The 57,671-nt window shown below is 62.2% G+C and carries 45 protein-coding genes (1 of these 45 running past the window's edge); 25 read left to right on the forward strand and 20 right to left on the reverse strand.

Features of this window, described 5'->3' with window-relative positions:
- Nucleotides 1-216 precede the first annotated feature (216 nt).
- The 4 genes from EGK63_RS14175 to aguB all read left to right on the forward strand — a co-directional run bounded on the left by EGK63_RS14175 (nt 217) and on the right by aguB (nt 7,011).
- Nucleotides 217-1,479, forward strand: a complete 1,263-nt coding sequence (locus tag EGK63_RS14175) for a capsular biosynthesis protein (RefSeq protein ID WP_125902025.1) — start codon at nt 217-219, stop codon at nt 1,477-1,479.
- A gap of 136 nt (nt 1,480-1,615) precedes the next feature.
- On the forward strand, nt 1,616-4,927 hold the full coding sequence (locus EGK63_RS14180; RefSeq protein ID WP_125902026.1) for a TonB-dependent receptor: 3,312 nt from the start codon (nt 1,616-1,618) through the stop codon (nt 4,925-4,927).
- 216 nt (nt 4,928-5,143) lie between these two features.
- Complete coding sequence (locus EGK63_RS14185; RefSeq protein ID WP_125902027.1) at nt 5,144-6,145, forward strand: agmatine deiminase family protein; 1,002 nt, start codon at nt 5,144-5,146, stop codon at nt 6,143-6,145.
- A complete protein-coding gene (aguB, locus tag EGK63_RS14190; protein WP_125902028.1) occupies nt 6,145-7,011 on the forward strand; it encodes an N-carbamoylputrescine amidase in 867 nt (288 codons plus the stop codon). The genes EGK63_RS14185 and aguB overlap by 1 nt, the downstream gene beginning before the upstream one ends.
- A gap of 86 nt (nt 7,012-7,097) precedes the next feature.
- On the opposite strand, the gene EGK63_RS14195 is transcribed toward aguB, so the two are convergent.
- The 7 genes from EGK63_RS14195 to EGK63_RS14225 form a co-directional block, all read right to left on the reverse strand.
- The gene (locus tag EGK63_RS14195; protein WP_243637701.1) at nt 7,098-10,046 is read right to left on the reverse strand and encodes a TonB-dependent receptor domain-containing protein; all 2,949 of its coding nucleotides are present in this window, start codon (nt 10,044-10,046) and stop codon (nt 7,098-7,100) included.
- Between the two features lie 213 nt (nt 10,047-10,259).
- A complete protein-coding gene (locus tag EGK63_RS14200; protein WP_125902029.1) occupies nt 10,260-11,225 on the reverse strand; it encodes a right-handed parallel beta-helix repeat-containing protein in 966 nt (321 codons plus the stop codon).
- A complete protein-coding gene (locus EGK63_RS14205) occupies nt 11,225-12,055 on the reverse strand; it encodes a PA-phosphatase (RefSeq protein ID WP_125902030.1) in 831 nt (276 codons plus the stop codon). Before EGK63_RS14205 ends, EGK63_RS14200 begins: the two co-directional genes overlap by 1 nt.
- Nucleotides 12,055-12,543 carry a hypothetical protein gene (locus EGK63_RS14210; protein WP_243637702.1) on the reverse strand — a complete coding sequence of 163 codons (489 nt, stop codon included), beginning with the start codon at nt 12,541-12,543 and terminating at the stop codon, nt 12,055-12,057. The genes EGK63_RS14205 and EGK63_RS14210 overlap by 1 nt, the downstream gene beginning before the upstream one ends.
- Nucleotides 12,544-12,626: 83 nt before the next feature.
- Complete coding sequence (locus EGK63_RS14215; protein ID WP_125902032.1) at nt 12,627-12,947, reverse strand: ribonuclease; 321 nt, start codon at nt 12,945-12,947, stop codon at nt 12,627-12,629.
- 148 nt (nt 12,948-13,095) lie between these two features.
- Complete coding sequence (locus EGK63_RS14220) at nt 13,096-14,148, reverse strand: deoxyhypusine synthase (RefSeq protein WP_125902033.1); 1,053 nt, start codon at nt 14,146-14,148, stop codon at nt 13,096-13,098.
- A 126-nt stretch (nt 14,149-14,274) separates the two neighbouring features.
- Entirely contained in the window at nt 14,275-15,537 is a 1,263-nt protein-coding gene (locus EGK63_RS14225) for a type III PLP-dependent enzyme (protein WP_125902034.1), read from the reverse strand.
- Between the two features lie 273 nt (nt 15,538-15,810).
- On the opposite strand from EGK63_RS14225, the gene phnC reads away from it, so the two are divergent.
- The 4 genes from phnC to EGK63_RS14245 all read left to right on the forward strand — a co-directional run bounded on the left by phnC (nt 15,811) and on the right by EGK63_RS14245 (nt 19,594).
- The gene (gene phnC / locus EGK63_RS14230; protein WP_125902035.1) at nt 15,811-16,605 is read left to right on the forward strand and encodes a phosphonate ABC transporter ATP-binding protein; all 795 of its coding nucleotides are present in this window, start codon (nt 15,811-15,813) and stop codon (nt 16,603-16,605) included.
- Complete coding sequence (gene phnD, locus EGK63_RS14235; protein ID WP_125902036.1) at nt 16,602-17,609, forward strand: phosphate/phosphite/phosphonate ABC transporter substrate-binding protein; 1,008 nt, start codon at nt 16,602-16,604, stop codon at nt 17,607-17,609. The genes phnC and phnD overlap by 4 nt, the downstream gene beginning before the upstream one ends.
- 65 nt (nt 17,610-17,674) lie before the next feature.
- Nucleotides 17,675-18,418: a phosphonate ABC transporter, permease protein PhnE gene (gene phnE / locus EGK63_RS14240; protein WP_125902070.1), complete on the forward strand. Its 744-nt coding sequence runs from the start codon at nt 17,675-17,677 to the stop codon at nt 18,416-18,418.
- A gap of 105 nt (nt 18,419-18,523) precedes the next feature.
- Nucleotides 18,524-19,594: a substrate-binding domain-containing protein gene (locus tag EGK63_RS14245; RefSeq protein WP_125902037.1), complete on the forward strand. Its 1,071-nt coding sequence runs from the start codon at nt 18,524-18,526 to the stop codon at nt 19,592-19,594.
- A gap of 579 nt (nt 19,595-20,173) precedes the next feature.
- Here EGK63_RS14245 and EGK63_RS14250 read toward each other — a convergent pair.
- Nucleotides 20,174-21,004 (reverse strand): phytanoyl-CoA dioxygenase family protein, encoded by an 831-nt coding sequence (locus EGK63_RS14250; RefSeq protein WP_125902038.1) that lies wholly within the window; start codon nt 21,002-21,004, stop codon nt 20,174-20,176.
- 129 nt (nt 21,005-21,133) lie between these two features.
- Here EGK63_RS14250 and EGK63_RS14255 point away from each other — a divergent pair, with 129 nt between their 5' ends.
- Entirely contained in the window at nt 21,134-23,578 is a 2,445-nt protein-coding gene (locus EGK63_RS14255; protein WP_125902039.1) for a glycosyltransferase, read from the forward strand.
- Nucleotide 23,579: 1 nt separating this feature from the next.
- Here the strand turns inward: EGK63_RS14255 and EGK63_RS14260 are convergent, their stop codons facing one another.
- Nucleotides 23,580-24,662 carry a glycosyltransferase family 1 protein gene (locus tag EGK63_RS14260; RefSeq protein ID WP_125902040.1) on the reverse strand — a complete coding sequence of 361 codons (1,083 nt, stop codon included), beginning with the start codon at nt 24,660-24,662 and terminating at the stop codon, nt 23,580-23,582.
- 259 nt (nt 24,663-24,921) lie between these two features.
- Here EGK63_RS14260 and putA point away from each other — a divergent pair, with 259 nt between their 5' ends.
- From putA to EGK63_RS17015, 13 genes are all read left to right on the forward strand, one after another.
- On the forward strand, nt 24,922-28,032 hold the full coding sequence (gene putA / locus EGK63_RS14265) for a bifunctional proline dehydrogenase/L-glutamate gamma-semialdehyde dehydrogenase PutA (protein WP_243637703.1): 3,111 nt from the start codon (nt 24,922-24,924) through the stop codon (nt 28,030-28,032).
- A 143-nt stretch (nt 28,033-28,175) separates the two neighbouring features.
- Nucleotides 28,176-28,967: an ABC transporter permease gene (locus EGK63_RS14270; protein ID WP_207896394.1), complete on the forward strand. Its 792-nt coding sequence runs from the start codon at nt 28,176-28,178 to the stop codon at nt 28,965-28,967.
- Nucleotides 28,968-29,003: 36 nt separating this feature from the next.
- Nucleotides 29,004-30,161 carry a chain-length determining protein gene (locus EGK63_RS14275; protein ID WP_125902042.1) on the forward strand — a complete coding sequence of 386 codons (1,158 nt, stop codon included), beginning with the start codon at nt 29,004-29,006 and terminating at the stop codon, nt 30,159-30,161.
- A 50-nt stretch (nt 30,162-30,211) separates the two neighbouring features.
- Nucleotides 30,212-30,838 (forward strand): ABC transporter ATP-binding protein, encoded by a 627-nt coding sequence (locus EGK63_RS14280; protein ID WP_125902043.1) that lies wholly within the window; start codon nt 30,212-30,214, stop codon nt 30,836-30,838.
- Nucleotides 30,839-30,862: 24 nt separating this feature from the next.
- Entirely contained in the window at nt 30,863-31,756 is an 894-nt protein-coding gene (locus tag EGK63_RS14285) for a hypothetical protein (protein ID WP_125902044.1), read from the forward strand.
- Nucleotides 31,757-31,898: 142 nt separating this feature from the next.
- On the forward strand, nt 31,899-32,525 hold the full coding sequence (locus tag EGK63_RS14290; protein ID WP_125902045.1) for an SIS domain-containing protein: 627 nt from the start codon (nt 31,899-31,901) through the stop codon (nt 32,523-32,525).
- 228 nt (nt 32,526-32,753) lie between these two features.
- Complete coding sequence (locus tag EGK63_RS14295; RefSeq protein ID WP_125902046.1) at nt 32,754-33,314, forward strand: hypothetical protein; 561 nt, start codon at nt 32,754-32,756, stop codon at nt 33,312-33,314.
- Nucleotides 33,311-35,689, forward strand: coding sequence for a glycosyltransferase (locus EGK63_RS14300; RefSeq protein WP_125902047.1), 2,379 nt, complete (start codon nt 33,311-33,313; stop codon nt 35,687-35,689). The genes EGK63_RS14295 and EGK63_RS14300 overlap by 4 nt, the downstream gene beginning before the upstream one ends.
- Nucleotides 35,690-35,754: 65 nt before the next feature.
- On the forward strand, nt 35,755-37,719 hold the full coding sequence (locus tag EGK63_RS14305) for a glycosyltransferase (protein ID WP_125902048.1): 1,965 nt from the start codon (nt 35,755-35,757) through the stop codon (nt 37,717-37,719).
- 5 nt (nt 37,720-37,724) lie between these two features.
- Complete coding sequence (locus EGK63_RS14310) at nt 37,725-38,693, forward strand: NAD-dependent epimerase/dehydratase family protein (RefSeq protein WP_125902049.1); 969 nt, start codon at nt 37,725-37,727, stop codon at nt 38,691-38,693.
- Nucleotides 38,693-40,312, forward strand: coding sequence for an HAD-IIIA family hydrolase (locus EGK63_RS14315; RefSeq protein WP_125902050.1), 1,620 nt, complete (start codon nt 38,693-38,695; stop codon nt 40,310-40,312). The genes EGK63_RS14310 and EGK63_RS14315 overlap by 1 nt, the downstream gene beginning before the upstream one ends.
- Before the next feature lie 23 nt (nt 40,313-40,335).
- The gene (locus tag EGK63_RS14320; RefSeq protein WP_207896396.1) at nt 40,336-41,292 is read left to right on the forward strand and encodes a hypothetical protein; all 957 of its coding nucleotides are present in this window, start codon (nt 40,336-40,338) and stop codon (nt 41,290-41,292) included.
- A 97-nt stretch (nt 41,293-41,389) separates the two neighbouring features.
- Nucleotides 41,390-42,121, forward strand: a complete 732-nt coding sequence (locus tag EGK63_RS17015; RefSeq protein WP_125902052.1) for a class I SAM-dependent methyltransferase — start codon at nt 41,390-41,392, stop codon at nt 42,119-42,121.
- A 36-nt stretch (nt 42,122-42,157) separates the two neighbouring features.
- On the opposite strand, the gene rfbA is transcribed toward EGK63_RS17015, so the two are convergent.
- The 4 genes from rfbA to rfbC are packed head-to-tail and all read right to left on the reverse strand — an operon-like array spanning nt 42,158 to nt 45,588.
- On the reverse strand, nt 42,158-43,048 hold the full coding sequence (gene rfbA / locus EGK63_RS14330; protein WP_125902053.1) for a glucose-1-phosphate thymidylyltransferase RfbA: 891 nt from the start codon (nt 43,046-43,048) through the stop codon (nt 42,158-42,160).
- Nucleotides 43,045-43,947, reverse strand: a complete 903-nt coding sequence (rfbD, locus tag EGK63_RS14335) for a dTDP-4-dehydrorhamnose reductase (protein ID WP_125902054.1) — start codon at nt 43,945-43,947, stop codon at nt 43,045-43,047. The genes rfbA and rfbD overlap by 4 nt, the downstream gene beginning before the upstream one ends.
- On the reverse strand, nt 43,940-44,998 hold the full coding sequence (gene rfbB, locus EGK63_RS14340; RefSeq protein WP_125902055.1) for a dTDP-glucose 4,6-dehydratase: 1,059 nt from the start codon (nt 44,996-44,998) through the stop codon (nt 43,940-43,942). Before rfbB ends, rfbD begins: the two co-directional genes overlap by 8 nt.
- Before the next feature lie 14 nt (nt 44,999-45,012).
- Complete coding sequence (gene rfbC, locus EGK63_RS14345; RefSeq protein ID WP_125902056.1) at nt 45,013-45,588, reverse strand: dTDP-4-dehydrorhamnose 3,5-epimerase; 576 nt, start codon at nt 45,586-45,588, stop codon at nt 45,013-45,015.
- Nucleotides 45,589-45,656: 68 nt separating this feature from the next.
- Here rfbC and EGK63_RS14350 point away from each other — a divergent pair, with 68 nt between their 5' ends.
- Nucleotides 45,657-47,582: a tetratricopeptide repeat protein gene (locus EGK63_RS14350; protein ID WP_125902057.1), complete on the forward strand. Its 1,926-nt coding sequence runs from the start codon at nt 45,657-45,659 to the stop codon at nt 47,580-47,582.
- On the opposite strand, the gene EGK63_RS14355 is transcribed toward EGK63_RS14350, so the two are convergent.
- The 3 genes from EGK63_RS14355 to EGK63_RS14365 are packed head-to-tail and all read right to left on the reverse strand — an operon-like array spanning nt 47,579 to nt 51,575.
- Nucleotides 47,579-48,895 carry a glycosyltransferase family 1 protein gene (locus EGK63_RS14355; RefSeq protein ID WP_125902058.1) on the reverse strand — a complete coding sequence of 439 codons (1,317 nt, stop codon included), beginning with the start codon at nt 48,893-48,895 and terminating at the stop codon, nt 47,579-47,581. The genes EGK63_RS14350 and EGK63_RS14355 overlap by 4 nt on opposite strands.
- Nucleotides 48,896-48,948: 53 nt before the next feature.
- Nucleotides 48,949-49,872 (reverse strand): hydroxymethylglutaryl-CoA lyase, encoded by a 924-nt coding sequence (locus EGK63_RS14360; protein WP_125902059.1) that lies wholly within the window; start codon nt 49,870-49,872, stop codon nt 48,949-48,951.
- Nucleotides 49,869-51,575, reverse strand: coding sequence for a glycosyltransferase family 39 protein (locus tag EGK63_RS14365; protein WP_125902060.1), 1,707 nt, complete (start codon nt 51,573-51,575; stop codon nt 49,869-49,871). Before EGK63_RS14365 ends, EGK63_RS14360 begins: the two co-directional genes overlap by 4 nt.
- A gap of 104 nt (nt 51,576-51,679) precedes the next feature.
- On the opposite strand from EGK63_RS14365, the gene EGK63_RS14370 reads away from it, so the two are divergent.
- Nucleotides 51,680-52,417: a glycosyltransferase family 2 protein gene (locus tag EGK63_RS14370; protein WP_125902061.1), complete on the forward strand. Its 738-nt coding sequence runs from the start codon at nt 51,680-51,682 to the stop codon at nt 52,415-52,417.
- Between the two features lie 179 nt (nt 52,418-52,596).
- On the opposite strand, the gene EGK63_RS14375 is transcribed toward EGK63_RS14370, so the two are convergent.
- From EGK63_RS14375 to EGK63_RS14385, 3 genes are all read right to left on the reverse strand, one after another.
- Entirely contained in the window at nt 52,597-52,962 is a 366-nt protein-coding gene (locus EGK63_RS14375) for a hypothetical protein (protein ID WP_125902062.1), read from the reverse strand.
- Between the two features lie 7 nt (nt 52,963-52,969).
- Entirely contained in the window at nt 52,970-53,551 is a 582-nt protein-coding gene (phaR, locus tag EGK63_RS14380; RefSeq protein WP_125902072.1) for a polyhydroxyalkanoate synthesis repressor PhaR, read from the reverse strand.
- Nucleotides 53,552-53,672: 121 nt separating this feature from the next.
- Nucleotides 53,673-54,368, reverse strand: coding sequence for a hemolysin III family protein (locus EGK63_RS14385; RefSeq protein WP_200168554.1), 696 nt, complete (start codon nt 54,366-54,368; stop codon nt 53,673-53,675).
- 165 nt (nt 54,369-54,533) lie between these two features.
- Between EGK63_RS14385 and EGK63_RS14390 the strand changes: the two genes are divergently transcribed.
- On the forward strand, nt 54,534-55,709 hold the full coding sequence (locus EGK63_RS14390; RefSeq protein WP_125902063.1) for an acetyl-CoA C-acetyltransferase: 1,176 nt from the start codon (nt 54,534-54,536) through the stop codon (nt 55,707-55,709).
- A 128-nt stretch (nt 55,710-55,837) separates the two neighbouring features.
- On the opposite strand, the gene EGK63_RS14395 is transcribed toward EGK63_RS14390, so the two are convergent.
- A protein-coding gene (locus EGK63_RS14395) for a S8 family peptidase (protein ID WP_125902064.1) crosses the window boundary here: on the reverse strand, nt 55,838-57,671 show its 3' portion. The gene runs 236 nt beyond the window's last position; only the last 1,834 of its 2,070 coding nucleotides appear in the window; its start codon lies beyond the right edge, outside the window — the gene reads right to left on this strand; it ends in the stop codon at nt 55,838-55,840.

A 57,671-nucleotide genomic window follows, 5' to 3' on the forward strand; every position in this document is an offset into this window, starting at 1 on the left:
AACCGCCGCGCCACCGTCGACATCAACTTCTAAGGCTCAACGGGGCTGGTTCATTCCAGCCCCCGCGACCTGAGAAGTACTGGTCAAACCTTCCGCCGAGCTCAGTTTCCTGGGTTCGGCGGTTGTGTTTGACAACTGAGCGTGCAGTGCTTTTTCTATTGGTGAAACTGAGGTTGAGCCTCTAAGAGAGCTTGCCTTTCAGAAAGATATCAGCGTTTGCTCGCGCCCTTTGATCCAGATTTCCCGGTCTCAGATGTCGGTGTCGTCAGCTTGACGGGGCGCCGCTTCCTGATTGTGTCTGCCCCGTTCGGCCCCTTCGGGCGTCGATTGGCGGGCGCGATCGAGGCGCGGGGCGGCGAGGTTCGGCGTATGCTGTTCAACGCAGGCGACGTCGCGGACTGGCGGCGAGCGGGCGGCGTCGCCTATCGTGAATCAGCCGACTCGTGGGCAGTTCATGTCACGCGGCTGGCTGCAGAGTTCACGGACATCCTCGTTTTCGGCGAAGGCGGTCCCTACAACCAAGGGGTGCTGAGTCAGGCGCAACATTTGCCCGCGCGCGTCTGGGTTCTTGAAAACGGCTACTTCCGACCGGACTGGATCACGCTGGAAAGAAACGGGGTCAACGGCTCAAGCGGCCTGCCGCGCTCCGCTGCAGGCTATCCGCCTCCCCCCCCCGAAATCCCTGTGTCGCATCCGGTTGGCAAGATCTTGCCGCACCATGTCATCAACATCAGCCGCTATCACGCGGTTCAGCCGTTTGGGCGGCTGTCGTTTCCTCGTCATCGGCATCACTATACGGTCTCGCCGTTGCAGCAGTGCCTCGGCCATGTCCGTCGCTATCTGAGCTTGACCTTCAGTTTGTCCGGCGACCGGGCGGCGGAGCGTCTGAGCCTCAAGGGCTCCTTCTTCATTGCGTGTCTTCAGCGCGACGGCGACGCCCAGTTGCTGCGTTATTCCGATATTCACGACAACCTGTCCTTCCTTGATCGGGTGATGGATAGTTTCGCTCGGTCAGCGCCCTCTGAAGCGCGCTTGCTGGTCAAGAACCACCCTCTGGACGCCGGCGTCATCAATCTGAACCGTGCGACAGGCGAACTTGCCGCCAAATACGGTTTGTCGGGGCGCGTTGACTTCATTGACGGCGGCAATCTGGCGCAACTGTGCCGGGCGTCGAAGGGCATGGTCGTCAACAACTCGAGCGCCGCTCTGTCGGCGTTGGGTTTCGGCACGCCGGTCAAGGTGCTGGGCCAGGCCTTCTTTGACTTCGAGGGGCTGACGGACCAGAAGAGTCTGGACGCCTTCTGGGGAGCTCCTGAGCCGGCGGATCGCGCCTTGTTTGCGGCGTTCCGCGCCTATGTGATCGGGCGGACCCAGATCAATGGCAATTATCACGAGCCGCGCGCGCTAGGCGCGACCGCTGAACGTGTGGCTGACGCCTTGGGGCGACGCCTGAATGACGACGTTCGGGGTGTGGCGTAACGGCCACCCCTGAGGGCTGTCACGTTTCTGTCATCTAAGTGTCGCCCTGACGTATGATGACGGGCCTAAAGCCGCCCCATCAATGACCAGATGCGCCGATCGCTGTTCCGGCTGGCGCTGCAAGGGGATCGCACACATGTTCAACCGCAACCTCGCCTACGGGGTTTCCGCAGCGGCCATCCTGCTGGCCACGTCCAGCGCCGCCTTGGCTCAAGAAACGACCGGCGGCATTCGCGGCGTGATCACGGATGCGTCGGGCGCGCCGATGGCGAACGCCACGGTCGTCGTCACCCACGTCCCCTCGGGCACCAGCACCACCACGGTGACGGGCGCTGACGGCGGCTATACGGCGCGCAACCTGCGCGTCGGCGGCCCCTATGTCGTCACGGCGCTGACGGCGCAGGGCGAAGTCTCGGGGCAGGTTCCCTCGGTCAGCATCGGTTCGCCGACGGCTCTGAATCTGACGGCGACGGTTTCGGCTTCGGACGGCGCGACCTCGGTCGCCGACGTGGTCGTGCGCGGCGTTCGCGGCGGCGGCCTGATCACCGGTCCGCGCACCCGTATCGGCGCCGAGGAGCTCGAAACCCTTCCGACGATCAGCCGTGACATCAAGGACTTCGTCCGCACCTCGCCGTTCGCGTCGATCGACCCGACCAACGGCGACGCGCTGATCCTGGGCGGGCAGAACAACCGCACCAACGCCTTCCTGGTCGACGGCATCCGTCAGGGCGACGACTTCGGTCTGTCTAGCAACGGCTATCCGACCGTGAACTCGCCGATCTCGATCTCGGTCCTGGAAGCGGTTCAGGTCGACGTCGCCCCCTATGACGTCCAGTACGGCGCCTTCCAGGGCGGTGTGGTGAACTCGGTCACCAAGTCGGGCGGCAACGAGTTCCACGGTGAAGCCTTCTACGAGATCACCAACCAGGATCTGCAGGGCGACAGCTTCTCGTATGAAGACATGTCGTCGGGCGAGACGATCAATCGTTCGGTCACCGGCGAGTTCGAAGAGAAGACCTGGGGCGCGACCCTGTCAGGTCCGATCATCAAGGATCGCCTGTTCTTCCTGCTGAACTACGAGAAGTTCGAAGCGACCGAGCCGGTGCTTTCGGGTCCGACGGGGTCCGGCGCCACCAACGAAGTGCCGGGCATTACGCAAGCCGACGTCGATTCCGTCCGTAACGCCGTGAAGTCGGTTTATGGCTACGATCCGCTGGACTGGTCGACGAGCGACCTGACCACCTTCGACGAAAAGTACTTCGCCAAGCTGGACTGGAACATCAACGACCGTCACCGCGCGGTTGCGTCCTATCAGCAGACCCAAGGTTCGCGTCTGAGCCTGAACGGCACCTCGACCAGCAACACCACGCCGAGCGTCGGCCTGCTGTCGCAAGGGTATGATTTCCAGAGCAACATCACGGCCTACAAGGCTCAGCTGTTCTCGGACTGGACTGACAACTTCTCCACCGAGCTGTCGTTCTCGCGCAAGGAAACCGAGAACATCACCAGCAACCTGGGCGGTTCGGACTTCGCGGCCTTCCGCGTTTACCTGGACCCGGTGGGCGCCACGCAGCGCCGCTCGGTGGTGCTCGGGCCGGAGCGTTCGCGTCACGCCAACTCGCTGACGAACGATCTGAACCAGTACCGCTTCGTCGCCAAGTATCAGAACGCGGGTCACCGCCTGACGGCGGGTTACGAGCGTGAAGATCTCGAAATCTACAACGTCTTCGTGCAGGCCGCGAACGGCGAGTATGAGTTCGCTTCGCTGGCCGATCTGCAGAACCGTCGCGCGTCCTACATCAACTACCAGAACGCCGGGAGCAACAATAAGGTCGATGGCGGCGCGAGCTTCAGCTATACGACCAACACCCTGTTCGCTCAGGACGAATGGGATGTGAACGATCGCCTGACGCTGCGCGCCGGCCTGCGCTTCGACTGGTACGAGATGTCGGACGAGCCGCTGTACAACAAGGCGTTCGAGGACAAGTACGGCTTCTCGAACACTCACAATCTGGACGGCATCAGCCTGCTGCAGCCGCGCTTCGGCTTCAACTACCGCGTTGACGACACCTTCAACGTTTACGGCGGTTTCGGCCTGTTCTCGGGCGGTTCGCCGAACGTCTGGGTTTCGAACAACTTCTCGAACCCCGGCAACCTGATCGGCCAGTTCCAGTGCCGCGCCAACGGCTACACCAGCCAGAACGTCAACACCGGCGTTCCGGTCTGCTCGACCGCGCAACTGGCGGCGCTGACCAACGTCGATGGTTTGAACCCGAACCAAGTGGCCAAGGACGCCGTGACCGAGAGCGCCAAGCTGGGCACGGGCGCGATCAACGTGATCGACCCGACCTTCCAGGCGCCTTCGATCTGGAAGACGTCGCTGGGCCTGACCAAGGACTTCGACCTCAACCGTTGGAGCATGGGCGACGGCTGGGCGGTTCGCGCCGAGTATGTGCACTCGGAAGTCGAAAACGCCATCGGCTGGGTCGACCTGAACATGGCCAAGCGCCAGAACGGCGTCGCGCCGGATGGTCGTCCGACCTATTCGGGCCCGAACGGCAGCCAGGTCGTTCTGATGCTGACCAACTTCAAGGGCGGCAAGACGGATCAGTTCACCGTCGGCGTGAACAAGGCCTGGTACGAAGGCTGGGCCGAAGGCCTGGGCTTCGACCTGTCCTACACCTACGTCGATGCGACCGAAGTCCACCCGGGCACCTCGTCGGTGGCCGCGTCGAACTTCGGCCAGGTTGCGGTCTTTGACCCGAACAGCCCGGGCGTGGCGACCTCGAACTATGAGATCAAGCACTCGACCAAGCTGAACCTGAGCTATAGCCGCAAGTTCTTCGGCGACTATCGCACCAGCTTCAACCTGTTCGGCGAGCGCCGCTCGGGTCTGCCTTTCAGCCACACCTTCAACAGCACCAACCTGGTGGGCGAGGCCAACGAGTACGGCCGCCGCAACCGCCAACTGCTGTATGTGCCGGCTGTGGACTCGAACGGCCTGGTCACCGCGACCAGCGATCCGATCGCGACCTTCGCGAACAACTTCGACTTCGCGGGCTTCAATGAGTACCTGCAGCGTTCGGGTCTGATCAAATACGCCGGTCAGATCACGCCGCGGAACGGCTTCAAGTCGCCGGACGTGACTCGCTTCGATCTGCGCATCTCGCAAGAGCTGCCGGCCTTCTTCCCGGGCGGCGCCAAGCTGGAAGGCTATGTCGATATCGAGAACATCGGCAACCTGCTCAACGACGAGTGGGGCGTGGTGCAGCAAGTGGGCTTCCCCTACTTCTCGCGCGCGGTCACGGCGCGTAACTGCCAGATCTCGAGCTGTGTCGCTGGGGCGGGCAACTTCTACCAGTACGACAGCTTCCGTGACTGGACGGCCACCAACTACAACAACCAGTCGGTGTGGCAGGTGAAGTTCGGCGTTCGCTACAAGTTCTAAGCGAACGATAGTGTGAGACGGGAAGGGCGGTCCGGCGACGGGCCGCCCTTTCTCTTTCTGAGGCGGCCCTGACGCGCGGCCGCGCTGCTTGAGGGCGTTGGCGGCTCCAACGGGCGAACGCGCCGTCGCCATTGAACCCGGAGCCGTCAGGGCCTATCTCGCCCCCTTCGTGCTTCATCCCTCTTATGTGGACGTTTTCGCCCCATGACTTCGCCCATGACCCTGCCTGTTCCTGCTGAATGGACGCCGCATCGTGCGATGTGGGTCGGCTGGCCCAGCCATGCCGATCTGTGGGAGGACAACCTCGAACCGGCGCAGGCCGAGGTCGAGGCCCTGGTGCGCGCCCTGGTCGGGCCGGGGCGCGAGCAGGTCAAGCTGATGGTCGGCAATGACGAGGCCCTGGCCGACGCGCAGGCGCGCTTCGCCGATGTGGCGGGGGTGACGGTCGTGGCCGGTCGCTTCGGCGACATCTGGCTGCGCGACACCGGGCCGATCTTCGGCCCCGGCTCGGCCTCGGCTCAGGCCTTTGTCTTCAACGGCTGGGGCGGCAAGTACGACCTGCCGCACGACGACGAGGTCGCCGACCAGATCGGCGAACAGACGGGCGTCGCCCTGACCCGTCACGCCTTCATCCTGGAAGGCGGCGCCGTTGATCATGACGGCGAGGGCACGGTGCTGACCACGCGCCAGTGCGTGCTGAACCGCAACCGCAACACCGGCTGGACAGCGGAAACGGCCGAGGCCGCCTTCGCTGAGGCCCTGGGCGCCAAGAAGGTGTTGTGGCTGGGCGACGGCCTGCTGAACGACCACACCGACGGCCATGTCGACAATCTGGCCCGCTTCGTCGCGCCGGGCGTGGCGGCCTGCCCGATCGGCTTCGGCCCCAAGGATCCCAACGCCGAGGTTTATGACGAGACGGCTTTGGCCCTGGCCTCCATGACCGACGCCGTCGGCCGTCCGATCAAGGTGCTGCGCATCCCGTCGCCCGGCCTGATCCTGGATGAGGACGAGCGTCCCGTCCCGGCCAGCCACATGAACTTCCTGATCGCGGACGGCGCCGTCGTCGTGCCGACCTACGGAAACGACATGGCCGCGCGCCTGGCCTGCGAGGCCCTGGCGACCGTCTTCACCGATCGCGAGATCATCCCCCTGCCGTCGACCGCCATCCTGTCGGGCGGCGGCTCGTTCCACTGCATCAGCCAGCAGGAGCCCGCCTAATGGCCCGTGAGATCACCGTCGCCGCCATTCAGACCTCGTACGGCGAGGACATGCAGGCGAACATCGACAAGACCATCGGCTTCATCCGCGAAGCCGCGGCCAAGGGCGCCCAGGTCATTCTGGCGCCGGAGCTGTTCCAGGGGCCGTATTTCTGCGTCTCGCAGGAAGAGAAGTGGTTCGGCGCCGCCTATCCGTGGCGCGAGCATCCGGCCGTGACCCAGCTTCAGCCGGTGGCCAGGGAACTGGGCGTCGTCCTGCCCGTCTCCATCTTCGAGCGCGAGGGGCCGCATTATTTCAACAGCCTGGTGATGATCGACGCCGACGGCGAACTGATGGGCGTCTATCGCAAGAGCCACATCCCCGACGGCCCCGGCTATCAGGAGAAGTACTACTTCCGTCCCGGCGACACCGGCTTCAAGGTCTGGGACACGCGCTTCGGCCGCATCGGCGTCGGCATCTGCTGGGACCAGTGGTACCCCGAAACGGCGCGGGCGATGATGCTGCAGGGCGCCGAGGTGCTGCTGTACCCGACGGCCATCGGCACGGAGCCGCATGACGACACCCTGGACACCGCCGCCCCGTGGCGGCGCGCCATGCAGGGCCATGCCGTATCGAACGTCGTGCCGGTCGTCGGCGCCAACCGCATCGGCCATGAGCAGGTGACGGCGGCGGGCCAGACCTTCTACGGCCACTCCTTCATCGCCGACCATCGCGGCGACCTGGTCGAGAGCCTGGATCGGGAGGAGGGCGTGCTGGTCCACGCCTTCGACCTGGACTTCCTGGATCGGCACCGCGCGGCCTGGGGCTTCTTCCGCGATCGCCGTACAGATCTCTACGGCGCCCTGGCGGCAGGCCGCCCGGCCTGATCCGGCTTCTAGAAGCCGGCTTATCTACAAAAAAGAGGCGGAAGACCGGGGTCTTCCGCCTCTCTCATTTTACGCGTTGAACGCTATCAGAACCTCAGCGTGGCGCCGAAGGTGAAGTAGCGGCCGATTGCGTCGTAGGTCTGCGGGAAGGTGTTCCCGTTGTTCGCCGACGTGGTGCCGATCTGCGAGCCGACGATCGGCGGCGCCTTGTCGAACAGGTTGTTGATCGTCGCCGTCAGACGCACCGTCTGGGTGATGTCCCAGCGGCCGCTCAGGTCGAAGTAGTCGTAGCTGTCGATCTGGGCGTAGTCCGGGAACCACTTGGTGCTGCTCGGCTCGACTTCGACGCCGGACAGGTGACGCCAGCTCAGCGAGGCCGAGTAGTCGCCCAGCGTCCAGGTCGCGCGGCTGTTCCAGCGTTGCTTGACCTTGGGCTCGCCGCACGAGACCGAGTAGTAGTCGACGCAGTCACGCAGCACGGAGACCGGGGTGGCCTGGGTTTCGTGCTTGGTGAGGATGCTGCCGTTGACGCTCAGGTCGAGGCGGCCGATGTCGCCCCAGCCGAAGTCGGCCAGTTCGACGCGGTAGTTGGCCGCGATGTCGAAGCCCGAGACGCGCTCGTTGCCGGCGTTGGTCGTCGGACGGATGACGCCCTTGGCGTCGACGCCGTTCAGCGAGCCGTTGGCGGCGCTGCGCTGGATGGCCGCACAGCTCTCGTTGAACGCCAGAGTCGGGTTCAGAGCCTTGTCGTAGCAGCCGTTCATGACATCAGCCAGGCTGGGGCTGTTGATCGTCTTGTCGATCTTGATGTCATAGTAGTCGAGGCTCAGGCGCAGGCTCGGCACGAAGGCCGGTTGCCAGACGGCGCCGATGGTCCAGGTGTCAGCCTCTTCCGGACCCAGGTTCGGGTTGCCGCCGGTCTGCTGGTTGACCTGGCCCGAATTGGGCTTGGCCACGTAGCCGATCGCGCCTTCCGGCACGCCGGTCAGACGGCACAGGTTGCTGAGCGTGCCGGCGGTGTTGGCGTCGGCGCTGTTGATCAGGTCCAACTGGCACGGATCGATCGCCATGTTGCCCAGGCCGGTGACCTGCGGGTTGAACAGCTCGCCGATGTTCGGAGCGCGGGTGGCGCGCTGATACATGGCGCGGATGCGGACGTCCTCGATGGGCGACCAGTCGCCGCCGAACTTGTAGCTGCCGTAGTTGGTCTTCGAACCGCCGGCCTTGAACTCGGTCTGGCGGTAGCCGGCTTCCAGGTTCAGGCTGTGGATGAACGGCATGTTCTCGATCAGCGGCACCGCCAGTTCGGCGAAGGCTTCACGCAGTTCGAACTGGCCGTTGCGATCCGGAACCGGCGCGCCGGTGCCCAGGATTTCGCCGTTGGCTTGCGAGGCCGCATCGCCGCGGGTCTCGGCGCTGGACCGGCGCCATTCCGCGCCGAAGGCGACGGCGATCTGGCGATCGCTCCAGGGGCTGCTGAACTGTTCAGGCAGGATGCCCGAGATCGAGCCCGAGGCCACGTCCTGCTTGATCGTGGTTTTGCTCATCGACGACAGGTTGATGTAGTCGATCATTTCCTGGGTGATCGTGCCTTCAGGACCGAAGACGTTGATCGGCACGCAGCCCGCGACCGGGGTCGAGGAACCGGGAACCAGGCATTCGGTCGCCGAGACGGTGTTCAGGGCGTTGCGCAGCTTGGACAGCGAGCCCCAGTTGCGGCGCGTCAGCAACTGCTCGGTTTCACCGTGCGAGATGTAGGCGTCGTAGTTCCAGTCGGCGTTGATGTCGCCGCGAACGCCGGCCAGCAGCTGAACCGTCTTGTTCTCGATGTCGACCGGACGGGTGCCCATTTCGGTGAAGCGGCGGTTGATGGTCAGGTCCATCATGGTGTCGCCGGCCGCGCCGGAGACGCATTTGGCCGGGTCGATCAACAGGGCGCCGCAGAACTGCTGGCGCATGGCGTCCGGGATGAACGGGTTGCCGATCGGCACCTTGTAGGTGTTGCCGAAGGTACCGCTCGAAGCGTTGTCCAGCGAGACGTCGCTTTGGACGTAGGTCAGGTGGCTGTAGACTTCGGCGGCCGAGTTGATCTTGAAGCTGCCCAGACCGTTGATCTGGTAGCGGCTCAGCGGCGTCTGGTACAGGTTGTACGGATTGTAGTTGTAGCCGGCCGAGTTGTAGTTCGGGTGGTCCGATCCGATCAGGGCCCCCGTGGTGGGGTCCAGTTCAGCGCCCGACGGCAGGGCGACGCCGCCCTTGACGGGGGTCAGGTCGAAACGACCGGGGACCGAGGTGCCCGAACCCAGCGGCTTGCCAGAGGTCGAAGACAGCGCGACCTCGCCCCAGGGACGACGCACCTGATACAGCGGGTCGGTCTTGGTGTAGCCGAAGCTGACGACAGCGTTGCCGCGGTCTTCGGCGAAGTTGCCGCCGATGGTGACGTCGAACTTGCGACGAACGGCGTCGTCCTCGCCCGAGAAGCCGTAGGAGGAGTTGACCTCAACGCCTTCGAAATTGTTCTTCAGGATGAAGTTGACCACGCCTGCGACGGCGTCGGCGCCGTACACGGCGGAGGCGCCGCCGGTGACGGTGTCGACGCGCTCGACCAGGGCCAGCGGGATGGTGTTGGTGTCGACCACGCCTTCCAGGTTGAACGGCACCACGCGGCGGCCGTTGATCAGGACCAGGGTGCGATTGGTCCCCAGGCCGCGCAGGTTGATGGTCGCGCCGCCGCCAGAGCCGTTGTTGGTGGCCGAACCGACGGCCGGCACGGCGGCCGGCAGATCCTTGACCAGTTCTTCAACCGCGACGGGCTGCGACATGGCGATGGATTCGGAGCTCAGCGACGTGATGGGGCTGGACGCCTCATAGCCCGGTTGGCGGATGCGCGAGCCGGTGACGACGATGGCGCTGACTTCGGAAACTTCTTCTTCGGCCGTTTGGGCGAATGCCGGCGTGGCGGCCATGAAGCTGAGGGCGGCGCCCCCGATGATGGTCGAAGCGAGCAAGGACTCGCGCACAATTCTCTTTCTCAAAAGAGACCCTCTCCTGGACAAAACAAGTCGTCGTTCGCCTCCTTACGACGGGGCTGAACGGACGGCTCGTGGCACTGCAGATCCCTGTGGTCTGCATGGCGACCTTACGGCGAGGCTTGCCTCAAGCAAGTCAGAATTGCGTCAATAATAGCACATGATGGGAAAAATAACCCATTTTTGAAGTATATTCGGAAAAATCAGCAATAATTACGCTCATTTTCTGAAATTTTGACTAACAATGTTATTGGACGCGCCGTCATGATCATCGATGCTGCTGCCCCAGGGGTAGCCGCGGTCGGCGCTGCAGTAGGAACGGCGTCCCTGACGCGCATTCTCGACCACCAGGCGCGGCCGCAGGCGCCCGGCGTCGCTGAAAACGTTGTCGGTGATGGTGTTGTAGGAGGGAGTTTGATGACGAATGACGCCGCGTTCGCCGCAGTTGCGATAAAGCAAGACGCCTGGACGCCCGCCCAGCTCGAAGCGGTTGCCGACGATGCGGTTGCGGGCAGAACCGTCGACGGCGATCTTCTCGCGCGGCGTCTCGGTGCGGATCAGATTGTGCTCGATCAGATTGTCCGCACTTTCGGCGTCCAGATAGATCGCGGTCGAGACGCTGCGGCCGTCCAAGGTCGAGCGGACCAGGCTCAGGCGGGTGACGCCGGGGCCAACGTACAGCGGAATGGTTCCGGATGCGCGGATCGTCACCCGCTCCAGCATCACATGGCTGGGGGCTGCGGCCTGCAGGCGCGCCGTGTGCTCGGGCGTGCGGGACGAAGCGCGCAGATCATCATAGCTTCCGTCGCCGCCCATGCCCCAGATTCGAACGGCTCCGTGAATCAGACAGTTCCTGATGCGGATGTCGGTCGGGCGGCTCCATGTGTCCGCATCGATGCGGCGCGACCAGACGGCCAGGGTCGGGGCGGAGGCCGCAACCGTGACGCCCGCCTGTCCCACGCTTCCTCCGGCGCAGTCCAGGCCGGCGCCGGACGCCTCGGCGCCGATGATACGGACAGGGCGGGTGATCGTCTGATTCGGCGTCAGTACGGCGCGGCAGGTCAGAATGTAAGGCGCGTCGGCTTCGCCCGTCAGCGCGGCGATTTCCGACGGGGTGCAGGGCCTTGCGCCAGGCAGAGACCAGGCTTCGACGGCGCCCAGCAGCAGGGCCGCGAGAACCGTCATCAGGGCAGGGGCGTCGCCAGCGCCCGGGTTTCGGCGAGGCAGCCGGGGTTGCGCGCGCCAGTCGCCTGAACGGCGGCCAACTCGGCGCGGGCGGCGATCAGATCCGCCTGGAAGGCCGGCTGGGCGACTGCGGCCCGGAACACCGCGCGACCCAGGGCGTCGCCGGCGGCCACGTCGCGCGGATAGTGCATTCCGCAGACCAGGCGGCTTCGGCCCAACTCGTCGCTCATGCGGCGGGCGGCTTCGGCATGGGGGGGATCTATGGCGGCGAAGGCTTCGCCATAGACGGCGCCGACGGTCGAACTGCCCGAGGGATAGGAGGGGCTGCGACGCCCCGCCTCGGTCAGGCGCTGGCAGGCGTTTCGCTGAAGGTCGTCGCCGACCGGGCGGGGGCGATGAGCGCGCGCCTTGACGCGCTCGGCGGCGCTGTCCGCGTCATGGAACAGCCGCTGCATCAGCCGGGTCAGTTGCGGAACGGCGGCGGGGTCCAGACGGGCGTTCAGGGCGCAGTCGAAATGCTGAAGCGCTAGCGGCGGCCGCAACTCGGCGTGGGCCGTGGCCAGCAGCCAGCGGTCGGTGTCTTCCAGGGCGGCGAAGCGGGCCGAGCGCGCCTTGTCGTCCTGATCCTCGGCGGAACCGGGCGCTGGCGGCGGCGGAACCGCGTCCGCCAGGCGGACCAGCGTGGCCTCGTCCAGATAGCCGGCCAGATCGGCGGGGCGGGCGGCTTCGGGGCGGAGCGCGGCGGGCGTCCCCGCGCAGGCGGCCAGCAGGGCCGCCGAGGCCAGGGCTGGGGCGGCCGCCGACCCGAACCGCGGCGACTTCGCCCGCATCAGGCGCCGGCGCTCCAGGACAGTTGCACCGAGGTCAGTCCGTCTTCGCCAGGGGCGGCCACGACCTGCAGGCTGGCGCCGTGGTCGCGAGCGGCGGCTCCATAGGCGCGGGCCTCGCCCTGGTTCATGGCCATGATGGAGGCTAGGCCCGCCTGCTCTGCGCGTTGACGATAGAAGGCCACGACGGAGTCGGGTGTAGCGTCGGTGTTGAAGGTGATCAGGCCGCCGGGCCCGTTGGGACCGCTGGCGGCGACGGGCGCGCCGTCGGCCTGGGCGCCTGGATATAGGGCGGCGAACGTCGGAGCGCCTGCTATGACTTCGGCCGGGACAGCGTCGGCGACAGGGGCGTTGTAGGGCCGGGGCGCGCTTGCGACGGCTTCCGGGGTCTCGACCTTTTCGGTCGTCGCGGCCAGCGCTTCATCCTGGGGAGCGGCCGGGCCGTCGCACGCCGACAGGCCCATGCTGAACGCCAGGACTCCGATCGCCACGCAACGCTTCATTCCGACTACATCCTTAATGCCGCCACTTGAAATCACACCGTGGCCTATCCATGCGGCGGCAGCAAGGCGGTTCAACCGGTCGGGGCGTCGACGTCGTCGCCGGGCTGGCCGGTCGACTTGCGGGCCTGCTCCGGTCCGCCGGCCGGGCGTGAGGCGGCGTCGCGCGCCGCGATTCCCTCTCGCGCGAGAGCCTCGTTGATGACGTCCTGGTCCGGATCAATGTCCGAGCCGGAGGCGGACCCGCCGCGCAGCGATCCGGCGCGCGTGTCCGAACCCGAATCCGTACCTTCCAGCGCCTTGTTCAGGGCGTCCCGAGTATGGCCCAGGTCCGACTTCTCGCCCATGGCGGCGGCTTCGCGGCTTTCCTCGTTTTCGGTCTTCGGGTCGGTCATGACGCTCTCCCTTGGCTTGAGAAGGACAAGCGGCCGGGAACGGTCGGGGTTCCGTCGGGCGGGATTCAGGCCGGCGTTCATCCATGAAAAAGGGTCGGAAGCATGCGCTTCCGACCCTTTCTGCAGTTCCGGTCGAAACGGGGCTGTCTTACTTGCCGAACAGCTTGTTCCAGCGGCGCGGCTGGCGCTTCTTCCAGGCGCCGCGGTGATAGGCGTCCGAACCGATCAGCGGCACGACGGTCGTGGCTTCGGCGAAGACCATCTGTTCGTAGGTGGTCTGGACCTTGCCCCACGAGGCGGCTTCCTGCAGCGTCGAGGACGAGCAGGCGCCGTCGCGCACGTCGGCGACCGTGATCTGGACCGCATACTTGTGCATGTCGGCCTCGACGCCGAGAATCTCGGCGCAGACGACGGTGTCCTGGGCGAAGTTCTTCGGCACGCCGCCACCGACCATGAACAGGCCCGTGACGCCCGCCGCGATCTTGATGTCGGTCAGTTCGCGGAAGTCGGCGATCGCGTCCAGCATCATGTAGGGCTTGCCCTCGGCCATGCGCTCCTTCTGGTGCTTGACCAAGCCGAAACCGGCCGAGGAGTCGACGAAGGCCGGGCAGAAGATCGGCGCGCCTTCTTCATAGGCGGTTTGGATCAGCGAGCCGGGCTTCTTGGCGTTGCCTTCCGACAGCCACTTGCCCATCTCCCAGATGAACTCGCGCGAGGAATAGCCGCGCGGCTCCAGGCGGCTGGCGATCTCATAGATGGCGTGGTCGCAGGCCTGCAGCTCTTCTTCGTCGATGTAGGTGTCGTAGATGCGGTCGATGTAGTGCGAGCGCAGGATGTTGTCGTCCACCTGACCGGCGGCTTGATAGTGCTTGAAGCCCAGGGCTTCGAAGAAGTCCATGTCGACGATGGAGGCGCCGGTGGCGACCACGGCGTCGACCATGCCGAACTTCACCATGTCGCGGTAGACGTCCATGCAGCCGCCGGCCGAGGTCGAACCGGCCAGGATCAGCCACGGCGAGCAGGCCTGGTCTTCCAGGGCCATGTTGAAGATGTCGGCCGCGCGGGCGGTGTCGCGCGAGGAGAACGACATCTTGCGCATGGAATCGATGATCGGGCGCGCGTCGAAGCTGGTGATGTCGATGTGCTCGACGGTCGTGGCCAGGAGCTCCGCCTTGGCGTTGGAACGAACCGGTGCGTTCATCTCTCGGGTTTCCCTTTGGTTTGAGCGCCCGTCGTCAATAAGGAACAGCGGCCCGGACGGAGCGACGGGCCGCTGCTTGTACCAAAGCCTTGAGACATTTTTCAGTTCAAGGCGTGATGCGATGGATCAGCGCTTGCGCTTGCGCTGGCCCGCCTTGCCCTTGGGACGCGACAGGCGGACGACCTTGCGGGCGTTCTCCTCGGCCGTGGTGCGCACGGTCGGGATGGAGCGCGGCGCCAGGCCGTACATCGAGCCCATGGGGGCGTCCTCGACGGCGGCGATCTCGTGTTCGCCATAGCCGTTGAAGCCGGTCGACATGGCGACGCCGTAGGCGCCCATCATGCCGATCTCGATGAAGTCGCCTTCCTGGACATCGGCCGGCAGCCAGAACGGGCCCGGCATGTGGTCGATGCTGTCGCAGGTCGGACCATAGAAGCGATAGGGCTTCAACTCCGACGACGACTCTCCGTCCCGGACCAGCTTGGTCGGGAAGGGCCAGCGCGAGTGGGTGGCGTCGAACAGAGAGCCGTACGACCCGTCGTTCAGATAAAGGGCGTCGCCCTTGCGCAGGTCCACGCGGCACAGTACCGACGAGGCCTCGGCCACCAGCGCCCGGCCGGGCTCGCACCATAGCTCGGTCGTTTCCGACACCGGCATCTCGTTGAAGCCGCGATGGATGGCGTCGGCGTATTCGCTCAGGTCCGGCGGGACCATGCCCGGATAGACCGAAGGGAAGCCGCCGCCGACATCGACGATGTCGACGAAGACGCCCGCCTTCTTGATGGCGCGGCCGACCTGAGTCATCGCCGCCTCATAGGCCGAGGGGCGCATGCACTGCGAACCGACGTGGAAGCTGACGCCCATCTGACCGTCCTTGACCGCGTGGCGCGTGGCCTGCAGCAGGGCGGGGGCCTGGTCCGGCGAGACGCCGAACTTGCCCGACAGGGAATAGGCGGCGCCGTCCGCCGACACGCCCATGCGGACGATCAGGTTCAGGTCGTCGGCGTTGTCGGTAACGTCGAGGATCTTCTGCAGTTCGTCATGGCTGTCGAGCACGAAGGTGCGCACGCCGTGGTCGGCGTAGGCGGTCTTGATCGCGCCGCGGCTCTTGACCGGGTGCATGAAGGCCAGACGCGCGTTCGGGCTGACCGATCGAACCAGTTCGATCTCGGCCAGGGAGGCGACGTCGAAGGCGTTGACGCCGTTCTCGACCAGAACCTCGATGATCCAGCGCGAAGGGTTCGCCTTCACGGCATAGAAGACGTCGGCTTTTAGATTATCCTGGAACCACTGCGCCGCTACGGCAACGGAGCGGGGACGCACGAGTGCGACCGGACGCTCCGGGGACCGCTGACGGACCAGGTCCAGGGGAAGCTGGTACGTGTGCAATTCACGTAACCCCCTGATGATTGTTAACCCAGACCCGGCGTTAGCGGCGCAAGTAGGACCTACGGGGTCCGCCGGAACGCGCGATATGGGGGCATTGGACTGTCATGTAAAGTGGAAATTTCATGGCGGGGTTGCATGGCCTGCGCGCCGCAGCGCTTCGAGGAATCGGCGCCGCACTGGACGAAATCGACGCAGACATGCCATTAAGACTTGCCCTTGCGCCCGTCTCGCGTCATGCGGCGCCCCCTTTGTCGCAACCTCATCCATGGGTTCATGAGTTCTTCAACAGCCGCCGTCGCGTCCGTTCGCGACGTCTCGAAGACCTACGGGGCCAGAAAGGCGCTCGACGGCGTGTCCGTCGAGGTCGGCGCCGGTGAAATGGTCGCCCTGATCGGTCCATCCGGTTCGGGCAAGTCCACCCTGCTGCGTTCGATCACGGGTCTGCACCCCATCGATCCCGGCGGGACCATCACGGTCTTCGGCGAGGTCGTTCAGCAGAACGGCCGCGTCACAGGCGCCGTGCGCCGCGCGCGCAGCCGCCTGGGCATGATCTTCCAGCAGTTCAACCTGGTGGGACGGCTGAGCCTCTTCTCCAACGTCATGCTGGGCGCGCTTGGCCGTCTGCCGTCGTGGCGCGGCCTGTTCGGCGTCTGGCCGGGCGCGGACAAGGACAGGGCCATGGCGGCCCTTCACCGCGTCGGCGTGTCCGACTACGCCGCCCAGCGCGCCAACACCCTGTCGGGCGGTCAGCAGCAGCGCGGCGCCATCGCCCGCGCCATCGTCCAGGGCGCCCAGGCCATCCTGGCCGACGAGCCCGTCGCCTCGCTCGACCCCGTGTCAGCCCGCAAGGTCATGGAGCTTCTGGTCGAGCTGAACCAGCGCGACGGCATGGGCGTCATCGTCACCCTGCACCAGGTGGACTACGCCATCCGCTACTGCGACCGCGTCGTCGCCCTGCAGAAGGGCAAGGTCGTCTATGACGGTCCGTCCACGGGCCTGGACACGCAGCGCCTGATCGAAATCTACGGTCCCGAGTACGAGGACGCGTTCTGGGAAGCCAAGGCATGACCCGCATCGCCATCAATCGCCGCCTGCTGGGCGCCGCCGCCATCGCCGCCATGACCCTGGGCCTCGCCGCCTGCGGCAAGGGCGAAGAGGCCAAGTCGGGCGCCGCGCCCGGCGAAATCACCTTCTCCATCCTGTCGGCGGAAGGCCAGGCCTCGGCCGGCCCGCTGTGGCAGCCGCTGCTGGACGACATGTCCAAGGCGATCGGCGTGCCGGTGAAGCCCTACTTCGGCTCGAACTACACCGTCCTGGTCGAGGCCATGCGCGGCAACCACACCCAGGTCGGCTGGTTCTCGGCCAAGCCTGAGGTCGAGGCCATCGACCGCGCCAACGCCGAGGTCATCGCCCGCACCGTCAACCGTGAAGGGCTGGACTCCTATCAGTCGACCCTGATCGTCAAGAAGGGCTCGGGCATCACGCTGGACAAGGTGCTGGCCTGCGGCAAGCAGTACAATTTCGGCATCGGCGACGCCCAGTCGACCTCGGGCACGCTGGCGCCCATGACCTTCCTGTTCAACGCGCGCGGCGTCGTGCCGTCGCAGTGCTTCAAGACCGTGCGCTCGGCCAACCACCAGGCCAACGCCTTCGGCGTGGCCACCGGCGTGATCGACGTGGCGACCTCCAACAGCGTCAACCTGGTCTTCATGCGCCGCGAGAACGCCCAACTGGCCGATCAGATCGAGGAGATCTGGACCTCGCCGCCGGTGCCCGAGAGCGGCATCGTGGTGCGTGAGGATCTGGACCCGGCCCTGAAGGAAAAAATCCGCGGCTTCTTCCTGACCTACGGCCAGGGCGAAGGCCCCGAGGCCGAGCGCCAGCGCAAGGTGCTGGCGGGCCTGGAGTATTCGCGTTTCGCCCCGGCCGATGATTCCTACCTCAACCCGATCCGCGAGATGATCGCCGACCAGAAGCGCAGCGAAGCCGAGGCCAAGGGCGACAAGGCCGGCGTCGCCGCCGCCGAAGCCGAGCTTCAGCGCCTGCGCAGCCTGCGTGAGGTCCAACCTTGACCGCAGCTCCGCTTCCGACGTCGCCGGTTCCGGCCGCGCCGCAAAAGTCCACCGTCTCCTGGGCGATGGACGTCCTGGTCTGGGGCGGCGTGATCGCCGTCCTGCTGTACAGTGTCGACGCCGTCGACCTGGGCAACATCTCGCGCCTGTTCTCGGGCAACGACAGCATGAAGCTGTTCGTCCACGACCTGCTGCGTCCGGACTTCTCCGACTGGAGGATATTCGTCGCCAAGATGTGGGAGACGGTCCAGATCGCCCTGTGGGGCACCTTCCTGGCCGTGCTGTTCGGCATTCCGCTGGGTCTGGCCGCCGCTCGCAACATGGCGCCCGCCTGGGTCGTGACGCCGGTGCGTTGGCTGATGAACCTGCTGCGCTCGGTGCCGGATCTGGTGATCGGCTTGCTGTTCGTCACCGCCGTGGGCCTGGGTCCGCTGGCCGGCGTCCTGGCCATCACCCTGAACACGGCCGGCGTTCTGGCCAAGCTGTTCTCCGAAGCGGTCGAGTCGATCGACAAGGGTCCGGTCGAGGGCGTGCGCGCCACCGGCGCGTCCAAGCTGCACGAGATCGTCTGGGGCGTGATTCCCCAGGTGGCCCCGCTGTGGACCTCCTTCGCCCTCTATCGTTTCGAATCGAACAGCCGCTCGGCCACCGTGCTGGGCCTGATCGGGGCGGGCGGCATCGGCCAGGTGCTGTTCGACAGCATGAACGCCTTCAACTTCAAGGCCGTGTCCGCCATCGTCATCATCGTGGTCATCGCCGTGACCCTGATCGACACCCTGTCCCAGGTCATGCGCAAGCGCCTGCTCTGACGACGTATCCGGCAGGTTTGCCCTGACTGTCACAAAGGTCTGGCCGGACCGTCACAAACTCCTGCTTATAAGCGTCGCACACTGACGACTGGAGAAGGTCCGGCCATGATCCGTACACTGAAGTTCACGGCCTGCGCGGCCGCCGTCCTGGCCCTGGCGGCCTGCGGCAACAACGAGGGCGGCGCCCCCGGTTCGCAGAAGGCCCGCACGGGCATCTGGGCCGCCGGCTCCTCGACCGTCTTCCCCTTCGCCACCCGCGTGGCCGAGACCTTCGCCCGCAACGGCGGCGGTTCGGCGCCCCGTGTCGAATCCCTGGGCACCGGCGGCGGCATCCAGGCCTTCTGCTCGGGCGTCGGCCCCTCGACCCCGGACATCGCCAACGCCTCGCGTCCGATGAAGCAGAGCGAGTTCGACCGCTGCGTCGAGAACGGCGTCACCGACATCGTCGAGATCAAGATCGGCTACGACGGCATCGTCGTCGCCACCGCCCGCACGGGCCAGAGCTTCAACCTCGAGCTGAACGACCTCTATGAAGCCCTGGCCAAGGAAACGCCGGGCGCCGACGGCCAGCTGGGCGCCAACGCCGTCAAGACCTGGAACGAGGTCAACAAGGCCCTGCCGGCCACCCGCATCCAGGTCTACGGCCCGCCGCCGACCTCGGGCACGCGCGACGCCTTCCTGGAGCTGGGCATGGCGCCGGGCGCTAAGCTGATCCCGGCCGTCGCCGCCATCGAGAAGCAGGACAAGACCCGCTTCGAAACCGTGGCTCACACCCTGCGTGAAGACGGCGCCTGGATCGACTCGGGCGAGAACGACAACGCCATCGTCCAGACCCTGACCCGCACGCCGGGCTCGCTGGGCGTGTTCGGCTTCTCCTTCCTCGAGCAGAACATGGACACGGTGAAGGCCGAGACCATCGACGGCGTGGCCCCCTCGGTCGCCACCATCGCCGACGGCTCCTATCCGCTGGCCCGCAGCCTCTACATCTACGTCAAGAAGGCCCACATCGGCGTGACGCCGGGTCTCGAACAGTTCGTTCAGGAGTTCATGTCCGAAGGCGCCGCCGGTCGCGGCGGCTATCTGCAGGATCGCGGCCTGGTGCCGCTGGTCGCCGACGAACTGGCCGCCGAACGCGCCAAGGCCTCGGCCATGACCTCCATGGCCCGCCCGAACTAGGATCCGTAGCCATTTGAGTTGGCGCTGCTGCTGTGATTCGAGTGCCTTGGAGGCTTGGATCACAGCGGGTCATGTCTAGTTGCTGGATGCGTGGGCGGCGATGGAGCTGAACATTCCCAGGGTCTATACGGGCAAGCGGCATGTGAATGATTGCCGAGTGATTTCCGTCATCGTGCATCGGTGCGCGAAGGCCCTCGCTGGCGGATTCGCTACTTCGTTGAACGCCGACGGATAGAGACCATAGACACCCGACAGAGCGCGCCAGCGAGGGCCAAAATCGGCTCTTCGGTCAAGACGCACCGCTTGGAGGCCAGCGCAAAAAGGGGAGAGGCGCTCCACGCCATGGACCAGTCGCGCGCCGGCTGAACGGTCAAGGTCCATAGGCTGGTGGACAAGGCGAGCTGGCCTCGTGTCGTGCGTTTTCGTCTGGTCAGGCTTCACACACCGTCACCGCAGTCAGGCTCTGGACCAAATGAGTCCGAGCTCTAGTATAGTCAGTTGCCTAGGCGCGCCGACGAGCTGGTTCGCGAAGTTGCTGAGCCTCGCGATTCAGACGCGGTGTGCTCGATCTGTCGATTTTTAAAGGCTTAACTCTCCGCGCAAGGTGCGCCGGAGGTATGCGCCGTGACTATCGCGAATGACATGGCTTGGCTCTACATCGGTTGCTCGCCAATAGTGAACGACGAGGCTCTTTCGTGTCAGGGAGAAATCTCGAATGGCAGATCCTCCGTGGATCAACTGGCCATGCCAGATAAATGCATCGCCAGCATTGCAGACTAAATCTCGACGCTGAAGCGATCTCTTTGTTATTTCATTCTCCAAGTATTCCATACAATGTTCCGCTTCGGCAGCAATTATATTGAGGCGACCGTCCGAGAACTTGTATGGCGGTATGCGTTGGCTTCCAGGTATAAAGAATATGGGGCCATTGTTGGTGTGTACGGAATCAAGAGCTATGCTGACAGCGACCATCGGCCCTCCGTTAGGCGCTGGCATGTACCAACTGTCGATGTGAGCGTCCTGTTGACTGCCGCGTGCAAAATTTAGAGAATTGCAGATAACCGGCTCTCCATCTAGGAAATCGGTAACAGCTTTCCGTATCGGTGGAGAATAGGCCAAATCTCGAATGACGGGGTTGTGTAGGAAAAGATTGTTAAGCTTGTAAGCTTCGTTACGAGTCTCGGCGGGAGCTTCTTGCATCAAGAACGTTCGGCCAGCGTAGTTGCCCGTCAGAATATCCAGTTGGTGGATATTCCCTTCACGACGTTCCCATTGTTCGTCGATTAAAGTCTCAACTGAGCCAATCTGTACGGGGCTGACTGCGCTCTTTAGGAGTGCGTAGCCATCATTTCGCCACGTTCTTTTCAGGGATGATGGAAGGGGCGGAAGAAAACGACGAAAATCCAGCATCGTACTCGTTCTGTAGGCTTTATGTCTGTTCGCTGATTTAGCTCTGGCAGAGTTAGAGCCAATCTAGCCGCGACGATGTATATGGCGCGTACGGGTGAATGAGGCTCGTGTGTACGAAGGAGAGGGGCGTTGCAAGCGTTCAAGCGTCTGGCGCGTTGGTTTGCCGGTTCAAACGATACTCCGCTTAGAGCTCAGGGCCGGGTCGCTGCATCAGAGCGTCGTTGGAACGACGCTATCAGCGCCTTTCGTCGCCATTTAAAGATGCGTCCGAAAGATATGCAAACATGGCTGAGGTTGGCGAATGTGCTGAAGGATGCGGGTGAGTTTGCAGAGGCCGAGCGGATTTATGAGCATGTCGTCACGTTTCGCCCGGAAAACCCTCAAGCATGGCTGAACCGCGGTCATTTGGCGAAACTGGACGGTCGAATCCAAGATGCGTTCCGGTATTTTATTCTAAGTTTTCAGTTGGATGGTAACGGTGATGCCGGACGCCAGGTGCGAGCTTTGTGCCCCCATATTGATCTCACGACAGCTCCCATGGCGCCAAGGGCTGGCGGCTCAATGTTTGGGCGTGTTGATGCCTTGAATGGTCGCATTCTGACGGGATGGGCTGTTGATCCTGATCTCCCCGCGGGGGCGGCGGAAGTGGAGGTTCGTCAGGGGGGAGTCGTTATCGGGCGGGCAATGACCGATGTTTCGCGGCCCGACGTTTCTGCAGCGGGCTTAGGCGGCGAGAATGCAGGTTTTCGAATCGCACTCTCTCCACTTTATAGTCGTGAGAACGGCCCAATAAGTGTTAAATTGTATCGTTGTGGTATTGATCTAATCAATTCTCCTTTTGTGCCTCCGGCGCATGATGTTATTTCTATGTGGATAGATAGGTGGCCGGCCGAAAAAGTTTCGGAAATAAAAAATTCTGTTGAGTACAGCAAAGTCACAACAGGTAATATTATTCTAAGTATAGTTATGCCTATTTATAATGCGAATCTTGAATGGCTTTCCGAGGCTATAGAGAGTGTCGTGTCCCAGATTTCTGATAACTGGGAGCTTGTTTGTGTAGATGACGGTTCTGAATGTGATGCCGTCATCAGTCTTGTTCAAGAATATGTAAAAAAATATGAAAACATAAAATACATACGATTGTCTAAAAATTCAGGAATATCTTCAGCTACAAATGTTGGTATATCAGAATCTTCTGGTGATTATATAGCGTTCATGGATCAGGATGATATTCTTGAGCCTGATGCCGTTTTCAGAATTTTAGATGCCGCCAGTGCGGGAGTAGATTTAATTTACAGTGACGAAGCCATAATAGAAATGGATCGAGACTGCGTTGTTGGCTTCGCTCTTCGGCCATCGTTTTCATATGATTATTATCTTTCTCACCCATATTTTGTCCATTTTGTGTCTGTACGTAGATCAATTGCTGTAAAACTAGGAGGTCTTGATGAGAGTATGAGTATATCGATGGATGTTGATTTTATGTTACGTGTTATAGAAGAGTCGTGTTCTGTATCTCATGTTCCTGCAGTTCTTTATCGTTGGAGAACTCACCCAGGTAGTGCGGGGCATAAGAGTGCTTCTATTGTGACTGAGGCTACAGTAGCAGCGCTTGAGCGGCACCACGCTCGTATGGGGCGTGATATGGTTGTTTCGCCTGGAAAAACGTTTAATACATTTAAAAATGACAATATAAATAATTTTGGTCGGATTTTGGCTGTTGTGCCAACTAAAGACCGAATTGATCTTATTAAACCATGTATCGAAAGTGTCTTAAAAACATCTGGAGATGATCTCGATATTGTTATTATTGATCACCAGTCGACTGATGTTGCTGTGGTCAATTTTATTAAAAATTGTGACCCTAGAGTTAAATCAATGATTTATGAGGGGGAATTCAATTACTCTAAAATGAACAATCTCGCGTTCGAACGGTTCGGTGACGGGTACGACTATGTCCTTTTCTTGAACAACGACATTGAGGCCATTGAGCCTGGCTGGGTTGAACGTATGCGAGGGCTCTGTAGTCGGGATGGAGTCGGTATCGTGGGAGCGGTGTTGTTGTACGCTGACGACAGCGTTCAGCACGGCGGGGTGGTTCTTGGCGTGGGGGGGGTGGCGGAGCATCTCTACCGAGGCGAGCCGTTCATGCACGGCGGGGGCCGGAACCCTGGGCACTTAAGTGGGTTGGTTTCCGTCAGGGACTGTATGGCGGTTACCGGGGCGTGTCTGATGATCCGCGCTGAGACGTTCAAGGCCGTGAACGGCTTTGATGAAGCCTTACCTGTTGGATTTAATGATGTTGATCTATGCTTAAGAGTGAAGCAGGCGGGAAAGAAGGTGCTAATCGATAGCCACGCCGTATTATATCACTACGAATCCGCCACGCGAACATGCTCCCGTCAGTTGGAGCACCCGCTAGATACAGAAAGAATGAAGCAGAAATGGTCGGCCGTAATCTCGGAAGGCGATCCTTTTTATCATCCATTCTTTGGTTGGGAGAGTCGCGCGATGTATCTTCCTGTTGGGGCGCTGTCTGAATACCACGCGCCGCGTGTCACCAAACTGCGGTAGTTTAGGCCGCGCGCCGCCGCAGCCGCGCCACCCGGCGCAGGCGGCGCCAGAAGCGGCCGCGCGCGGGCTCGGGATAGGGCTGCAGATTCTCGATGAACTGCTCGGCCGAGGCGCGCCAACTGAACTTTTCCGCATAGGCGCGGACGTCCTTGCGATCCAACTCCAGGCACTTCAGGCAGGCGGTCTTCAGGTCGTCGTCGATGAAGCCCGCGCCCGAGCCGGGGATGATGTCGATCGGGCCGTGCGCCGGATAGGCGGCGACCGGCGTGCCGGTGCCCATAGCTTCCAGAATCACCAGACCGAAGGTGTCGGTCCAGCTGGGGAAGACGAAGGCGTCGGCGTCGGCGAAGCAGCGCGCCAGATCCTCGCCGAACTTGGCGCCGAGGAATTTCGCGTCGGGGTATTTTTCCTCAAGCTCAGCGCGGGCCGGGCCGTCGCCGACGATGATCTTGGTGCCGGGCAGGTCCAGGCCGAGGAAGGTCTCGATGTTCTTCTCGACCGCCACCCGGCCGACATTGAGGAAGAAGGGGCGGGGCCAGTTCTCGCCGCCTATCTCCTTGTAGATCGGCTCTAGGTCGGGTCGGAACAGCTCGGTGTCCACGCCGCGCGTCCAGGGCGAGACGTTCTTGAAGCCGTGCTCCACCAGTTCGTCGCGCAGGGTCGGGGTGGCGACCATCAGCCGGCCCGACGGCTTGTGGAACCACTTCATATAGGCGTAGCCGACCTGCACCGGGATCGGGAAACGGGCCGAGACGTATTCCGGGAATTTGGTGTGGTAGCTGGTCGTGAACGGCAGCTTCCACTCCACGCAGATGCGCCGCGTGGCGATGCCCAGGGGGCCTTCGGTGGCGATGTGGACGGCTTCGGGCTCGAAGGCGCGCAGGCGTTCGCGAATCTCTTCCTCAGCGCCCAGGGCCAGGCGGATCTCGGGATAGGTCGGGCAGGGGATGGTCTTGAACTGGCTGGGTTCGATGACCTCGACCTCATGGCCCATGGCGCGGCATTCGGCCACGGTGCGGGTCAGGGTGCGGACGACGCCGTTGACCTGAGGCTCCCAGGCGTCGGTGACCAGTACAATGCGCATGAAGTCGATAGGGCCTTGAGCCGTTTCGCGAAGGCGAAACTTCTAGACGCTCCGCATGACGAAGGCGAGACGGCATGATAGGAAGCGAGCTTCGGTTCGTTCACCTCTTCGGGAACGGCGGCGCTTGATGGGGCTGTTTCAGGGCGACTCTTCAGGCGCGCTCTAGGTGTGATCGAAGACTATCCAATCAATGTCACGATCATACGATGCACATTCGGATGAAACCGCCATATACGCGGAAATTCATAGGATGAGAGTCATGACGCCGACCGATCTTCGCCATTGGGATGAGTTGGACCGGAACAAGTACCGGGACGAACGTGAGGTGGTGGCCGAACTGCTGGCCTCCGAACCGCTAACGCCTGAGGGTCGTGCGGCGGTCCTGAACGATGCTGTCGGCCTGGTCGAAAGCGCCCGCAAGAGCCAGAAGCGCCAGGGCGTGGTCGAAAGCTTCCTGCAGGAGTTCAGCCTGGGCACCCGCGAGGGCCTGGCCCTGATGTGCCTGGCCGAGGCCTTGCTGCGCACGCCGGACGCGAGCACCCGCGACCGCCTGATCGCCGAGAAGATCGGTTCGGCCGACTGGGCCTCGCACCTGGGCCAGTCGGACAGCCTGTTCGTCAACGCCTCGACCTGGGGTCTGATGCTGACCGGCAAACTGGTCGATGTCGATGACGAGGCCCGCAGTGACCTGCCGGGCTTCCTGAAGCGCATCGCCGGCCGTCTGGGCGAGCCGGTCATCCGTCAGGCCGTCGCCACCGCCGTGAAGATCATGGGCGAGCAGTTCGTCGTCGGCCGCACCATCGAGAGCGCGCTGAAGCGGTCGGACCGCGAGGAATGGCTGTGCAGCTTCGACATGCTGGGCGAGGGCGCCCGCACCGCCGCCGACGCCGAACGCTATGAAAAGATCTACGCCGACGCCATCGAGGCCGTGGGCAAGACCGCCAAGGGCGAAGGCCCTGAGCGCGGCCACGGCGTCTCGGTCAAGCTGTCGGCCCTGTCGCCGCGCTATCAGGCGGTGCAGGAGGACAGGGTGTGGGAAGAGCTGTATCCCCGCATCCTGCGTCTGGCGCTGATCGCCGCCAAATACGACATCAACTACACCATCGACGCCGAAGAGGCCGACCGTCTGGCCCTGTCGCTGAAGCTGCTGGAGCGGCTGGCCCGCGAACCGGCGCTGGGCGACTGGCAGGGACTTGGTCTCGCCGTTCAGGCTTATCAGAAGCGCACGACCGAGACGGTGGCCAAGCTGGCCGAACTGGCCAAGTCCTCGGGCCGCCGCCTGATGGTGCGTCTGGTCAAGGGCGCCTATTGGGACACCGAGATCAAGCTGGCCCAGGTCAACGGCCGCACCGACTATCCGGTCTTCACGACCAAGCCGGCGACCGACCTGAACTATCTCGTCTGCGCCAAGGCGTTGATCGAGGCCTCTCCCCACATCTTCTGCCAGTTCGCCACCCACAACGCCCACACCCTGGCCGCGGTGCATCGCATGGCCGCCGATCGCGGCGTGACCATCGAGTTCCAGCGCCTGCACGGCATGGGCGAGGCCCTCTATGACGGGGCTAAGGCCGAGTGGGGCGACGTGGTCGTGCGCGCCTACGCTCCCGTCGGCGGCCACGAAGAACTGCTGCCCTACCTGGTGCGCCGCCTGCTGGAAAACGGCGCCAACTCCTCCTTCGTCCACGCCCTGCTGGACGAACGCGTGCCTGCGGCCGACGTGGCCGCCGATCCCATCACCTCGGTCGAGGCTCAGCCCGACCGCCATCCGAAGATCCCTGTACCCATGAACATCTACGGTGACCGTCAGAACTCCCTCGGCCGCGACTATTCGCAGGCGACCGACCGTGAGCGCCATGCGGCCGCCCTGGAGCGCGTCGACAGCGAGAAGCTGACCGCCGGCCCGATCATCGGCGGCAAGCTGCGCGCCGGCGTGAATCCGCAGGACGTCACCAACCCCTACGACCGCACCCGCATCCTGGGCCACGTGTCGGAAGCCTCGGTCGAGGACGTCGACGCCGCCGTCAACGCCGCCGCCAATGCTCAGCTCGCCTGGGACCGTCTGGGCGGCGCAGGCCGCGCGCCCGTCCTGCGCGCCATGGCCGACGCCCTGGAAGCCGACCTCGATCGTCTGGTCGCCCTGCTGTCGCGTGAAGCGGGCAAGACGCTGAACGACGGCGTGGCCGAGGTGCGCGAAGCCGCTGACTTCTGCCGCTACTACGCCCTGCTGGCCGAGCGCGATTTCGGCGGCCGCCAGACCCTGAAGGGCCCGACCGGCGAGACGAACGAACTGGTCCTGCATGGCCGCGGCGTCTTCGCCTGCATCAGCCCGTGGAACTTCCCGCTGGCCATCTTCACCGGCCAGATCGCCGCCGCCCTCGCCGCCGGCAACGCCGTGGTGGCCAAGCCCGCCGAGCAGACGCCGCTGATCGCCGCCGAAGCCGTGCGCCTCTACTACAAGGCCGGTCTGAACCCCGACCTGCTGGCTCTGGTCCCCGGCCGCGGCGAGACCGTCGGCGTGGCCCTGACCGGCCACCCGGGCATCGACGGCGTCGCCTTTACCGGCGGCACCGACACCGCCTCGAGCATCAACCGCGGCCTGGCCGCGCGTCCGGGCGCCATCATCCCCTTCATCGCCGAGACGGGCGGTCTGAACGGCATGTTCGTCGACACCACGGCGCTGAAGGAACAAATCATCGACGACGTCATTCTGTCGGCTTTCGGTTCGGCCGGTCAGCGTTGCTCGGCCCTGCGCGTCCTCTATGCGCCCAAGGATTCGGCCGACGCCCTGATCGAGGGCCTGAAGGGCGCCCTGGCGGCCCAGGTGCTCGGCGACCCGACCGACGCCAGGACCGACATCGGCCCGGTGATCGACGCCGAAAGCCGCGCCAACCTGGAAGCCCACGTCGAGCGCCTGTCCAAGGAAGCCAAGATCATCGCCCGCGCCGAACTGCCGGCCGGCGCCGACAAGGGCGACCTGTTCGCCCCGACCATCGCCGAGATCCCGACCCCGGACTTCCTCGAGCGCGAAGTCTTCGGCCCGATCCTGCACGTCTACCGTTATGAGCCGAAGGATCTGGAAAAGGTCGCGGGCAAGCTGGCGGCGCGCGGCTTCGGCCTGACGCTGGGCGTCCACAGCCGCATCGACGCCTTCGCCAAGGAAGTGATGGAGCTGGTCCCGGCGGGCAACGTCTACGTCAACCGTTCCATCATCGGCGCGGTGGTCGGCGTGCAACCGTTCGGCGGCGAAGGCCTCAGCGGCACCGGTCCCAAGGCGGGCGGCCCCAACAGCCTCATCCGCTACGCCGCCGAAAAGGCCATCAGCATCAACATCGCCGCCCAGGGCGGCGATCCTGCGCTGTTGAATTTGTAAATATCGAGGGTCTGATCCTGAGGCCGCGCTAGATAATTGAGAAAGCCCTAATTCGGACTCGTGAAGTTTCCAGGTCGGCTGCCTGTACGTTCCGTCTTTGGGCGTGCTAGGCAGCGGCACGCCATTTTTCGCTGAGGCTATTTATGAGCATGCCGAGTATGTCATTGGGGTCGATTTCAAGGCAGTTCAGCATCATCAGGGCGTTGATGATGCGTGAGATGGTTACTCGGTTTGGGCGAGAGGGTTTGGGTTTCCTGTGGCTCATAGGTGAGCCGCTGATGTTCTGTGGCGGCGTGTTGATCATGTGGTCAATTATCAAGCCAAGCTATGAACATGGAATCCGCGTAGGTCCATTCTTAATGACTGGATATATGTCACTTCTGTTGCTTCGACATCAGATTAGCTACCTGCAGGGCACCATCCAAGGAAATATAGGAATTTTGTATCACGGTAAGGTGAAGGTGTTTCACCTATTTTTTTCCAGGATAGCGTTGGAATTCTGGGGTGCTACTGGGGCTTTCTTGTTTGTATATATTGTCCTGATCATCATTAACCAGGTTGGTTTGCCTAAAGATATTCTTTTACTTTATTCGGGGTGGGGTCTTATGGCGCTCGTAAGTTGCGGCACGGGACTTGTTATGGCAGGTGTTTCCCTAAGGTCAGAAATTGCTGAGCGCATAACCCCGCTGCTGACCTATCTTCTTATCCCGATCTCTGGGGCGTTTTTCATGGTTTCATGGATTCCGAGCCAATATCGAGATTTGTATCTCTTGATCCCCTTTCCGCATGCGATTGAAATGATCCGGGCGGGCGTTTTTGGCGAGTTCGTAGAAACTCACTATAACCCCGTGTATGTCTTTTGCTGGGGCATCGTGCTTAATGTTTTTGGGCTTCTTTTGGTGTCGGACGCCCGTGATCGTGTTGATATTGAGTAAGATGGCCGTGGATTTTTTTAGCTTTATGGAACTGAAATGACCCAGTCCCGCCTCGAGTATCTTGGTCCCTCGGCGGGGCAGGCTCCGCGAGCCAAGCCCACGATTTGGGCACGGCTTCCCATCGCCTTTATCATTGTTGTGGTCGTCCCCACGCTCCTGGCGGCGATTTACTACCTGCTGATTGTTACGCCGCGCTATGTGTCAGAGGCGCGGTTTGTCGTTCGCACTGCTCAATCTGGGGGGCCGGGCGCCATCGGCGCCGCCTTGCAGGGGGTCGGTTTAGCGCCAGCGCAGGTCGAAACTTTTGCGGTTCATGAGTATGCGACGTCTTCAGACAGCATTCGCAACCTCAAGCAAAACTATGATCTCGCGAAAATTTATGCTCCGCGCGGTCTGGATATCCTGTCTGGATATCCGCGCTTCGGCGAGGCCGCCAATGCAGACGCTCTTCAAAAGGCTATGCGGCGGTATGTGACTGTTGGATATGATTCGACGACAGGCATAAGCACGATTCGTGTTCAAGCTTTCAGGTCTGCAGATGCACGAGATCTGGCGACAGCTTTGCTAGAGAGCGGTGAGGCGCTCGTAAATCGGCTTAATGAGCGTGCGACGAATGATGCGGTGGAAGCTGCACGTCAGGCTCAGGTGCGTGCGACTGAGCGTCTTGCCGAGGCTCAGAATAGCATGACGGCGTTCCGTAGTGAGGAGCGTTTTATTGATCCAGCGACCACATTGAATCCCACCAGTCAGGTGGTCGGCAGTCTGATGGCTTCAGTTGCGCAATTGCGTGCTGAACGTGATCAGATAGCGCGCGAGGCTCCGCAAAGCCCCCAACTCGGGGCCCTGGATGGCAGGATTGCCGGTTTGGAAAAGCAGATCGCTGGCGCCCAGGAACGTATGACCGGCGGAGCGGAATCTCTGGCGCCGCAGGTCGGAGCCTATGAGCGTTTGGTATTTAATCGGGAACTCGCTAGTCGTGAGTTGGCCAGCGCTTCTGCTGCATTGCTTGCAGCCGAACAGTCGGCAGGTCAGAAGAAGCTTTACTTGGAGCGCATCGTTGAGCCGAGCCTTCCTGAGGCGTCGTCGAAGCCTCGCCGTTGGTTTTCCATTCTCTCGGTTTTGGTGTCTACGCTGTTTGCCTATGGTCTTGGCTGGTTGATCTGGTCGGGTGTTCGCGAACACAGGCAGGATTGATGTCGCATTCGTCACCCGAAGCTCCCGGGCTTAGAGTTGAGGGTCTGGGTATGACCTATCGCTCTGCGTCCCGACCGGTCTTTTCTGGCTTGGAGTTTGACCTCGCCCGGGGAGGGAGGCTCGCCATTCTGGGGCGGAATGGACAAGGAAAATCCACTTTGATCCGTATCCTTGGCGGGGTGATGTCGCCATCCGAGGGGCGACTTCATTGGAGTATGACCTCGTCCTGGCCCATCGGTTTCGGGGGAGGGTTCCAAGGTAGCTTGACTGGAGTCGACAATATTAGATTCATCGCTCGACTGTATGACAAGCCTTATGCTGAGCTACGTGATCATGTCGACGATTTTGCTGAACTGGGGAGAGCTCTTTATCGACCGGTGAAGCATTATTCATCAGGTATGAGAGCTAGACTTGCCTTTGGCTTGTCGCTTGCAATTGAGTTTGACTGCTATCTTGTTGACGAGGTTGTCGCTGTTGGGGACGCGCGGTTTCAGCAGAAATGCCGAGACGAGCTCTTCGATAGGCGGCAGCAGAGAGCCTACATGTTGGCGTCTCACAGTGAGGAGCTCGTTCGTGAGCAGTGTGATCGCGCTCTTCTTATAGAGGGCGGTCGCGCCAAGGTTTTTAATAATATAGATGAAGCGCTCGACATCTATAGATGGCTAAGGGCGAGTTGACTTTCCTGGCTAGGCGATAATCTTATGCAGCGCTGTATTCTTCTTGCTCACTCAGCGCTGAACGCTGAATGGCTTGTTCAGCTGGATGCAGCAATGAAACGCTGCGGGCTTGAGCTTGTACTCGTTGGAGATGAGCCGCCGGTACAAGACGAGGCCTGGGATAGACGTGTTTTTGTTGCGTACCAGCCATCGCATCTCACGCCGGCTTCAGGTGCAAATCGAGCAGTAATAGCGGCGACTGCGGCCGATTGGGGCTGTGCAATCAACCCGAACGATCTGGCTGGCATTCGCAACATGACCGCTGAGTACGCCGCCGCGCTCACTTGGCCCGCAGATGTCTACGTGACGGACGAAGTTGTTGAAAAATCGGCCCTTGACGCGACGGATATCGAGCTATTTCCCGGTGTTTTCATCCGTCCCCCGACGCTTGGAAGGGATGATGGTCGCCAAGAGGGGCGACATGTTGCTAAAGTTGCAGAGTTGTTTCGGCGTGGTTTACCCTCGGCTGGCCATGGCACTGCGTGGGATCCTGGCTTTCTTACAGCTCTTTCCTACCGGGGAGACCCGATCGACGCGGCTGCGCCGATTGATATGGCTGGCCCCCCGCGGGCTCTGGTCAAGGGGCCGTATTTTACCCTCACTCCTGGTCGTTGGGAGGTCACGATCCAGTTCTCGCTTGACGAGTTGGGTTCTGGCAATGACCTGCGCATAGAGTGGGGGCCTCCGGAGCAATTTGTTTCCGTTCGGGCGCGACCGAAGTTGGCGGGATTGTATCAGGCGGTTCTGGTGCAAGAGTGGCGGGAAGTCGGATTTGCCGAGATTATTGTTGAGCTTATGAACGGTTGCATCGGCGGAATCTTCAAGCTTTTGAGGGTGGACGTTAAGATGATCGAGGATCCCGGCGCCATTCAGAGATAGGCGCGATGCCGTGACGATATCCGCTGCAGATTGGGAAAGTCCCAATCTGCGTAGTGTTGGTGTTCGACATGTCGAGAGATGATTGTGCGTGACGGAAACTGTGGCTAAGACACCGCCTAACTGATGGCTGGAGTTTGAAGCAGTGAGTTTTTTCCCAGATTGCCGCTACGAGGACGCGGGGGGCTACGCCAAGGAGTATTTTAAATTTTTGGCGGATGCTGCGGCGACGGTGGACGGTGGCGCGCTGGACGATGCTGCGCAGCTTCTCGCGAATTGCTCCGGTAGAGGCGGCATGATTTTCTCATGCGGCAATGGCGGTTCTGCTGCGATCGCCAATCATCTTGTCTGCGACTGCATGAAGGGTGTGCGGTTTAACAGCACACTGCGTCCGCGTGTACATAGTCTCTCCAGTACGATTGAGACGATTACAGCGATCGGTAACGATATCGGCTACCAGGACATTTTTTCGTTCCAGCTCGAATCGTTGGCTCGCTCGGGGGATGTTCTCGTGGCGATTAGCTCGTCCGGTAGTTCACCGAACATCGTCAATGTTTTGGAGATGGCGCGGGCGATGAGTGTTTCCACGATCGCCATGACGGGCTTTGATGGAGGGCGAGCTTCGGCGCTTGCCGATGTGAGCCTGCATGTCGCTTCACAGAACTACGGTCTTGTTGAGGACGTGCACCAGTCTCTCATGCATATTCTGGCGCAATACCTTCGTCACTCGCATCTGGAAGATGGTGCGATCCTCGGTCAGATCAAATTCTGACGAGTGTCGTCACGGCCAAATCATGCGGACGGGGGATGCGTGAGTATTGACGTATACGTAGTCGGTCGCGGCCTGGTTGTGGGCGCGCGGGATCGATGGAGTGCATTGCCGCCAAGCGCGGACGTGTGTTTTGTTGACAGGTGTGATCTCACGCAATTGCGATTGGAGAATCCAACCTGGAGAGAAGCGGCGTTATCTCCAGTCGATGTTGTCGATGAAAGTGGCGAATTGTCCATCGTCACGGATAAATCCATCGACTATGTCATCGACTGGGAGGTGGGTCTCAAGCAGGTGGACGTTCCCGCGCGGCTCTTGGCGGCTGCTAGGGTGTTGAAGCCGGGTGGCGCGCTGCTCCTGCCTGTACGCGACGGTCGATACCGTGAGGCGGTTATCAGCCAACAACGTTGCGATCCGGGGGGAGGCGACGAGGCGGCATCTTCTTTCCGCTCCTTTATCCTGGACGTCGTGAATGCTGCGCTCTCTTGCGAGGCGGTTCTTACTCTTGAGGTGCTGACGCGACACGGCGAACTCAATGTCGCGGTCCTTCGCCGTGTGAGCGACCTGTCGCTACACGCTCCGGCGATTGTTTCCTGTGGCTCACATGTCTACCTGATGGACGGACTGTATCTGCGTCACATCACCAGTCTCGGCGCGCTTGAGCGCCTGCGGTCGGCTCATTTGCCGATGTTTGAGATCGAAGCGGCCGAGAGGTCGCTATTCGCCGATGGGAGCCCTCTCCATGAAGGGGGGGTGTCGGCTCTTCTCGCCACAATGGGCACGAAACCATGAGCAACAAACTCGATCCTAAACACCATGTTGTGCTGGTTTCCGACTCTGGCCGGATCCCGTCTTATTACGTGCGGTTCCTCGACCCGATCGGACTGGTCACTCAGAATTACAATGTCATGCCGGTGTATGAGGCTGGTGCTGAGGTCGTTGCGGGTAGAGCGGACCTCCTCGTGGTGCAGCGTTGGCTTGGGGATTCTACCCTCAAAATAGTCGAAGCCGCCAAGGAGCGTGGCGTTCCAATCGTATATGAGACGGACGACAATCTTCTCGATCTACCCAAGGCTTCGGGTATGGTAATGTCTGAAGGCCATATAAGAAACATTGAATCTGTACTGTCTATGGCGGATTTAGTTGTTTGTTCGACGAATCCCTTAGCTAAGGAGATGATTGGTCGAAACGAAAACATAGTTGTGATAAGCAATTATGGGCTCGATAAGCCGGAGGTCAACGTTGGGGGCGATCCGCATCTTGCCGTAGTGAATACGGATTATTTTAAGCTCGGCGATTCTAAAGCTTCATTCTTCAAGGCTTTGTCTCAAGCTATTGAAGATTTAAAATATAAAATTACGTTTTTTGGCAGTGTTGATGCCGAGATGACGGCCATGCATGCTCGTTTCCCTGAGGCAGTCAGCATTGTTGATGGCTTTATTGATAATCGTTCTGCCTTTTTGGACTTGCTTGCGGCACGTGGTGTAAATGTTGCTGCTGTTCCATTAGACGACACAGATCAACATCTTATAAAATCGGATATAAAATTCTTAGATTTTGCCTCTCTTGGCGTTCCGGCTATATTCAACAATAGTCGAGTGTACGCGAGTGTCCGCCATGAGGTGGATGGGTATCTTACGGAAGACACTCAAGCTGGATGGTTTGAGGGTCTCGAGTATTTCGCTCATCACGCAAACAGGAAGCGCTGTGGTGCGGCGGCTCGCAAGGTAGTCGTGGAGACGCGAGGTATATCCCAGTACGCTGATCGACTATCTGAAGCGTACGCGCGTGTGATCGATAAAAAGATGGGTAAAAGTGCGTTGCCGCCTATAGACCGAGATCGATCAGGGTTTTTCTGGCAGGCTGGCCATCTCGTGCTTTTGCATGATGGCGTGAAGCGTCACGTAACAACCAAGCCGTTGATTGCTGATCTGATTGACGCAGGTTTTGGTTTTGTCGACCCTCGTCCTGAGGAATATGTGCTTCAGATGGCCTCGAAGCCTCTGAGCAATTCCGCTCAAGTTAGGGCCTTGCCGCCTCTTGCGCGCCGAACCTCGTCACGGATGCCGATCTCGCCGGCATCGGGTCGACCTTTGACGATATCGTGGATTGTGCCGGGCCTTATTATTGGTGGCGGTGGACATAGAAATATTATTCGATGTGCCTATCACTTGGAGAAATTGGGTCATCGAGTCAGTCTTCACTTCATCGACTCCGCCGATAGCGGAGAGGTCGTTAGGGAGCAGGTTCGAGAGCATTTTTATCCTTTCGATGGGTACGTTGGTCTGCTCGGCGAGGACTTGCCTCCTAGCGATATTGTGTTCGCTACGCACTGGACGACCGTGGCTCATGCCGAGAGGTTTTCTGACCGCATAGGTGAGATTGTTTATTTCGTTCAGGACTTTGAACCCTATTTTTATTCTATGGGGTCAGAGTATGTCATGGCCGAAAATACCTATCGGAAGGGATATTACGCGGTAACATCAGGTATATGGTGCGAGCATTTCCTTAGGAATGCCTACGGCGGAGAGGCGGATCATTTCCAGTTCCCCATTGATAGGGAGATTTATTTCAATCGAAGTGCTGATCGGCGGAAAGATCGGGTTATATTCTTTGCGAAACCGGAGATGCCGCGTCGGTGCTACGAGCTCGGCGTGCAGGCGCTCCGCGCGTTCCATAAGCTCCGACCCGACATTGAAATCGTCTTCTTCGGCTCATCTCATCAGCGCCCTGTAGACTTCCCGGTCCTGCAGCTGGGGATGCTTCCTGGTCCGCACGACCTTGCGAAGCTCTACAATGAGGCGACGATTGGTCTGGCCTTCTCGACGACCAACCCCAGCCTGGTTCCCTATGAAATGATGGCGTGTGGGCTGCCGGTTGTCGATCTCGCCCGGCCGGGGAATGAGACGAACTATGATAACGGCTTTGATCTCGCTCGCCTGGTCGATCCCGATCCTCTGAAAATGGCGCAGGAGATAGCGGCGTTCATTTCAAATTCTGACGATCTCAAGGAGCGGTCGGAACGTGGGCTGGCCTTTGCCGCGACCTTCCCTGAAGAGGAAGGGGTCGGGCGTCGTATCGAGGGCTTGCTGATGAAACGGGTGCAAGCTTGGGACGATCACGCTCTTCGTCGCGCGACAAGCGCGTCTCCTGCGATCGCCAGCTAAATATTCAACAACCCGCTCATCGTCGGTGATGCGGGTGGACGGCTAAAACGGACGACAGACAAGTCATGGCACCCTTCAAAAAGCGCGCTAAGCCGCGCCCTTCGGCCGATGCTCTGCGGGCTCGTATCATCCGGGAAAGCAAGCTGTTCGACGCTGCCTGGTACCTGAAGCGATATCATGATGTCGTCCAGGCTGGCGCCGACCCCGCGTTGCACTACCTCCGGCATGGGGGAGGGGAAGGTCGTGATCCTGGCCCTGATTTCAGCACGCGCTATTATCTGACAAGCAATCCCGATGTGGCGGCAAGCGGAATGAATGCGCTGCTCCACTATATCGAGCATGGCGAACGTGAGGGGCGTAAGCCCAGCCCGCCTGTGAGCGATCAGGCGAACGCTATCGATACCCTTGCGATTTCCGGATTATTCGCGGGAAGCAAGTTCGAGGAGCTATCCATTGTGGATCCGGGCGAGATTGCCCGCTTCCTTACGCGCTCGGCCACGCCTGCAGAAAGGCTGGCTCGAGTGGACGAGGCGCGCTTTTCACCAAAAATTTCGATCATCATCCCCATTTACAATACGCCGCCACGTTTCTTCCGCGAAATGCTGCAGTCTGTCTTTGCTCAGACCTATGTGAACTGGGAGATTTGCATGGCGGATGATGGCTCGTCATCTCCGGCCACGATCGCTATATTTGATGAGGTGGCGCGGTCTCATGACCCGCGTATCAAGGCTGTCCGTCTTGATAAGAACGTTGGAATCGCTGGTGCTTCGGACGCTGCGTTGGCGTTGGCGACTGGTGAGTTTGTCAGCTTCCTCGATCATGACGATCTGCTAACTCCAAACGCGCTGTCGGAAGTTGTACACTGCCTACGGGATGATGCAGCGCTAGATTTCATCTATACTGACCATGTCATGGTTGATGAGGATGGTTATCCCAAACACTTTACTCACAAGCCGGAATGGTCGCCTGAATTCTTGCTGTCTACCAACTATGTTGTCCACTTCAAGGTCGTGAGAACGAGCCTGCTTCGCTCGCTCGGTGGGTTGAAGAATGAAATAAACAACGTGCAGGATCTTGGGGTTACCTGCACGTTGGCTGCGGCGGGCGCTCGGGTGAAATATCTGCCGAAGCCGGTCTATCTCTGGCGGGCGCATCGCACCTCGGTGGCGCTTAGTACTGAAGCCAAGCAGGGTATCGAAGGCTTGTTGATGCAGGTCTACGATCGTCACCTTGGACAAATCGGGGTTGAGGCCAAGCAGACCTGGCCGGTTAGATACAGGAACTCCCGCACAGGGGTGTTCCAGATCGAGTTCACCGGGCCGTCGCCTAGCGTGGCGCTAGTGCTTATCACACGAGGGGTTGGTGACGATGAGGCGAGCATACGCGCGCGATTCGAGCCGCTGCTGGGGCCGTCGGTCGAGTTGCATGTTGTGTCATTGGCGAAGGCGGAGCCTGGCACAGTCGGCGTAGCCATCGAGAGCGACGCTGCCATGCTCGACTTTGTGCGCTCCTTGACTGCTGAGGTTGTCGCGTTTTCAACCACGACGGCCCAGTATATGGGCATCGACTGGGTGTCCCGTCTTGCGGGCTACGCTGTAATGGACGATGCAATCGGCGCCGTTGGCGGCAAGGTTCTGGATCCTTGGCTCCAGGTGGTGAGCGGCGGAATGTTTGTCGACGCGGCGGGCGAGTATGCGACGATTGCCGGCGGCCGTTTCGATAGCGAGCCTGCGCATTGGTTCGTTGGACAGGTCGCGTCGAACGTTGATGCCATATCTTCCCAGATGATGGCGACGCGGCGCCTCACATTGATGGAGACCGGGGGCATCAAATTCTATGCGTTCGGCGACGCGGCTGGCGCGGCCTACAGTGCCGAACTGGTGCTGAGAGGGTATCGCATCGTCTATGATCCCCATTCACGCCATTGCGATAGCGGGCGGGTTTCTGCGCCACCTGCGGCTTGGTCTCGTCTGCGTGAACTAAGCCGCAAGGCTGCTAAGATGCGTCGCTATCGAAAGTTGGGAGCGTGATCGCTATGCGTAGACATGTCATTACTGGTGGCGCGGGCTTCATCGCCGTCACACTCGCTCGGCGCTTGTTGGCTGCGGGGGACACAGTTGTCGCACTCGATGACTTGTCTCGTGGACGGCGAGAGGCGATCGCGGAATTCCAGAGCCATCCAGACTTTGCGTTTCATGTCATCGATTGCAGCGACAGCGGCGCCATGATCGCTTTGTTTGGTCAGTTGGGCGCCATAACCGACGTTTGGCACCTCGCGGCCAATTCGGACATTCCGGCTGGTATTGAAGACCCAACGATTGATATCGAGCGAACCTTCTTGACTACTGTCGCCACCTTGGCGGCGATGAAGGCCCACGATGTGCCATCGCTGCACTTTGCATCGAGTTCCGCCATTTATGGCGATCTCGGCGATCGGGAGATTTTTGAGGACATCGGTCCCCTTCATCCGATTTCCAACTATGGCGCGATGAAGCTGGCATCCGAGGTGCAAATCCGGGCGGCTGTGGAAGCCTACTTGCCTCGCGCGGACATCTTTCGCTTTCCAAATGTGATCGGCGTTCCGGCGACGCATGGGGTGATTATGGATTTCATGATTAAGCTGCGAGGGACGCCCGGCAGTCTTGATGTCCTCGGGAACGGCACCCAGCAAAAGGCCTATCTTCATGTTGAGGATTTGGTCGATGGGATGCTGCATATCGCCAGCCTCGAGGGACGCTACCTCGTCTACAATATCGGTCCGTCTGATGACGGCGTTACGGTCCGCTGGATCGCTGAGACGGTGCGTGACTACGTGGCTCCTGACGCGGTTATCCACTATGGCGAGGGCGCGCGAGGTTGGGTGGGCGACGTGCCGAGGTTCCGCTACTCGTGCGCTCGCCTTCAATCGACGGGGTGGCGCCCTCGCCTCGGATCTGAGGAGGCGGTTCGTCGAGCTGTAAGTGAAATTGCCAAGCAGTTCGCAGCCGAAACGCTGGTCGCATAATGCAGGCGGTCATTCTAGCAGGGGGCAAGGGGACCCGGTTGGCGGAGCGCTTGGCTGGTAAACCCAAGCCTCTGGTGGAGGTGTGCGGAGTGCCGCTGCTCGAGCGTCAGGTGCGTATGCTTGAAGCTCACGGTGTCGATGATGTCGTCGTCCTGGTGAACCACGCAGCGGACCAGATTCGGGATTTTTTCTCGGCGAACAAGTTTTCCGCCAAAGTTCAGATTGTAGATGATGGCGAGCCGCGGGGAACTGCTGGGGCCGTTCTCGCCTGTCTTGATCTTCTGCAGCCAAGATCGCTAATCATCTATGGCGACACTTTATTCGATATAGATGTGTCACATATGGTTGCTGCTCACGTCGCCGCTGATGCGGAAGCAACCTTGTTGTTGCACCCAAACGACCATCCCGCTGACTCGGACCTGGTCGCGCTCGATGCCGAAGGATTTGTCAGTGCTTTCCATGCTCACCCGCACCCGGTCGATGCATACCGTCGTAATCTTGTAAACGCTGCCTTCTATGTGGTGGAGCGTAAGGCGCTTCTTCGCTGGCAGGATATTCAGGTCCCCAGTGATTTCGGGCACGATCTGTTTCCGATGATGATCGAGGCGGGCCAGCGTCTCCTGGGCTATGTCAGCGCGGAATACATTAAGGATCTCGGCACGCCGTCCCGGCTGGACAAGGTGGAGCGCCACCTCTTGTCAGGACTGGTCGAGGGGGCGAGCCGGCGTCGACCGCAACGCGCCGTATTTATTGACCGCGATGGAACTCTTAATCAGCTTGCCGGCCATATAGCTACGCCGGAAGCCATTAAGTTGATCCCTGGGACTTCTGCGGCTCTACGCCGTCTAAATGACATAGGCGCGCGCACCGTTCTGGTTACAAATCAGCCCGTTATTGCACGGGGTGAATGTGATGTGGAGACGCTTGACAAAATCCACGGACGGTTGGAGGCGTTGCTTTCTGAATCCGGGGCCTATTTGGACCGAATATTCGTCTGCCCGCACCATCCCGATGGAGGCTATTCGGGCGAGGTCGCTACGCTCAAGATTGCGTGTGACTGCCGCAAGCCGGAGCCTGGGATGGTCGAGGCGGCGATCGCTGAGGTCAATATCGACCGGCATCGCAGTTGGATGGTGGGGGACAGCAGCCGAGACATGGGTATGGCGCGGCGAGCCGGTCTTCTGTCCATGTTGGTGCAGACTGGGGAAGGCGGGCGCGACGGGGAAGCGGGAGACGATTTTGACGTGGAGGTGGCTGATTTTGCCGCCGCAGCTGATTTTATTGTCGATCGATATCCTGTGCTCATCCGGGAAGCGGCGGCATATGTGGCAAACGTTCGCCCAGGCGATATCCTTCTTGTGGATGAGGCTGAAGCCGTTGGGCTAGCTGGGGTGCTTCGAAATGAACTGCAGTCGTCCGGCAAGGTTGCTGTTACTCATATGTCAGGGCGCAAGCGCGGTCTTGAGCCTTCGCTTGCAGATCGACTGGAGGCGCAGGATGGACCTGAGGCGGATTGGATCTTCATCTTGAATTGGCCTGCTGATGCCGCGCCACCGAATACGCGACGGCGGATCCAGCGGATACGTCTGACAGACATGATAGAAAGCCTGCCTTCGTGATTATCAGTAGAACGCCTCTCCGCATGAGTTTCGTTGGCGGTGGAAGTGATCTTCCCAGCTACTATCGTCGTCACGGAGGAGCGGTACTGAGCACTGCGATCAATAAGTACATCTATGTCAGCGTTAATCCAAAATTCGATGGTGGAATTCGCCTAGCGTATTCGAAGGTCGAGGAAGTCGATAACCTGGCTCAGGTCGAGCATCGGCTGGTCCACGCTACCTTTGAAATGTTAGGCTTGAAGGGTGGTGTCGAAGTAACGACGACCGCTGATATTCCTGCTCGTGGTACGGGTCTCGGATCGTCGAGCTCGTTTACGGTAGGTTTGATCCAGGCTGTCTCAGCCTACCAAGGCAACCATACGTCCGCAGATGAGCTGGGGCGACGGAGCTGCGAAGTCGAAATTGACCGATGCGGTGAACCGATCGGCAAGCAGGATCAGTATGCTGCGGCTTTTGGCGGGCTGAACCTTATCGAATTCAACGAAGATGACAGCGTCCGGGTGTCGCCAATCATCATGAATCGTGAGGATCGCGACATGATCGAACGACGCATCATCGTCTTCTATACGGGCATCACCCGAAGCGCGTCGGGGATATTGCAGAAGCAGTCCGAAGAGGCTGAAAGCGACGTACGAAAGCAGGCCGTGCTTAAGCGGATGGTGGATCTGACCTATCATCTCCGAGACGAGTTTGCTCGTGGACAGATCGATTCGCTCGGCGAGATCCTGCACGAGAACTGGATTCTCAAGAAGTCTCTTACAGAGAGCATCAGTTCGGAGCAGATCGACGGCTGGTACGACGCCGCGATCAAGGCTGGTGCGTTAGGCGGTAAGCTTCTGGGCGCCGGAGCTGGCGGCTTCCTGATGTTCTATGCGCCCGTTGATCGTCACGAAGCGATCGCGCGGGCGGTCGGATTGAGGCAGATCGATTTCGGTTTCGAGCCGCTCGGAAGCAGGATTCTATTTTATAATCCGGGATGAAGGCTGGCGACCTTTGCGTTGACGCCATGTGTCTCGGTTGATTAGGCTCACGCTAAGTTGTGGCGTTGGGTTTTGTTTGGCTGCTTGGGGTGAAACTATGAATCTTCCAGGACGCGTACTTTCCGTAATCGCGGCGTACGATGCAGCCTCTGGCTGCTATCGGCGAGAAGATGGATCTCTTGATCCTTGTCACACCGAAGTCGAAACCCTCGAGATGTGGAATGGCTTGCTCAAGTGCATAAAGCCAAAAACTGTTGTTGAGACGGGTGTATATTTCGGTCTGTCGACTTGTTACATAGCGGCCGCCCTGAGGGACTCGGGTGTGCAGGATGCTAAGGTCTATTCGATAGATCCGTGGAGCCTAGATCACTACTGGCGTGATTCTGACTTGGAGCAATATATTGAGTTCTTGCAGATGACGACTCAGGAGGCTGCTCCCAAGTTGGCTGGCCTTGAGATCGATGTCCTCTGTATAGATTCAATCCATACCTATGAGCAGTCGAGTTGGGAGCTGGCGACACTAGAGCCCCAGGTCCGAGAGGGAGGGTACATTATTATGCACGATAGCCTCTTTTTCGACGGCGTAGGCCGGACGGCAAAGCATCTCTACGATAGCCCTCGTTTTGAGGTGATGACCTTCGAAACGCCCCGAACCAGCAGAGTTCCAGCCGTCGATTCGCCGGTGCCTATGGGGTGCACCATAGCAAGGAAGATCCGGAACGGAGCTCCCTTCACGCGTGATCCTGCATGGCTACCTGTTCCGGAGGGCCTGCCCGCGGGCCCGCTTCCTCTTTTGCGTCTTGATGCCTTGATGCGATCTGGGGTGTAAAAAAAGGGGCCGTGAGGCCCCTTTTTCGTCTTCCGGTCAGGCGTCGCCAGCGGTTCTAACCGTTAGAGAGATGATGCCCCGAAGGTACGCGCCATAAGTGCTTTTTCCGAGCTTGTCGGCTAGTTCTTCGAGTTTGGCGGCATTGATAAAGCCCTTCTGGAAGGCGACTTCCTCGGGGCAGGCGATCTTGAAGCCTTGGCGTTTTTCGAGAACACGAACGAATTCCGCCGCCTCTAGAAGGCTATCTGGCGTGCCCGTGTCGAGCCAGGCGTAGCCGCGGCCCATGATCTCAACCGAGAGCTTGCCGCGCTCAAGATAGATGCGATTGACGTCCGTGATTTCCAATTCGCCACGCGGTGAAGGTTTGAGGTCGCGAGCAATTTCGACCACGTCGGAATCGTAAAAATAGAGACCTGTGACGGCCCAATTCGACCGTGGATTCGATGGTTTCTCTTCAATCGAAATGGCGCGCATCTGCTCATCGAAAGCGACTACCCCGTATCGCTCGGGATCATTGACGTGATAGGCGAACACTGTTGCGCTGTCCGGTCGGCTCATGGCGCTGGTGAACAGATCCGTTATGCCATGGCCGTGGTAGATGTTGTCGCCGAGAATTAGGGCTGACGGATTGTTACCGACAAAGTCCGCGCCGATGATGTAGGCTTGAGCCAGGCCGTCGGGACTGGGTTGGGCTGCGTACTGAATCTCCATGCCCCATTGCGAGCCGTCTCCCAGAAGTGTTTGGAAACTAGGTACGTCTCGCGGCGTCGAAATGATCAGCACCTCGCGGATGCCCGCCAGCATCAAGGTCGAAAGCGGATAGTAGATCATCGGTTTGTCATAAACCGGCATCAACTGTTTCGACGTGACCAGGGTCATCGGATGCAGGCGCGTGCCGGATCCTCCGGCCAGGATGATGCCCTTCATGCGACGGTCCCTTTAGCATTCAGTTCGGTGATGATTTCGTAGACGGCGGTTTGCCAGGGGCGGGGAGCGATCGCATAATCGCGGGTCAGTTTCTCGGTAGACAGGCGCGAGTTCGATGGGCGACGCGCTGGTGTTGGGTAGTCGGCTGAGGGGATGCCCTCGACAGCAGCGGACGGTCCGCCGGTCGAGGCGCTAAAAGAGAAGATTTCCTGCGCAAGGCCGGCCCAACTGGTCTCACCGGCATTGACGAAATGATAGATGCCGGTTGGCGCGTCCGTGTCAGCGATCATCTTCAAGGTGATGGTCTTTAACGCCTCTGCGATGTCGCGCGCCGATGTAGGGCAGCCGTGCTGGTCATCGACGATGCGTAGGGTCGACCGCTCGGCGGCGAGACGAAGCATGGTTTTCAGGAAGTTGGCCCGGTGGATGCTCAAGACCCAGGCCGTGCGCAGTACAATTGAGCGCGGATTGCCGCTGCGCACAGCCAGTTCGCCAGCCAGCTTGGAGGCGCCATAGACTCCTAGCGGGCCGACGGCGTCGCCCTCTTTGTAGAGAGCATCTTTCGACCCATCGAATACATAATCTGTCGAGACCTGAACCAGCGGGACGCCCGCCTTGCGGGTGACTTCTGCCAGCACGGCAGGGCCCATGGCGTTGGCGGCGAAGGCGGCGGCGACCTCCGTCTCGGCCTTGTCAACGGCGGTATAGGCGCCTGAGTTGATCACGGCGGCGAACGGAGTCCTGGCGAAGGCGGCCTGCACCGAAGCGATGTCGCCAAGATCCAGTTCCGCCCGCCTTGGGGCATGGATCACGACCTCCTTGGGCCAAATGGCGGCCTGCAACTCCAGCCCGACCTGGCCGGCCCCGCCTGTGATCAGGATGTGAACCGGATCAGCCACGGGCCACGCCCAAGCGCTGGGTTGAATAGCGGGCGTCGAGGATATCCTGCCACCAGCTCTGGTTTCCGAGGTACCAGGCGACGGTCTGTTCGATGCCTTGTTCGAATGTCACCGACGGGGCCCAGTCCAAGGCGGCGCTGATCTTGGATGCGTCGATGGCGTAGCGATGGTCGTGGCCGGGGCGGTCGGTGACATAAGTGATCTGATCGGCGTAAGCCTTGCCATCGGTCCTGGGGCGCAGTCGGTCCAGGATGGCGCAGATGGCCGTCACCACCTCGATGTTCTTGCGCTCGGCGTTGCCGCCGACGTTGTAGGTCTCGCCGGGCGTGCCGGTCTCGAACACGGCCTGGAGCGCGCGGGCGTGATCATCGACGAACAGCCAGTCACGCACGTTGGAACCGTCACCGTAGACTGGCAGCGGCTCGCCGTTCAAAGCTCGAATGATGATCAGCGGGATCAGTTTCTCGGGGAAATGATAGGGGCCGTAGTTGTTGGAGCAGTTGGTCACCAGCACCGGCAAGCCATAGGTGTGGCCCCACGCTCGAACCAGATGGTCCGAGCCTGCCTTGGAGGCCGAATAGGGGGAACGAGGATCATAGGCCGTCGTCTCGGTGAAAAAGCCGTCTTCGCCCAGAGAGCCAAAGACCTCGTCAGTCGATATGTGGTGGAAGCGGAAAGCAGCCTTCTGTGCTTCAGGCAGGCTCTGCCAGTAGCCTAGGGCCTGGTTCAACATGACGAAGGTGCCGACCATATTCGTCTGGATAAAGGCGCCGGGGCCGTCGATCGAACGGTCGACATGGCTCTCGGCTGCAAGGTGGGCGATGATATCGGGTTTGAATTCGCGCAGAGCACGCGACACCGCGTCGGCATCGCAAATGTCGGCCTGGACGAAGCTGTAGCGGCGATCGTGCGCCACCGGCTCCAATGAACTCAGTACACCCGCATAGGTGAGCTTGTCGAAGACCAGCACATCATGATCAGTGTGTTCAATCAGGCGGCGCACCAGGGCCGAGCCGATAAAGCCGGCGCCGCCGGTAACCAGGATACGCATCGGGTTTCTCTCAGTCAGAGTGCAGCCAGCGGCTCGAGCGGCTGGCCATCATACTCAAAGGGGCTGTCGAACTCGGCTAGGGTAGGTAGGATTTTGTCCTTGTCGGACAAAATGGCCCCTGAGGCTGGCAGAGGCCAGTCGATGTTGATGGTCTGATCGTTCCAGACGATGCCGCCGTCGCAGTCAGGCGCATAGACATCGGTCACCTTGTAGGCAACCTCCACGTCTGGCTCGAGGGTGATGAAGGCATGTCCGAAACCGACGGGTACGAAGAGTTGTTCTCCTCCCTCCGCCGTCAGCTTGGCCCCTACCCATTTGCCATAGGTAGGCGAGCCGCGCCGCAGATCGACTGCATAATCCATAATGGAGCCACGTACGCACCTCACCAGCTTGGCCTGCGCGTGCGGAGGGCGCTGGAAGTGAAGCCCCCGAATGGTTCCTGTATTCGCTGAGAATGATTGATTGTCTTGCACGAAGTGGACATCGAAGCCGGCAGCCCTGGCGCGAGCCTCGGAATAAGTTTCCATAAACCAGCCGCGGGCGTCTCCGAAGCGCGGTGCGCGAAGCAGGGCAGGAGTGAAGTTTTTCATGCCGGGGATCACGATCGAAAATGTTGTTTGCACGAGCGTCGGACGCTTAGGGGGTGTCTTTCCATGGTATGGGGAATGAAATCAACACATCGGCGCTATTCTTCGTGAGTCTTTTGCATAACCTGAAGGGGATCCTGCTTGAGGCGCGACGAGAGAGAATGCGTCGACGTTTTGGTGCGGTAGCGGGTGATGAGGCTCGACGTTTCAACCGGCTAGATGAAGCCATTGCAGCGTATGAAACCTATCTGGAAAGGGCGCCGCAGGATTTGGGCATCCAGCTTCGTTTGGCGGGCGTGCTGCGCGAGGCAGGGCGTTCGGAGGATGCTGTTGTTCGTTTGACGGCCTTGGCCGAAAGCCGACCTGACAAAGCCAAGGTCAAGCTTGCTCTGGCGGATGCATTGGATGAGATCGGATCGATTGACCGGGCCAAAATCACCTACTCCCGTATCCTGGATGAGGATCCGTCGAATGTTTCTGCGCAGGAGGCTCTGAAGAAGATCGCCCGTGCGGCGACGGTCCCCGATCTGGCGCTGCCTGCGCCACCCCCTACGAAATCGAGCGTAAGGTACGTCAACCTCCGGATTGTAGCGGCTGGAGCCTCTGCCGAGTCGGTAATGGAGACCGTCCGTTCAGCCCGATGTGCGTCGAATGCGGTTGGCTCCATATCTGTTCTGGATTTCGAGGGGACGCTGCCCAGCAAAGCGGACTTCGCCTTCAACAATGATGAAGCTGATGGCGCCGAAAGGGCCGTGGCCGTAATCTATGCAGAGGCTGGGGTAGTCCTAAAGACCGGGGCCCTGGACTGGCTTCTTTGGGCAGTCGATCAGGGGGCGACGGCTGCCTATGCCGATCATGAAGAATTCAGTGGAAAAGCCGTACTTCAATCGGCGCCCGACCGTTTTGATCTCGCGACAAACCCCGCTCCTCCGACCCTCGCCATTTTCTCGAGGACAACGCTGGGACCGACGGGGCGCGTTTATGAGGCGCTTGGAGAGGCCCTGTTAGCAGGCGTGGTCATGCACATACCCTTGGTGTTGTCGTGCTCGAGCAAGCGACGTTCGATGCCGCTTGAGATAGGCTCCAGGGAGAGTACTGAAGATCAGGTGCTCGTTGTGATCCCGACGCGTGATGCGATCGATGAACTCGTGGTGATGGTCCGGAGTCTCGTCAACTTGGCCGCTCACCCGCAAGCGCTAGAAATTGTTATCGTCGACAACGGGAGTCGGCAAAGAATACTCCCGGAAGTGTTCGGGAATGTGCGCGGCGCGGAGGTCAACGTTATCCGCATCGACGAACCCTTTAATTGGTCAAGACTGAACAATCAGGCCTGTGAGGGACGTGATCAGCCGATCATTGTTTTCGCCAACAATGACATGGAAATGCGAACGCCTGGATGGGACGACCATCTTAGGGCCCTCCTGAATGCGGATGGTGTCGGCGTCGTCGGCGCGAGACTGCTTTACCCCAACGGCCTGTTGCAGCATGGCGGCATCGTCATGGGGGGGCTCAACGGTGAACCTCTGCATGACGGCTGGCGCGCCAAGGGCGACGACGCCGGCCCCCTTGAGCGATGGACGCGACGGCGACCGGCAACGGCTGTGACCGGGGGGTTCATGGCTATGCGCCGTGCCGTTTTCGAAGTTGTGGGCGGCTTCGATGAGGTTGATTTGCCGATTTCCTGCAGCGATGTTGATTTCTGTTTGAAGGCGAGAGCGCTGAACTGGGCGGTGTTGTACGCGCCTGAAATCGAGTTGCGGCATCATGAATCGCTAACGCGCGGTCACGCCAATGAGGACGGGAAACGGCGTCGCGCCGAAGCGGAAATGGCCATCTTGCTGGCACGGTGGGCGCCGTGGGCCGCCTATGATCCCACTAGAAACCCCCAATGGGAGACAAGAGGCGCCCGCCTTTATGCCGGACGGCGGCCTTTGACGACGGATCAGGTGGTTGATTGGGCCCTAAAGACTGCTAGCCGTCCTGAGGGGCCGGTTTAGGCGGATACGCCTACCCTGGCGTAGAGATCGCGGAGCCTATCCTGGTAGGCGGCTTGGCTGAACTTGGTCGCCTGGATGCGTCCGCGGCGGGAGGCCTCGGCTCGCCAGTCAGGGTCGGCGTCCAACTTTCGTATGCCCTTGCTGACGGCTCCCACGTCATAGGGATCGACCTGAAGGGCGGCGTCGCCTGCGACTTCTGGCAATGACCCCTGATCGGAAGTCAGCACGGGCGCGCCAAGACTCATGGCTTCGAGAACGGGCAGTCCAAAGCCTTCGTAGAGCGACGGAAAGAGTATGCCCTTCGCTCCCCTGATCAGGCTGATCAACATCGCATAGGACATGTACTCGTACTGGTGGATGCGGCATGCCGCGCCGTGCAACCGTTGCGCCTGTTTCAGGAGGGCCATCTCCGGATCAGACATCCACCCCGGTCCGCCGACAACCACCAGGGGCGTCGAAACGCCTGACGCCAGATAGGCCTCGACCACCCGGCCAAGATTCTTTTTAGGTTCGACGGCGCCGAAGTGCATGAAGTAGGAGCCCCATTCTAGCCCGAACGCGGCTTCCAGCTCGGTTTCAACCTCCACCTGAGATCGATTCACCAAGGCGGGAGGCAGGCTGACCGCCTGATAAGTGTTGGTGACGCGATCTTCCGGCACGCCGAGCATTCGGATGACATCTTGCCGCGTTGCTTCGGACACGACGGCGATATGGTCCGCACGTCGAGCCACTTCACGGCACATATCGAGAAACAGCGGCTTGTTGTTCAACGTCGTGTGCGGCAGGCGTAGGGGGATCAGGTCGTGGATGGTGTAGATGTTCGGCGCGTTGCGCGCGTGAACCGGCATCAGGGTCGTCCAGTGGGCCACTGCCGGCGCTGCCGAATGCCTGCTATCGAAGGTTACGGGTGTGCCGCGTCCGTGCAGCTTGAAGGCCCGGTGCGCGCGCTGAAACAGATCGCGGGCCACCCAGCACTGGTCGACGGGGGGCCGTGCTGCGTCGCCGCCGGGCCAGATGACATCATCTGAAACCTGAATGGGGCGAAGTGTGCGGCCCATGGGGCTGAACCATGTGCTCAGGTCACGCTCAATGCGTTGCTTTAGGCGTAGTCGAGAGGCGGGGCGCTCGGGATCCAGCAGCGCTACTGTCTCAAATCCCCTGAGCGCGTCGGTCGATAGGGCGGGGCCGAACATGGCGCTGGTTTCAAGGCCGAGCGAGCGGGCCGTGTACAACAGATTCCGGCTATAGGTGGCGATGCCCGTACCCTGGGGGCGGACCAGATTGAAGCCGTCGATGCAGATGGCGCTCGTCATGATCAAGCTTTCGGGTAAAGGACGTGGCTAGGGCCGCGATGGCGCGTAGAAGGTCAGGCCGACTGCGTGGGCCACCCGCCCGCGCGGCTGAGCGCGCTGGGGTTGGGTTTGCCGATCTGTCCGCCGATCCAGCGGGCCGCAGCGATTAGGGCGTCCAGGTCGTAGCCGGTCGAATAGCCCGCGCGCTCCAGCATGTAGACCAGATCCTCGGTGGCGATGTTGCCGGTCGCGCCCGGCGCGAAGGGGCAGCCGCCGATGCCGCCGACCGAGGCGTCCAGCACGTCGACGCCGGCTTCCACGCCCGCATAGGCGTTGGCGAGGCCCGTGTTGCGGGTGTCGTGGAAATGCAGGCGCAGCGTCGCGTTCGGCGCAGCCTGGCGGGCGGCCTCGACCTTCTTCGTCACGCTCCACGGATCGCCGACGCCGATGGTGTCGGCCAGGGCGATCTCCTCGACGCCCAGGGCGGCGATGCGGGCGACCAGATCACCGACCTGCTGCACCGAGACCTCGCCGTCGAACGGACAGCCCCAGACGCAGGACAGGGTGGCGGACAGCCTGGGCGTCGCGCCGGGCGCGCCTTCTGCGTTGGCGCGACCCGTCACGATCTCGGACAGCATCTGCACCTGCTGGTCGACGCTGAGGCCCTGGTTCTTCAGGCCGAAGCCGTCAGTGGCGGACATGGCGACGTTGACCTCGTCCACCGCCGTGCCCAGGGCGCGGTCGTAGCCCTTGCCGTTCAAAACGAGGCCGATGCGGCTGCGCCCTTCAGTGCGGGGCAGGGCGGCCATGACCTCTTCGGCGCCCGCCATCTGTGGCACGTATTTGGGGTGGACGAAGCTGACGGCCTCGATGCGCTTCGCCCCGGCCGCTTCAAGGCGTTGCACGAAGTCAGCGCGGACGGCCGGCTCCAGCACCGTCTTCTCGTTCTGCAGGCCGTCGCGCGGGCCGACCTCGACGATCTGGATGAAGCGGCTCATCGGCGGGTGCTCCCCTGGTTCGGGCTTCTCTGGCTCAGGCTTCTCTGGCCCGATCCGGCGGGCGCATAGACGGTCAGGCGGACGTCGTCGCCCGAGGAATAGTTGTGGCCGCTGACCACGCCGACGGCGCGCCCGGCGGCGCCCAGATCGGCCAGGGCGCGGCGGAAGGCTTCGTCGTCGCGAGCCTCGACGATGGCGGGGCGGCCCTCGGCCAGGGCGCGCGCGGCGCCGGCGCCGTCGGTCAGTTGGGTGTCCTTGCCGGTCAGGAAGACGAAGCTGGGCTCATGGAAGGTGGTGATGGCCACCGGCCCCGGATAGCGGCCCTGGGCGGGGTTCAGCTCGGCCGAGTCCAGCGTCTGCACCAGGCGCGGCGCGATCGACAGCGGACGTAGCTGGCGGATGGTCCCGGCCAGGCCCGCGTGCGCCAGAATGCCGAAGACGATGGCGATCAGCACTCCGGTGATCGCCGCGCGGTTGACCAGCAGGAAGCCGCCCACGGCGGCGGCCATGACGGCGAAGACGATGGTGACGGTAGCCCAGGTCTGGGCGGTCGAGCGGCCGAACTCGGTCAGGCCGTAGACGGTGATCAGGCAGATGACCACGGCGGCGAACAGGCCCAGCAAGGCGCCGGTCACGCGCGAGACCTTGCCGATCGGCTGGGTCAGGGCGGCGGCGGCCAGCAGGGCGATCGCCCCGAAGGTCGGCAGGGTGTAGTGCCACAGCTTGGTCGGGGCCAGCTCGAACATCAGCCAGGCCGGGACCAGCCAGCAGACGGCGAAGCGGATCGCGGGCTCGGCCCGGCGATGCCAACCGGTCGACAGGGCGGCGGGCAGCATCAGGGTGACGGGGAACAGCAGCAGCGGCGACAGCAGCACATACATGCCGGGGAAGCCGCCGTGGCTTTCGTGGGCGCCCGCGATCTTGGGCGCCAGATCGCCGCCGATGGCCTCGCGCCAGAAGCCGCCGTCGGTGGCGATGGTGATGGCGATGGCCCACGGCCCGACCAGCAGGGCCACCAGCGGCAGACCCCAGCCCCAGCCGAGCTGGCCCAGCCACTTGATGTTCCGATCCCACAGCGACAGGGCGATGATGGTCAGGGCCACGACCAGCAGGCCGATCGGTCCCTTGATCAGGATGGACAGGCCGATGCCCGCCCAGAACAGCAGCTTGTGCAGCCGCTTCGCCTTCTCGCCCGCCCGCGTGGACATGTAGATGCGCGCCAGCGCCGCCATCGACAGGGTGGTCAGACCCGCCAGCATGGCGTCGGTCTTGGCGATGCCCGCCTCGGTCGACAGCAGGAAGGTGGCGCCCAGCATGGCGCCCGCCAGGAAGCCCGCCCTCTGGCCGAACAGGGCCGCGCCCGCCCAGGCCACGGCCCAGGCCGCCAGCATGGCCCCTATCAGCGACGGCAGGCGATAGGGCTGGATGCTGCGGTCCTCGACGTCCGAGGTCGCGGCCACGGTCGCCGCCTGCATCCAGTAGATGCCGATGGGCTTCTTCCAGCGCGGATCGTCCTGGAAGCGGATGTCGACGTAATCGCCGCCTTCCAGCATCTGGGCCGTCGCCTGGGCGAAACGGCTCTCGTCCCGATCCAGCGGCGGCAACAGCATCAGGCTGGGCAGGCCGGCGATCAGGGCCAGCAGGGCCGCAAGGACGGGGCCGCGCCAGCCGGCGATGTAATGATCCAGGTTTGGGCGGTTCATGCCGCTGTCGTATCACGCCGGGTGCGGCCCCCGGAAGCTTCACCTTCTTCACCGGCTGTGGACGCGCCGTTTCGCCGAGGCGCGGCGTGCGCTAAAGAGCGTCGATGATCGACCGCTCCGCTTCTTCGCCCGACATTTCCGTCGTCGTGCCCGTGCATGACGAATCCGGCGCCGCCGTGCCCCTGGCGCGTGAAATCGCCGAGGCTTTCGCCGGGCGGTCCTATGAGATGATCTTCGTCAACGACGCCAGCCGGGATTCGACCCTGGCCGAACTTCAGGCGGCGATGGCCGAACTGCCCGCCCTGCGGGTGCTGTCGCACGGAACCAATGCGGGGCAGAGCCGGGCGGTGCGCACCGGCGTCCTGGCCGCGCGGGCGCCGATCGTGGTGACGCTGGACGGCGACGGCCAGAATCCGCCCGCCGATGCGCCGCGTCTGGCCGACGCCCTGCTGGCCGCGCCGCCCAGCGTCGCCCTGGTCGGCGGGGTGCGCGCCAAGCGTCAGGACACCAACGCCAAGCGCCAGGCCTCCCTGTGGGCCAACCGCATCCGCAAGAAGCTGCTGGGCGACGACGCCGACGACACCGGCTGCGGGCTGAAGGCGTTCCGTCGCGACGTCTTCCTGCGGCTGCCCTACTTCGATCACATCCACCGCTACCTGCCCGCCCTGATGATCCGCGAGGGGTATGAGAACCGCTACCTCGACGTCGATCACCGCCACCGCGAGACGGGCCGGTCGAAATACACCAACTGGGGACGGCTGCGGGCGTCCTTCTCGGACCTGTTGGGCGTGATGTGGCTGAAGTCCCGCTCACGCCGTCCGGGGACGATCAGCGAGTTCTGAGCTACGCGCTTTCTATCCGCTCATCCCGGCGGGAATGAGCGCCCCCTAGCTGAACGCCAGAAAGATCACCGCCACCACGGTGACGTCGAGCAGGCGGGCGGCGAGGCTGAAAACGGCGGGCATGGCGCGATCCGAAGGCGGTTGAGCCTTGGCCTACGCAAGTCGGGCGCCAGTCGGCGTCAGATCTCGGTCTTGCGCGATCGTCCCGGCGACGGGCGTCGGTCGTGCCGCCCCGAATATTCCCGGCCCAGATAGGTGGTGCGCGCGGCGTCCAGCACCGGAACGCCGCCCTTCAGCCCGCGCTTCTGCCCCGACTGACCCAGCACCTGGGCGGCGAAGGCGGCGGGCGGCGGGGGCGGGGTGACGGCAGGCTTTGCCGGGGAGGCGGCAGGATCGGCCGCCTCTTGCGACGCCTCGGCTTCGGTCGGGACCAGGGCGCGCGCGCGCCGCCGCTCGCGATGGCGGCGGTCGCCTTCGCGGCGGTCGTCCACGACGGGGTCGTTCAGCGGTCCCGACGCGCCGATGGGACGGATTTCATCCGTCACCTCGGCCTCAGCCCTTGGACTGGGCAAGGCGGTCGATCTGAGCCCGCATCTCGTCCATCTGGCGGCGCATCTCGTCCAGCGCCGCGCCTTCCTTGGCCAGTTCAGCCTTGGGTTCGGCGGCGGGCGCTTCGGCCGCCTCGCCTTCCGGGCGGGCGTGGGCGAAGCCGGGGAACATCCGCATGGCGCGCTCGAACATGGCCATGTTCTGGCGCACGGCCTCTTCCATCAGATTGCCGCCGGGCGCGGCGGCGAAGGCGCGCGTGAACTGGCCGCGCAGCTGCTCCTGCTGGCGCGTGAACGTATCCAGCGACATCTCCAGATAGGACGGCAGAACCCCCTGCATGGAGTTGCCGTAGAAACCGATCAGCTGGCGCAGGAACTGCACCGGCAGCAGGGCCTCGCCCCGGCTTTCTTCCTCGAAGATGATCTGGGTCAGGATCTGGCGCGTCAGATCGTCGTTGGTCTTGGCGTCATAGACGACGAATTCCACGCCTTCGCGCACCATGCGGGCCAGATCGTCCAGCGTCACATAGGCGCTGGTGGCGGTGTTGTAGAGCCGCCGGTTCGCATATTTCTTGATGACGACCATGCCGTCACGGGTTTTTCCGCCCTCGGATTTCTTGTCGGTCACGCTTGTTCTCGCGATGTTGCAACGCCCAAGCATCCCGCATTGCGCGCGCGAAGGCGAGTCCCGTCTTTGCCGCGGCGTTTCAGGCCTGGACCAGCACCACGCCGATCAGCACGGCGGCCCAGTGCACGCCCGCGCCGGTGACGACGAAGCCGTGCCAGATGGCGCGGCGGAACTTCACCTTCTGGCTGATGAAGACGAAGACCCCGGCCGTATAGATCAGCCCGCCTGCGACCAGCAGGCCCAGCGCCAGCGGGTGCACCGTCTCGATCATCGGCTTCAGCGCAAACACCGCCACCCAGCCGAACAGGACGTAGATCACGCTCCAGAAGGCGTCGGACAGGCGCGGCGCCAGCATCTTCACCCCCGCGCCCACGATGGCCATGGTCCACACCGCCAGGGTGAAGCCCACGGACCAAGCCCCCTCGAACCGCACGGCGGTGAAGGGGGTGTAGCTGCCCGCGATCATCAGGAAGATGGCCGCCTCGTCCAGCCGACGCAGCACGGGCCGCGCCGCGCACGGATGGGTCAGGTTGTAGACGGTCGAGGCCGTCAGCATGGCCACCAGACACAGGGCGTAGATCGCCGTCGAAACGGCCGCGCCCACCCCGGCATAGACGCTGGCCAGCACCGCCAGCACCACCCCGCCCGCCGCCGCCAGCGCCAGGCCCACGACATGCACCCACAGATCGGCCAGCCGCTCGGCCCGCGTCTGATAGTGTTCGATCATGTCCAGATCGTCGGGGGTGCAGATCCGACGGGCGATAGCTTTCAGCAAGATCACGTCTCCTTCCCCTTCTGAAAGCACGGCGTGGGGCATCGTTCCCCGCGGATGCTGCGGCGCGGCGATGACGTTTTGCTGATTGCTGCATCGCAACAGGTGACGGGCGTCTGCGAATGCGGCACAACCTCGCGCAAAGAATTTCTCCAGGGAGTGAATAAAATGACCGACGTTGTCATCGTCTCCGCCGCCCGCACGCCGGTCGGCTCCTTCCTCGGCGCCCTGTCGACCCTTCCGGCCTCCAAGCTGGGCGAGGTCGCCATCAAGGCGGCGCTGGAGCGCGCGGGCGTCGCGCCCGTTGATGTGGACGAGGTGATCCTGGGCCAGGTGCTGCAGGCGGGCGCGGGCCAGGGGCCGGCGCGTCAGGCGGCCATCGGCGCGGGCCTCGCCAATGAAACCCCGGCCTGGAGCCTGAACCAGCTGTGCGGCTCGGGCCTGCGCGCCGTGGCCCTGGCCTATCAGCAGATCGTGCAGGGCGACGCCAAGATCGTCGTCGCCGGCGGTCAGGAAAGCATGAGCCAGTCGCCGCACACGGCCCAGCTGCGCAACGGCCAGAAGATGGGCGAGCTGGCCTTCAAGGACAGCATGCTGCAGGACGGGCTGATCGACGCCTTCCACGGCTATCACATGGGCCAGACGGCCGAGAACATCGCGAACAAGTGGTCGATCGACCGCGCGTCTCAGGACGCCTTCGCCGTCGCCTCGCAGAACAAGGCCGAGGCCGCCCAGAAGGCCGGTAAATTCACCGACGAAATCGTTCCCGTCACGATCTCGACCCGCAAGGGCGACGTGGTCGTGGATCAGGACGAATACATCCGCCACGGCGCCACTCTCGAGGCGATGGAGAAGCTGAAACCCGCCTTCGTCAAGGACGGCACGGTGACGGCGGCCAACGCCTCGGGCATCAACGACGGCGCCGCCGCCCTGGTGCTGATGAGCGCCGATGAGGCCAAGGCGCGTGGTCTGGAGCCGCTGGCCCGCATCGCGTCGTGGGCCACGGCGGGCGTCGATCCGGCCATCATGGGCACGGGCCCGATCCCGGCGTCCAGGAAGGCGCTGGAGAAGGCGGGTTGGACCGTCGCCGATCTGGACCTGATCGAGTCCAACGAGGCCTTCGCCGCCCAGTCGCTGTGCGTGGTCAAGGAGCTGGGCCTCGACCCGGCCAAGGTCAACGTCAACGGCGGCGCTATCGCCATCGGCCACCCGGTCGGCGCCTCGGGCGCGCGCGTTCTGACGACGCTGCTGCACGAGATGAAGCGTTCGGGCGCCAAGAAGGGTCTGGCCACCCTGTGCATCGGCGGCGGCATGGGCGTGGCCCTGTGCGTCGAGCGCGGCTAAGCACGACGCCACAGGTGGAAGCAGGAAAGGCCGGCGAGCGATCGTCGGCCTTTTTGCTTGCGCCCTATAACCCCCGCTCATCCCGGCGTCCGCCGGGATCGGCGGGAAGTGAAGGCGGAGGCCCCGCCTCAAAACCCCCGCCGCCAGCTGCCCAGCAGGGCGTAGCCGGTCGGGGCGCCCGCGCGGTGCTGCTCCTCGCGACTGGCGACGGCCTCAAGCTGCAGCCAGGAGCCGCCGGGCAGGGCGTGCAGGCTGCGGACGCTGAAGTCGATCTGCCGCCCCGACGGTGCCGCCGAGAAACGTCGCTCCGAGAAGGTCACCGGATCGAAATAGTCCAGCGGCGCGTCGGCCAGATAGGCGCTGAACGTCCCATCCTCGATCCGCAGCGGCTGGGAGATCTCCCACGTCAGGCTGCGGCAGCCCAGGGCCTTGGCGAAGGACCACGTCGGACAGGCCGACTGCAACGACGCGCGCCAGGTCGAGCTGAGCGCCGGGGCCGACAGGTGCAGGAACCGCCCCTCCAGCTCGGTGCGGCCGAAGCCCGCCTCGCCCGACAGGGTGAGGCCGCGTCCCAGGTCCACATCCGCCCCGACCGCCGCAAAGCGGGTGCGCGACGGCAGGGCGAAGTCCGACTGCGTCGGCAGATAGGCCCCCAGCGGCCCCATCCGCTCGTCCAGCGCCCCGAAACTGAACGATAGGCCGCCGTTCTCGGCGCGCCAGTCCAGTCCGGCGCGGGCGTAGGTCGAGGCGTCGCGCTCGACCGGACGCAGGGGGGCGCGCCGGTCGCCCGATCCGCTCTCGGCGCTGAAGGTCAGGGCGCCGAACGACATCGCGCCGCGCAGGGCGTGATCGGCCTGGCTCAGGGCCACGAAGCCGTCGCCGGAACCGCTGCGGAACGGCGAGCGCGCCCCGCCCTGACCCTGCCAGGCCGAGAAGGACAGCCGCCCGGCCTGAACGTCGAACAGGGCCTCGCTGCGCGCCTCATCGCCCAGCCAGGGCGCGTCGAAGGGGGTGTAGCGGGCGACCACCGGCTCGGGCATGGCCACCGGCGTGGCCGCAGCCAGCGACAGCCGCGCTCCGCCCGGCGCGTCCAGCGTCACCTGCGACTGCTGCATCGGCGTCGGGTTGCTGGGCTGATAGCTGCGGCGGGGCGGGGGGCCGTAGGCGGCGCCCAGGTTCACACGGAACAGCCGCTCATATTCGTCATGGGCGATGGTCGCCAGGGCGCCGGTGCGACCCAGGGCGTCGCCGAACGGTCCGCCGACATAGGCGCCTGGCTCTAAGGCGATGTTCACCGGCTGGCCGTTCGCCATCGGAGACGAGGTCGTCCCCACCGGCTGGAAGGCGCGGGCGATGTCCAGCGCGCCGCGCCCGAAGGTGATGTCCGTCCCCGTGTCGCCCAGGTCCGCCCCGGTTCGCAGCAGGATGTCCACCGCATCGCGCCCGGTCAGATTGGGGAAGGCTTCCAGCAACAGGGCCATGGCGCCCGCCACGGCGGGAGAGGCGAAGGAGGTGCCGTTGACCCGCCAGCAGCTGTCGCCTTCGCAGCCGACGATGACATCGACGCCCGGCGCGGTCAGATAGGCGCCCTGAGACACGCCGGCCTTGTTCGAGAAGCTGCCCAGCTGGCGTGCGCGGTCATGGGCGCCCACGACGATGATCGACCCGGCGAAGCGGGGATCGCTGGCGTAGCGGCCGGGCCATTCGGGGTTGGCGCCGGCTTCGTTCCCGGCGGCGATGGCGAGAATGACGCCGGCGTTGACGGCGCGTTGCAGGGCGGCCTCGAACTGGACGCCCAGCGGCGTCTCGCCGCCCAGCGACAGATTGATGATCTTGGCCCCGTTCTGCACGGCGTAGTCCAGGGACCGCACCAGGTCGGATGACCGGAAGCAGATCTTGTCTTCGGGATCCGTGCATTCGCTGACGTCGGCGCGGATCGACATGATGGTCGAGTTGAAGGCC

This window comes from Brevundimonas sp. 357 (assembly GCF_003938605.1).
In the GTDB taxonomy this organism is placed as follows: domain Bacteria; phylum Pseudomonadota; class Alphaproteobacteria; order Caulobacterales; family Caulobacteraceae; genus Brevundimonas.

What these genes read in the sequence shown, in the direction of transcription:
- EGK63_RS14180 (WP_125902026.1), top strand. Translation starts at nt 1,616, where the DNA reads ATGTTCAACCGCAACCTCGCCTACGGGGTTTCCGCAGCGGCCATCCTG.
- EGK63_RS14185 (WP_125902027.1), top strand. Translation starts at nt 5,144, where the DNA reads ATGACCCTGCCTGTTCCTGCTGAATGGACGCCGCATCGTGCGATGTGG.
- aguB (WP_125902028.1), top strand. Translation starts at nt 6,145, where the DNA reads ATGGCCCGTGAGATCACCGTCGCCGCCATTCAGACCTCGTACGGCGAG.
- EGK63_RS14200 (WP_125902029.1), bottom strand. Translation starts at nt 11,225, where the DNA reads ATGACGGTTCTCGCGGCCCTGCTGCTGGGCGCCGTCGAAGCCTGGTCT.
- EGK63_RS14205 (WP_125902030.1), bottom strand. Translation starts at nt 12,055, where the DNA reads ATGCGGGCGAAGTCGCCGCGGTTCGGGTCGGCGGCCGCCCCAGCCCTG.
- EGK63_RS14215 (WP_125902032.1), bottom strand. Translation starts at nt 12,947, where the DNA reads ATGACCGACCCGAAGACCGAAAACGAGGAAAGCCGCGAAGCCGCCGCC.
- EGK63_RS14220 (WP_125902033.1), bottom strand. Translation starts at nt 14,148, where the DNA reads ATGAACGCACCGGTTCGTTCCAACGCCAAGGCGGAGCTCCTGGCCACG.
- phnC (WP_125902035.1), top strand. Translation starts at nt 15,811, where the DNA reads ATGAGTTCTTCAACAGCCGCCGTCGCGTCCGTTCGCGACGTCTCGAAG.
- phnD (WP_125902036.1), top strand. Translation starts at nt 16,602, where the DNA reads ATGACCCGCATCGCCATCAATCGCCGCCTGCTGGGCGCCGCCGCCATC.
- phnE (WP_125902070.1), top strand. Translation starts at nt 17,675, where the DNA reads ATGGACGTCCTGGTCTGGGGCGGCGTGATCGCCGTCCTGCTGTACAGT.
- EGK63_RS14245 (WP_125902037.1), top strand. Translation starts at nt 18,524, where the DNA reads ATGATCCGTACACTGAAGTTCACGGCCTGCGCGGCCGCCGTCCTGGCC.
- EGK63_RS14250 (WP_125902038.1), bottom strand. Translation starts at nt 21,004, where the DNA reads ATGCTGGATTTTCGTCGTTTTCTTCCGCCCCTTCCATCATCCCTGAAA.
- EGK63_RS14260 (WP_125902040.1), bottom strand. Translation starts at nt 24,662, where the DNA reads ATGCGCATTGTACTGGTCACCGACGCCTGGGAGCCTCAGGTCAACGGC.
- putA (WP_243637703.1), top strand. Translation starts at nt 24,922, where the DNA reads ATGACGCCGACCGATCTTCGCCATTGGGATGAGTTGGACCGGAACAAG.
- EGK63_RS14270 (WP_207896394.1), top strand. Translation starts at nt 28,176, where the DNA reads ATGAGCATGCCGAGTATGTCATTGGGGTCGATTTCAAGGCAGTTCAGC.
- EGK63_RS14275 (WP_125902042.1), top strand. Translation starts at nt 29,004, where the DNA reads ATGACCCAGTCCCGCCTCGAGTATCTTGGTCCCTCGGCGGGGCAGGCT.
- EGK63_RS14280 (WP_125902043.1), top strand. Translation starts at nt 30,212, where the DNA reads ATGACCTATCGCTCTGCGTCCCGACCGGTCTTTTCTGGCTTGGAGTTT.
- EGK63_RS14285 (WP_125902044.1), top strand. Translation starts at nt 30,863, where the DNA reads ATGCAGCGCTGTATTCTTCTTGCTCACTCAGCGCTGAACGCTGAATGG.
- EGK63_RS14300 (WP_125902047.1), top strand. Translation starts at nt 33,311, where the DNA reads ATGAGCAACAAACTCGATCCTAAACACCATGTTGTGCTGGTTTCCGAC.
- EGK63_RS14305 (WP_125902048.1), top strand. Translation starts at nt 35,755, where the DNA reads ATGGCACCCTTCAAAAAGCGCGCTAAGCCGCGCCCTTCGGCCGATGCT.
- EGK63_RS14310 (WP_125902049.1), top strand. Translation starts at nt 37,725, where the DNA reads ATGCGTAGACATGTCATTACTGGTGGCGCGGGCTTCATCGCCGTCACA.
- EGK63_RS14315 (WP_125902050.1), top strand. Translation starts at nt 38,693, where the DNA reads ATGCAGGCGGTCATTCTAGCAGGGGGCAAGGGGACCCGGTTGGCGGAG.
- EGK63_RS14320 (WP_207896396.1), top strand. Translation starts at nt 40,336, where the DNA reads ATGAGTTTCGTTGGCGGTGGAAGTGATCTTCCCAGCTACTATCGTCGT.
- EGK63_RS17015 (WP_125902052.1), top strand. Translation starts at nt 41,390, where the DNA reads ATGAATCTTCCAGGACGCGTACTTTCCGTAATCGCGGCGTACGATGCA.
- rfbA (WP_125902053.1), bottom strand. Translation starts at nt 43,048, where the DNA reads ATGAAGGGCATCATCCTGGCCGGAGGATCCGGCACGCGCCTGCATCCG.
- rfbB (WP_125902055.1), bottom strand. Translation starts at nt 44,998, where the DNA reads ATGCGTATCCTGGTTACCGGCGGCGCCGGCTTTATCGGCTCGGCCCTG.
- rfbC (WP_125902056.1), bottom strand. Translation starts at nt 45,588, where the DNA reads ATGAAAAACTTCACTCCTGCCCTGCTTCGCGCACCGCGCTTCGGAGAC.
- EGK63_RS14350 (WP_125902057.1), top strand. Translation starts at nt 45,657, where the DNA reads ATGGGGAATGAAATCAACACATCGGCGCTATTCTTCGTGAGTCTTTTG.
- EGK63_RS14355 (WP_125902058.1), bottom strand. Translation starts at nt 48,895, where the DNA reads ATGACGAGCGCCATCTGCATCGACGGCTTCAATCTGGTCCGCCCCCAG.
- EGK63_RS14360 (WP_125902059.1), bottom strand. Translation starts at nt 49,872, where the DNA reads ATGAGCCGCTTCATCCAGATCGTCGAGGTCGGCCCGCGCGACGGCCTG.
- EGK63_RS14365 (WP_125902060.1), bottom strand. Translation starts at nt 51,575, where the DNA reads ATGAACCGCCCAAACCTGGATCATTACATCGCCGGCTGGCGCGGCCCC.
- EGK63_RS14370 (WP_125902061.1), top strand. Translation starts at nt 51,680, where the DNA reads ATGATCGACCGCTCCGCTTCTTCGCCCGACATTTCCGTCGTCGTGCCC.
- phaR (WP_125902072.1), bottom strand. Translation starts at nt 53,551, where the DNA reads ATGGTCGTCATCAAGAAATATGCGAACCGGCGGCTCTACAACACCGCC.
- EGK63_RS14390 (WP_125902063.1), top strand. Translation starts at nt 54,534, where the DNA reads ATGACCGACGTTGTCATCGTCTCCGCCGCCCGCACGCCGGTCGGCTCC.